The sequence below is a fragment of the Pseudomonas sp. AC463 genome, from assembly GCF_979253585.1.
Genome location: NZ_CEEDDZ010000033.1, coordinates 1 through 49680, shown reverse-complemented (window position 1 = coordinate 49680; position 49680 = coordinate 1). Strand labels below are relative to the sequence as shown.

Annotated in this window: 41 protein-coding genes and 1 other RNA gene; 27 read left to right on the top strand and 15 right to left on the bottom strand. The window is 62.0% G+C overall.

Annotation, left to right across the window (positions count from 1 at the left end):
* Window positions 1-191: 191 nt before the first annotated feature.
* From AC0IYH_RS28095 to AC0IYH_RS28085, 3 genes are all read left to right on the top strand, one after another.
* Window positions 192-2921: a winged helix-turn-helix domain-containing protein gene (locus AC0IYH_RS28095; protein WP_471837277.1), complete on the top strand. Its 2730-nt coding sequence runs from the start codon at window positions 192-194 to the stop codon at window positions 2919-2921.
* A gap of 89 nt (window positions 2922-3010) precedes the next feature.
* The gene (locus AC0IYH_RS28090; RefSeq protein ID WP_471837275.1) at window positions 3011-3655 is read left to right on the top strand and encodes an MBL fold metallo-hydrolase; all 645 of its coding nucleotides are present in this window, start codon (window positions 3011-3013) and stop codon (window positions 3653-3655) included.
* A 199-nt stretch (window positions 3656-3854) separates the two neighbouring features.
* Window positions 3855-4628: a YiaD family glycine zipper/OmpA-like lipoprotein gene (locus AC0IYH_RS28085; protein WP_101266625.1), complete on the top strand. Its 774-nt coding sequence runs from the start codon at window positions 3855-3857 to the stop codon at window positions 4626-4628.
* Window positions 4629-4693: 65 nt separating this feature from the next.
* Here the strand turns inward: AC0IYH_RS28085 and AC0IYH_RS28080 are convergent, their stop codons facing one another.
* Window positions 4694-6334 carry a methyl-accepting chemotaxis protein gene (locus tag AC0IYH_RS28080; protein WP_471837273.1) on the bottom strand — a complete coding sequence of 547 codons (1641 nt, stop codon included), beginning with the start codon at window positions 6332-6334 and terminating at the stop codon, window positions 4694-4696.
* A gap of 613 nt (window positions 6335-6947) precedes the next feature.
* On the opposite strand from AC0IYH_RS28080, the gene AC0IYH_RS28075 reads away from it, so the two are divergent.
* Genes AC0IYH_RS28075 through AC0IYH_RS28065 form a run of 3 tightly spaced genes read left to right on the top strand, consistent with a single transcriptional unit; the run spans window position 6948 to window position 10501 of the window.
* On the top strand, window positions 6948-8348 hold the full coding sequence (locus tag AC0IYH_RS28075; RefSeq protein WP_471837272.1) for a cytochrome c: 1401 nt from the start codon (window positions 6948-6950) through the stop codon (window positions 8346-8348).
* A 3-nt stretch (window positions 8349-8351) separates the two neighbouring features.
* Entirely contained in the window at window positions 8352-8870 is a 519-nt protein-coding gene (locus tag AC0IYH_RS28070) for a sugar dehydrogenase complex small subunit (protein ID WP_471837270.1), read from the top strand.
* Entirely contained in the window at window positions 8867-10501 is a 1635-nt protein-coding gene (locus AC0IYH_RS28065; protein ID WP_116629062.1) for a GMC family oxidoreductase, read from the top strand. Before AC0IYH_RS28070 ends, AC0IYH_RS28065 begins: the two co-directional genes overlap by 4 nt.
* Window positions 10502-10568: 67 nt before the next feature.
* Here AC0IYH_RS28065 and AC0IYH_RS28060 read toward each other — a convergent pair whose 3' ends face one another.
* From AC0IYH_RS28060 to AC0IYH_RS28045, 4 genes are all read right to left on the bottom strand, one after another.
* Window positions 10569-11150 (bottom strand): BON domain-containing protein, encoded by a 582-nt coding sequence (locus AC0IYH_RS28060; protein ID WP_101266635.1) that lies wholly within the window; start codon window positions 11148-11150, stop codon window positions 10569-10571.
* Window positions 11147-11740 (bottom strand): phosphoheptose isomerase, encoded by a 594-nt coding sequence (locus AC0IYH_RS28055; protein WP_007904374.1) that lies wholly within the window; start codon window positions 11738-11740, stop codon window positions 11147-11149. The genes AC0IYH_RS28060 and AC0IYH_RS28055 overlap by 4 nt, the downstream gene beginning before the upstream one ends.
* A gap of 92 nt (window positions 11741-11832) precedes the next feature.
* A complete protein-coding gene (locus AC0IYH_RS28050; RefSeq protein ID WP_122773713.1) occupies window positions 11833-12204 on the bottom strand; it encodes a YraN family protein in 372 nt (123 codons plus the stop codon).
* Window positions 12204-14015, bottom strand: a complete 1812-nt coding sequence (locus AC0IYH_RS28045) for a penicillin-binding protein activator (protein ID WP_471837269.1) — start codon at window positions 14013-14015, stop codon at window positions 12204-12206. Before AC0IYH_RS28045 ends, AC0IYH_RS28050 begins: the two co-directional genes overlap by 1 nt.
* Before the next feature lie 175 nt (window positions 14016-14190).
* Here AC0IYH_RS28045 and rsmI point away from each other — a divergent pair, with 175 nt between their 5' ends.
* The 18 genes from rsmI to lpxC all read left to right on the top strand — a co-directional run bounded on the left by rsmI (window position 14191) and on the right by lpxC (window position 33713).
* The gene (rsmI, locus tag AC0IYH_RS28040) at window positions 14191-15096 is read left to right on the top strand and encodes a 16S rRNA (cytidine(1402)-2'-O)-methyltransferase (RefSeq protein ID WP_116629059.1); all 906 of its coding nucleotides are present in this window, start codon (window positions 14191-14193) and stop codon (window positions 15094-15096) included.
* Between the two features lie 96 nt (window positions 15097-15192).
* Window positions 15193-15546: RNase P RNA component class A (gene rnpB, locus AC0IYH_RS28035), an RNA gene on the top strand.
* A gap of 355 nt (window positions 15547-15901) precedes the next feature.
* The gene (gene mraZ / locus AC0IYH_RS28030; protein ID WP_003171868.1) at window positions 15902-16357 is read left to right on the top strand and encodes a division/cell wall cluster transcriptional repressor MraZ; all 456 of its coding nucleotides are present in this window, start codon (window positions 15902-15904) and stop codon (window positions 16355-16357) included.
* On the top strand, window positions 16354-17301 hold the full coding sequence (gene rsmH / locus AC0IYH_RS28025) for a 16S rRNA (cytosine(1402)-N(4))-methyltransferase RsmH (protein WP_016974952.1): 948 nt from the start codon (window positions 16354-16356) through the stop codon (window positions 17299-17301). Before mraZ ends, rsmH begins: the two co-directional genes overlap by 4 nt.
* Window positions 17298-17591: a cell division protein FtsL gene (gene ftsL, locus AC0IYH_RS28020; protein ID WP_003188663.1), complete on the top strand. Its 294-nt coding sequence runs from the start codon at window positions 17298-17300 to the stop codon at window positions 17589-17591. The genes rsmH and ftsL overlap by 4 nt, the downstream gene beginning before the upstream one ends.
* Window positions 17591-19333: a peptidoglycan D,D-transpeptidase FtsI family protein gene (locus AC0IYH_RS28015; RefSeq protein WP_163821439.1), complete on the top strand. Its 1743-nt coding sequence runs from the start codon at window positions 17591-17593 to the stop codon at window positions 19331-19333. The genes ftsL and AC0IYH_RS28015 overlap by 1 nt, the downstream gene beginning before the upstream one ends.
* The gene (locus AC0IYH_RS28010) at window positions 19333-20796 is read left to right on the top strand and encodes a UDP-N-acetylmuramoyl-L-alanyl-D-glutamate--2,6-diaminopimelate ligase (protein WP_471837268.1); all 1464 of its coding nucleotides are present in this window, start codon (window positions 19333-19335) and stop codon (window positions 20794-20796) included. The genes AC0IYH_RS28015 and AC0IYH_RS28010 overlap by 1 nt, the downstream gene beginning before the upstream one ends.
* Window positions 20789-22159: a UDP-N-acetylmuramoyl-tripeptide--D-alanyl-D-alanine ligase gene (locus AC0IYH_RS28005; protein WP_471837267.1), complete on the top strand. Its 1371-nt coding sequence runs from the start codon at window positions 20789-20791 to the stop codon at window positions 22157-22159. Before AC0IYH_RS28010 ends, AC0IYH_RS28005 begins: the two co-directional genes overlap by 8 nt.
* Complete coding sequence (gene mraY, locus AC0IYH_RS28000; RefSeq protein WP_017738698.1) at window positions 22159-23241, top strand: phospho-N-acetylmuramoyl-pentapeptide-transferase; 1083 nt, start codon at window positions 22159-22161, stop codon at window positions 23239-23241. The genes AC0IYH_RS28005 and mraY overlap by 1 nt, the downstream gene beginning before the upstream one ends.
* Window positions 23242-23247: 6 nt before the next feature.
* The gene (gene murD, locus AC0IYH_RS27995) at window positions 23248-24594 is read left to right on the top strand and encodes a UDP-N-acetylmuramoyl-L-alanine--D-glutamate ligase (protein ID WP_471837265.1); all 1347 of its coding nucleotides are present in this window, start codon (window positions 23248-23250) and stop codon (window positions 24592-24594) included.
* Window positions 24591-25814: a putative lipid II flippase FtsW gene (ftsW, locus tag AC0IYH_RS27990; RefSeq protein WP_116629054.1), complete on the top strand. Its 1224-nt coding sequence runs from the start codon at window positions 24591-24593 to the stop codon at window positions 25812-25814. Before murD ends, ftsW begins: the two co-directional genes overlap by 4 nt.
* The gene (gene murG / locus AC0IYH_RS27985) at window positions 25804-26874 is read left to right on the top strand and encodes an undecaprenyldiphospho-muramoylpentapeptide beta-N-acetylglucosaminyltransferase (protein ID WP_122773718.1); all 1071 of its coding nucleotides are present in this window, start codon (window positions 25804-25806) and stop codon (window positions 26872-26874) included. The genes ftsW and murG overlap by 11 nt, the downstream gene beginning before the upstream one ends.
* Window positions 26867-28312: a UDP-N-acetylmuramate--L-alanine ligase gene (murC, locus tag AC0IYH_RS27980; RefSeq protein ID WP_116629052.1), complete on the top strand. Its 1446-nt coding sequence runs from the start codon at window positions 26867-26869 to the stop codon at window positions 28310-28312. The genes murG and murC overlap by 8 nt, the downstream gene beginning before the upstream one ends.
* Window positions 28309-29265 (top strand): D-alanine--D-alanine ligase, encoded by a 957-nt coding sequence (locus tag AC0IYH_RS27975; protein WP_471837263.1) that lies wholly within the window; start codon window positions 28309-28311, stop codon window positions 29263-29265. Before murC ends, AC0IYH_RS27975 begins: the two co-directional genes overlap by 4 nt.
* Before the next feature lie 4 nt (window positions 29266-29269).
* Window positions 29270-30139: a cell division protein FtsQ/DivIB gene (locus AC0IYH_RS27970; RefSeq protein WP_116629050.1), complete on the top strand. Its 870-nt coding sequence runs from the start codon at window positions 29270-29272 to the stop codon at window positions 30137-30139.
* Window positions 30140-30154: 15 nt separating this feature from the next.
* Window positions 30155-31417 carry a cell division protein FtsA gene (gene ftsA, locus AC0IYH_RS27965; RefSeq protein ID WP_025855584.1) on the top strand — a complete coding sequence of 421 codons (1263 nt, stop codon included), beginning with the start codon at window positions 30155-30157 and terminating at the stop codon, window positions 31415-31417.
* Between the two features lie 66 nt (window positions 31418-31483).
* Entirely contained in the window at window positions 31484-32689 is a 1206-nt protein-coding gene (gene ftsZ, locus AC0IYH_RS27960) for a cell division protein FtsZ (protein ID WP_012722300.1), read from the top strand.
* A gap of 112 nt (window positions 32690-32801) precedes the next feature.
* Window positions 32802-33713 (top strand): UDP-3-O-acyl-N-acetylglucosamine deacetylase, encoded by a 912-nt coding sequence (lpxC, locus tag AC0IYH_RS27955; protein ID WP_003171886.1) that lies wholly within the window; start codon window positions 32802-32804, stop codon window positions 33711-33713.
* A gap of 132 nt (window positions 33714-33845) precedes the next feature.
* Here the strand turns inward: lpxC and AC0IYH_RS27950 are convergent, their stop codons facing one another.
* The 6 genes from AC0IYH_RS27950 to AC0IYH_RS27925 form a co-directional block, all read right to left on the bottom strand.
* A complete protein-coding gene (locus tag AC0IYH_RS27950; RefSeq protein ID WP_471837260.1) occupies window positions 33846-35339 on the bottom strand; it encodes a sensor domain-containing diguanylate cyclase in 1494 nt (497 codons plus the stop codon).
* Between the two features lie 85 nt (window positions 35340-35424).
* Window positions 35425-36753, bottom strand: a complete 1329-nt coding sequence (locus AC0IYH_RS27945; RefSeq protein ID WP_471837258.1) for an OprD family porin — start codon at window positions 36751-36753, stop codon at window positions 35425-35427.
* Window positions 36754-37056: 303 nt separating this feature from the next.
* Window positions 37057-38421, bottom strand: a complete 1365-nt coding sequence (locus tag AC0IYH_RS27940; RefSeq protein ID WP_471837257.1) for a heavy metal sensor histidine kinase — start codon at window positions 38419-38421, stop codon at window positions 37057-37059.
* The gene (locus tag AC0IYH_RS27935; RefSeq protein WP_471837255.1) at window positions 38411-39103 is read right to left on the bottom strand and encodes a heavy metal response regulator transcription factor; all 693 of its coding nucleotides are present in this window, start codon (window positions 39101-39103) and stop codon (window positions 38411-38413) included. The genes AC0IYH_RS27940 and AC0IYH_RS27935 overlap by 11 nt, the downstream gene beginning before the upstream one ends.
* Window positions 39104-39112: 9 nt before the next feature.
* Window positions 39113-42202 carry a multidrug efflux RND transporter permease subunit gene (locus AC0IYH_RS27930; RefSeq protein ID WP_471837253.1) on the bottom strand — a complete coding sequence of 1030 codons (3090 nt, stop codon included), beginning with the start codon at window positions 42200-42202 and terminating at the stop codon, window positions 39113-39115.
* Window positions 42199-43365: an efflux RND transporter periplasmic adaptor subunit gene (locus AC0IYH_RS27925; protein ID WP_471837251.1), complete on the bottom strand. Its 1167-nt coding sequence runs from the start codon at window positions 43363-43365 to the stop codon at window positions 42199-42201. Before AC0IYH_RS27925 ends, AC0IYH_RS27930 begins: the two co-directional genes overlap by 4 nt.
* 212 nt (window positions 43366-43577) lie before the next feature.
* Here AC0IYH_RS27925 and AC0IYH_RS27920 point away from each other — a divergent pair, with 212 nt between their 5' ends.
* The 3 genes from AC0IYH_RS27920 (at window position 43578) to AC0IYH_RS27910 (ending at window position 46141) form a co-directional block, all read left to right on the top strand.
* Window positions 43578-43811, top strand: a complete 234-nt coding sequence (locus AC0IYH_RS27920; protein ID WP_116629042.1) for a hypothetical protein — start codon at window positions 43578-43580, stop codon at window positions 43809-43811.
* Window positions 43812-43977: 166 nt separating this feature from the next.
* Window positions 43978-44748: a transporter substrate-binding domain-containing protein gene (locus AC0IYH_RS27915; protein WP_471837249.1), complete on the top strand. Its 771-nt coding sequence runs from the start codon at window positions 43978-43980 to the stop codon at window positions 44746-44748.
* 229 nt (window positions 44749-44977) lie between these two features.
* Window positions 44978-46141 (top strand): transporter substrate-binding domain-containing protein, encoded by a 1164-nt coding sequence (locus tag AC0IYH_RS27910; RefSeq protein ID WP_116629040.1) that lies wholly within the window; start codon window positions 44978-44980, stop codon window positions 46139-46141.
* A gap of 10 nt (window positions 46142-46151) precedes the next feature.
* Here AC0IYH_RS27910 and AC0IYH_RS27905 read toward each other — a convergent pair whose 3' ends face one another.
* The 4 genes from AC0IYH_RS27905 to AC0IYH_RS27890 form a co-directional block, all read right to left on the bottom strand.
* Complete coding sequence (locus AC0IYH_RS27905) at window positions 46152-46895, bottom strand: YkgJ family cysteine cluster protein (RefSeq protein ID WP_471837247.1); 744 nt, start codon at window positions 46893-46895, stop codon at window positions 46152-46154.
* 109 nt (window positions 46896-47004) lie between these two features.
* Window positions 47005-47487, bottom strand: coding sequence for a GNAT family N-acetyltransferase (locus AC0IYH_RS27900; RefSeq protein WP_122773735.1), 483 nt, complete (start codon window positions 47485-47487; stop codon window positions 47005-47007).
* 3 nt (window positions 47488-47490) lie between these two features.
* Entirely contained in the window at window positions 47491-48393 is a 903-nt protein-coding gene (locus tag AC0IYH_RS27895; RefSeq protein ID WP_101266687.1) for a chemotaxis protein CheV, read from the bottom strand.
* A gap of 133 nt (window positions 48394-48526) precedes the next feature.
* A complete protein-coding gene (locus AC0IYH_RS27890; RefSeq protein WP_116629265.1) occupies window positions 48527-49501 on the bottom strand; it encodes a 2-hydroxyacid dehydrogenase in 975 nt (324 codons plus the stop codon).
* Between the last annotated feature and the right edge of the window lie 179 nt (window positions 49502-49680).

Sequence of the window (49680 nt, the reverse complement as noted above, 5' to 3'; positions counted from 1 at the left end):
ACCTGTAAACCATGTCCCCGGTTAGAAATGTAAACGATGTCCCCGGTTTGTACCGGGGCAAGCCCCCTCCCACATTTTTTGTCGCAGTTCTTTTTAAGGCAAATGTTGCAAAGATCTACAAACCTGCGGCTTTTACCGCTAGTCTGCGGACATCTGCAATGCCGACAACAGCCTTCTACAAGAGCCCGGCGATGACTGATCTGTCCCGAATCCAAGGGCCTGCCAGCGCGGTTATCCCGACCCTGGAAGGTCGCTTCTACAGGCCACCGCTGCCCGACGGCTATGTGCTGCGACCGCGCCTGTGCGAACGGCTGGCTGCCGGGCTGGAGGGGCGACTGTTGCTGGTCAGCGCACCGGCTGGGTTCGGCAAAAGCTCGTTGGCGGTGGAGTTCTGCCAAAGCCTGCCGGCCCACTGGCAAAGCCTGTGGCTGGGGCTGAGCCCACGGGACAACGACCCGGGGCGTTTTCTCGAACGCCTGCTCGAAGGCCTGCAGCAATACTTCCCGCAACTCGGCGCCCAATCCCTGGGCCTGCTGAAAATGCGCCAGCGCCACCAACCCTTCGCCTTCGAAGAGTGGCTCGATGGGTTGCTCGATGAGCTGACCGTGCAGCTGTCCACCCGTGCGCCGCTGTTGCTGGTGCTGGATGACTACCACCTGGCCCAGGGCCCGGTGCTGGATCGCTGCCTGCAATTTTTCCTCAACCATTTGCCCGATGGCCTGCTGGTGCTGGTCACCAGCCGCCAGCGCCCGGATTGGCACCTGGCGCGGCTGCGTCTGTCGCGGCATTTGCTGGAACTGCATGAACAGGACCTGCGCCTGACCCATGCCGAATCCCTCGCCGTACTTGACCGTCACAGCAGCTCCTTGCGTGGCGAGGCCCTCGACAACCTGATCCGTCGCAGCGAAGGCTGGGTGGCCGGCTTGCGTTTCTGGTTGCTGGCTGCTTCCGAAGCCGGCAGCGAAGGTGCATTGCCGCAGAGCCTGCACGGTGGCGAAGGGTTGATCCGCGATTACCTGCTCGAAGAGGTGATCGACTGCCTGCCGGCCGAAGTCCAGGCGTTCCTGTTCGACACCGCGCCCCAGGAGCGCTTTTGCAGCGAGCTGTGCGACGCCGTGCGCGAAGCCCACGACAGCGCCGAAATCCTGCGTTACCTGCAATCCCACCAGGTGTTCCTGGTGCCGTTGGACGAGCAGGGCCACTGGTTCCGCTATCACCATTTGTTCTCCGACCTGCTGCGCACGCGGCGCGCCAGCAGCAATGTGTTGCCGGCGGCCAGCCTGCACCTGCGCGCGTGTCGCTGGTTTAACGCTCAGGGCTTGATCGATGAAGCGGTGGAGCAGGCGTTGCGCGCCGGCCACCTAGATGTGGCCGCCAACCTGGTGCAGAACCTGTCCGAAGAACAACTGCTGGCCGAGCAGAATGTGGGCATGCTGCTGCGCTGGAAAATGGACTTGCCCGACAGCCTGCTGATCAGCACGCCGCGCTTGATTGTGCTGTACAGCTGGGCGTTGGGCCTGGCCTGCCAGTTGGATGCGGCGGAGGAATTGTCCAGTTACCTGAGCCGCTTCCTGCCGGCGCCGTCCGCCACCGCGCAGAAGTCGATGCTGGCCCAATGGCTGGCGCTGAGCGGGATCATTGCGCGCGGGCGCGGTGACCGCGAGCTGACCCAGCGCTATTGCAGCGAAGCCTTGGAGAGCCTGCCGCAGCGGCGTTACGGGCAACGTTTGATGTGCCTGTCGGCGCTGTCCAATTTGGCCATTGTCGATGCCGACCTGTGGCGCGCCCGTGGGTTGAATCGCGAGTCCCTGGAGCTGGCGCAGCGTGTCGGTAATCCGTTGTTCGAGGCCCTGGCCCATTACGACCGTGCGCGGGTATTGCAGGCGCGCGGCGAAATCCTGCGCTCCCTGGATGAAGTGCGCCAGGGCCTGCAACGCCTGCAGGGCCTGGCCCCCCAGCGGCTGTACGCCGTGCGTGCGCGGTTATCGCTGTACGAAGGTTACTTGCTGCTGGTGCGTTTCCAGCCCGAAGCCGGCCTTGTGCGTTTGCGCGCTGGCCTTGCCGAGGCTCGCGCCTGCCGCGACATCAGCGTGCTGATCGGGCATTGCGTGATCGCCAGCTTCGAAGGGCGGCGCGGTGACTTTCCCAGCGCCTTCGCCGAACTCGCTGAAGCCGAACGCCTGATGCACATCTGGGATGTGCCGCCGATCTACTACCTGGCGATGATCACCCTGATCAAATGCGAGCTGTGGCTGGCCCAGGGTCGCACCGACCTGGCCGACGCCTGGCTGACCCGCCTGGGGCAGACCTACAACGGCGAACATGCCGCCGCCGCACCGGAGTTTCATCCACACCTGCCGCAGCATATCGGGCTGCAACAGGCTGCATTGGATGCGATTCGCCATCAACCCGAGGCCGCGCAGCAACGCCTTACAGAATTGGCACAACAGGCCCACAACAGCGGGCGCCAGATGATTGCCCTGATGGCCCTGACCCAGCAGGCGCAGTTGCTGCTGGAGGGCGGCCATGAAGCCAAGGCGCGGCCGGTGTTGGCCCAGGCCCTGGAGGCGGGCGCAGGTGGCGCGCTGCAACCTTTTGAGCGGTTGCTGGCCGGTCACCCGGACTGGATGCGCGAGCAACTCGGCAAGGATCCCCATGGTGTGCTGAATCAGAGCCTGCTGGGATATCTACCGGCCGTTGCCATGGCCGAGCCGTCAGCCAATCATGAAACCCTGAGCGCCCGGGAGCTGGCGGTGCTGCAATTGATCGCTCAAGGCTGCTCGAACCAGGAAATCAGCAACCGGCTGTTTATCTCCCTGCACACGGTCAAGACCCACGCGAGCCATATCAACAGCAAGCTGGGTGTGGAGCGTCGCACCCAGGCCGTGGCGCGGGCGCAGGAACTGAAACTGATCGGCTAGGTGGCGAGCGAGCTTGCTCGCGCCGGGCTGCGAAGCAGCCCCAGTCTGTTTTAATAGTGCAATTATCTGATTCGCACTCGAGGCCCCCTATGACCACCCCCAAACCGACGCTCATCCGCGAAACCTTCCCCGTCGGCCCCTTGCAGTGCAACTGCACCATCATCGGCGACCCCATCACCAAAAAAGCCATCGTCGTCGACCCAGGCGGCAACCACGAACTGATCCTCGCGCGCCTCGAGGCGCTGGGCCTGAAAGTGGTGAGCATCATCCACACCCACGCGCACCTCGACCATTTCCTCGCGTCCGGCCAGTTGAAAGAGAAAACCGGGGCCACCTTGCTCCTGCACAAAGAGGATCAATTCCTCTGGGACAACCTGGAAATGCAGTGCCAGATGTTTCGTGTGCCCTATACCCCGGTACCGTCGCCGGATCGCTGGCTGGAGGACGACGAGGAGTTGGCCTGTGGCTGCGGCGTGGCCTTGCACACGCCAGGGCATACGCCGGGCTCGATGAGTTTCTGGTTCGCCGATGCCAAGCTTTTGATTGCCGGCGATACGTTGTTTCGGCGCGGCGTAGGGCGCACGGATTTGTGGGGCGGGGACCAGGCGACCATCGTGCGTTCGATCAAGCAACGGCTGTATACCCTCGACGAAGGCGCGACCGTGGTGACCGGTCATGGCCCGGATACACGGCTGGGGGATGAGATGCGCGAGAACCCGTTTGTTCGTGCATGAGCAGACCTGTTGTAGCAAAAACACAGGTTGTATTCAGGATCTGTCTGCTACGGTTTCTGTAGCGGCGCTGGCGGCCGATGTTTTGTTACAGCCCAGGCTGCGGCCACGGAATTTTTACCGCTTGTCGCGTTCCAAACTCGGCACAGATCCATTGCCAATGTCCTTTGCACCACAGAATGCAAAAGTAGGAGCTTCCTTCATGTTCACTTCCCGTCGTCTGCTTGTTGTTGCTACGGTCGTAGCCCTGTTGTCCGGCTGCGCTTCACCTAACCCTTACAGCGGCGGCGGCCAGGGCCAGGCGAGTAATGAGTCCGGCGGCATGAGCAAAACCGCCAAGTACGGTGGCCTGGGTGCCTTGGCGGGTGCGTTGGCAGGTGCCGCCATCGACCACAACAACCGTGGCAAGGGTGCGTTGATCGGTGCGGTGGTTGCCGGTGCAGGCGCAGCGGGTTATGGCTACTACGCCGACCAGCAGGAAAAGAAACTGCGCGAAAGCATGGCCAATACCGGGGTTGAAGTTCAGCGTCAGGGCGACCAGATCAAGCTGATCATGCCAGGCAATATCACCTTCGCGACCAACTCGGATGCGATCTCCAGCAGCTTCTACACGCCGCTGAACAACCTGGCCAACTCTCTCAAGCAGTTCAGCCAGAACACCATCCAGATCGTCGGCTACACCGACAGCACCGGCAGCCGCCAGTTGAACATGGACCTGTCCCAGCGCCGTGCGCAGAGCGTGGCCAACTACCTGACCTCCCAGGGCGTCAGCGCTGCCAACCTGAGTGCACGCGGTGCCGGCCCGGATAACCCGATCGCCAGCAACGCCGACGTGAATGGCCGTGCCCAGAACCGTCGTGTGGAAGTGAACCTCGGCCCGATCCCTGGCCAGCAGTACGGCCAGCCAAGCGCCCAGCAACAAGCGCCACAGCAGAACAACCAGTTCCAGGGCAACCCGTACTCGCAGTACCAGTAAAGGCTCGCCAGTAAAAAGGGCGCCGTGCAGTCAATGCACGGCGCCCTTTTTTGTGGCCGGATGTTTTACAGGCGGAAGCGGCTGACGAGGGTGTTGAACGAAGTCGCCAGGTTCGACAGTTCCTGGGTCGATGCATTGGTTTGATGCGCGCCGGCTGCCGTTTGCGTCGACAGGTCCTGGATATTGACCAGGTTGCGGTCGACCTCACGCGCCACGTGGGCCTGCTCTTCCGACGCAGTGGCGATCACCAGGTTGCGCTCGTTGATCTGGGAAATACCCTCTGCGATCAGCTCCAGCGCTTCCCCCGTGGCCTGGGCGAGGGCCTGGGTGTCGTTGACCAGCGCCTGGCTTTTGCCCATGGCGCCTACGGCCTGGTCGGCGCTGGCTTGCACGGTGTTGATCATGCCTTCGATTTCCCCGGTCGACGCTTGCGTGCGGGCGGCGAGGGCGCGCACTTCGTCGGCGACCACGGCAAAACCACGGCCCTGCTCACCGGCTCGGGCGGCCTCGATGGCGGCATTGAGGGCCAACAGGTTGGTCTGCTCGGCGATGCCACGGATTACGTCGAGCACTTTGCCGATGTCGCGAACTTGGCCGGCCAGGTCCTTGACCCTGCTGGTCGATGAGTCGATTTCAGTGGTGGCAAGGTTGATGGCCGTGACCGCTTTGCGCGCCTGGTCGCGGCCATTGGTGGCCTGCTGACTGGTGGTATGGGACGCCTCCGAGGTGGACACCGCATTGCGCGCCACTTCCTCAACCGCCGACGTCATCTCGGTAACCGCCGTGGCGGCTTGCTGAATCTCATCGTTCTGGCGCACCAGGCCGCGGCTGCCGTTATCGGTGACGGCCGTTAGCTCTTCGGCGGCTGAGGCGAGTTGATCCGAGGCGCTGGCGATCTGCTGGATGGTTTGTTTCAAGCTCGACTGCATATCGCCCAGGGCGCTCAGCAGTTGGCCGGTTTCGTCTCGGCCGGTGCTGACGATGGTCTGGGTCAGGTCGCCATCGGCGATGCGCCGTGCGCTGGTCACTGCGGTGGCAATCGGGCGGCTGATCAGACGGCTGACAAACAGGCCGAGCAAAATCGCCGCAATAAAGGCGAGCACGATGCCTGAGTACAGTGTGTTCTTGGCAGACGCCTCCTGTGCCGTGGCTTCCTTCGCTCCTTCGGCTACCTGGCGTTCATTGGAGTCGACCATGATCGTCAATTCATCCATCACCGTGCGGTAGTTTTTTTGCAGGTCGCCGAACAACAGCGCGCGGGCTTTATCCAGGTCGTGGGCCTGCAGCAGGGCCACGTATTGCTGGAGCATCGCCTGATACACCGGCCAGTCGCGATCCATCTTGTCGCCCGCCGCCCGCTCGTCGTCGGCCAGAGGTGTCGCGCGGTAGAGCGCAAACGCCTGCTCACTGGCCAGGCGGTTGGCATTCATCGAGGCGATGAACTCGTCCTTGACGCTTTGCGGCGCGTCGCTGGCATAAGCGGTGTACAGCCGATAGAGGTCGCGGCTCTGGCCAACGGCTTTGGTTTTGGTCTGGGCGGTGTTCGAGACCGACACCAGGTTGTTGGTGAACACCAGCCTCAGGCTTTCCGACAGTGCAGATACCCCCCGGCTGCCCAGCACACCTACGCCCAAAGTGATCAAGGCGCACAGTGAGAAGGAGGTAATCAGTTTGGTCGAGAGTTTTGCGTCGTTAAGCCAGCTCATCGGTTCGTCCTGGAAAGATGCTGATTGATTCATCAACGAAGTGGAGGCCGGCACCGGCTGGGTGGCGGCAGTTGTCGTACTACTATCGACAGCTTCGTCCAGGACTGAAGGGTTACAGAATATTTCGCAGATTGAAACCGCTCTAAAACGCGGCTTTTCACGGGTTTTTTGCTGATTTTTTGATCTGGATCCCGCTGTGAAAGATGAGCGGCTTTCAATCGACGGTATCAGGAGAATTTATAGAAATTGTTTATTTATCATATGGTTATTATATTTTTCATGGCTTTTTAATGATTGTCGAAAACAGGAGATGTCAGCACATACGTTCAAGCATGGGCAAAATTCACAGAAACCTACGCATTTTCTCTAAAAAACCCATTAATGTTGCCGTTGTCCTTACGGATGTCACGCTGAAAACCCCTGTCTAGACGCTTCAAGTCAAATCACAGATGGATGGCAAATTGCCTTTTAATCTGTTGCCAAATATTGCTCAGCGTGAAATATTCGCCCCGTCTTGTCATATGACGTCCGATGACAATATGAATTATTCGATAAGCCGCCAGAGCTTACGAGTCCGTGAAAGCCATGAGTGCAGTTTCGTAAGGTAAACAAGATGCCGCGTAAAACGGTCAGGGAAAAAGGCATCAAACATGCCTTGGCAGGCGTGCTGACGCTTGTGGTTTGGGGGGCTGGCGGTGCGTACGGCCAAGCACTGGATGCCACCGCGTCACCGGGCAAACGCCTGGCGGTCGCCGCCGATTGTGTGGCCTGCCACACCGCGCCCGGTGGGCAACCCTTTGCTGGCGGCTATCCGCTGAGTTCGCCGATGGGAGTGATTTATTCGACCAATATCACGCCGTCCAAATCAGCGGGTATCGGTGGTTACACCGCCGAACAATTCGCCCGTGCGGTCAGGGATGGCGTGACGCCCGATGGCACGCACCTGTATCCGGCCATGCCGTATACCTCCTACGCGAAGATGACCGACACCGACGTGGCGGACCTCTACCAGTACTTCATGCACGAAGTGCAGCCGGTCGACGCGCCGACGCAGAAGACCAACCTCGACTTCCCGTTTAACATCCGCGCCTCGATGCTCGGTTGGAACGCGTTGTTCCACAGCCAGAAACGCTTCACGCCGGACCCGGGCAAATCTGCCGAAGTGAACCGTGGCGACTACCTGGTCAATGCCCTGGCCCACTGCGACACCTGCCACACCCCGCGCAATGTGCTGATGGCGGCCGACAACAGCAAGCCGCTCGTCGGCGGCGCGCTGGGCGGTTGGTACGCGCCCAATATCACCTCGGATAAAACCAGTGGCATTGGCGCCTGGTCCAGCGCTGAACTGGTGGCGTACCTGCGCACCGGCCATGTCGAAGGCAAGGCACAAGCCGCCGGTCCGATGGCCGAAGCCGTCGAACACAGCCTGCAACATCTGGACGATGTCGACCTCAAGGCCATCGCCGCCTACCTGCTGCAAACCCAGCCGATCAACACCGGCGAGACCAAGCCTCGCCATGCGTTCGGCCAGGCTTCCAGCGATGAGCTGACCCTGCGTGGCGGCAAGCCCGAAGATAACCCCGGCTGGCATATCTTCAGCGGTACCTGTGCCAACTGCCATCAGCCTAACGGCCAGGGCACGCGCGAATACCCCTCGCTGTTCCACAACACCGCCACCAGCCGCAGCGACAACCTGATCGCGGCGATTGTCTACGGCGTGCACCGTGAAGTGGATGGCGTGGCGATCGACATGCCGGCCTTCGGCCCGGATGCACTGTTCACCGACCGCCTCAACGATCAGCAGATTGCCGACGTGAGCAACTACGTGTTGTCCCGCTATGGCAATGACGCGTTGAAGGTCACCGCAGCCGATGTGGCCCAGGTGCGCGAGGGTGGGCCAAAGGCGCCGTTGGCGGTCATGGCCAGGTTCACCATTCCGGCCATCGTCCTCGCCTGCATCCTGATTGCCCTGGTGGTGATCGTCATTGTTCGTCGCCGACGTCGGGAGGTTTGAAGCATGGACTCATCACGCAATGCACTGTCGCGCCGCAGCCTGCTGCGCGGTTCGGTCACGCTGGGGTTGGTGGCGCTGGTCAGTGGCGTGATGCCGTGGCAATCGGCCATGGCCAGCGCCCAGTCGGACGCGGATTTTGCGGCGCTGTCGCAGTTCCTGGTCCGCCGCCCGGTCAACGCGGTTTTGGCGGCTCGTTACTACGCGGCCCTGGATAAACGTGCGCCAAACTTCGCCACCAACGTGATCGCGCTCAAGCAGCTGATTGCCGAGCGCGGCCTCAAGCATGTCGATGACTACCTGGCGCTGGCCGATGCCGACCCGTCGTTGAAGGCGACGGCCATCAGCATCATTTCCGCCTGGTACCTGGGCATCGTCGGCGAGCCGGTCGACGCCGAGCTCATCAGCTACAGCGAAGCGCTGATGTACCGGCCCACCCACGGCACCCTCATCATCCCCACTTACGGTGGCGGCCCGGATTCCTGGGGCTCCAAACCTAAAGCGCCACAGGACTTCACACTATGAGCAACACTGAATTCGACGCTGACGTAGTCATCATCGGCTCCGGTGTCATGGGCGGGTTGATTGCGACCGGCCTGGCCAAGGCCAACAAGTCGGTGATCGTTCTGGAGGCCGGCCCGCGGGTCAATCGCCGCGATGTGGTGGAAACCTTCCGCAACGCCCCGGTCAAGCTGTCCCTGGCCAATGCCAAGTTGCAGGGGGCGGGTTCACCGTACCCGAGCCTGCCGCATGCGCCGTCGACCTATGGCGATTATTTGCAGCAGGTCGGCCCGGTCAAATACAACACCTCGTATTTGCGGGTGGTGGGCGGTACCACCTGGCACTTTGGTTCATCGCTGTGGCGGATGCTGCCCAACGATTTTCGCTTGAAGTCCTTGTACGGGCGCGGCCGCGACTGGCCGATCAGCTACGACGAACTCGAACCGTTTTATGCGCGTGCCGAAACCGAGCTGGGCGTGTCCGGCGTCGATGGCCAGGACGAAAGCGGGCAGGGCGGCGAGGCGTTCCCGCCGCGCTCGATTCCGTACCCGATGGAAGGGCTCAAGCCGAGCTACATGTTCACAAGGCTGTCGGAGATGCTCGGCAAGGGCGGCTACAACCCGATCCTGGAGCCCAATGGTCGAGCGACGCGCCCCTACGGCAAACGCCCGCCGTGCGCCGGCAACAACAACTGCAACCCGGTGTGTCCGATTGCCGCCAAGTACGACGGCTCGATGCATATCGACGAGGCTGAACGCCACGGCGCCAAGGTTTTGGAAAACTCGGTGGTGTATAAAATCGAGGCGGGCGACGACGGCAAAATCACCGCCATCTGGTACATGCGCCCCGATAAGTCGACCCACAAACTGACCGCGCGTTATTTTGTGCTGGCCGCCTATGGCATCGAGTCGCCCAAGCTGTTGCTGATGTCCACCTCGGACAAGTACCCCAACGGTATTGCCAACTCGTCTGACCAGGTGGGCCGCAACCTGATGGACCACACCGGCATCAGCATGAACGTGATGACCAAGGAAGACATGTGGCCGGGAGAGGGGCCGACCCAACTGCTGGTGTACCTGAACAGCCGCGACGGTGCATTCCGCAAGGACTACCCGGGCTACAAGATCAAGGTGCGCAACACGGTGCCGACCGCGCAGATCACCTCCAACCTGATCGCCAAGGGTGTGCTGGGGTCCAAGCTTGATGAGCAGATTCGCTTGCAGTCGGCGCGTTCACTGAACTGGGCGGTGGACTTCGAAACCCTGCCACTGCCGGAAAACCGCGTGACGCCGAGCAAGACCAAGTTCGACGCCATCGGCCTGCCGGTGCCCGAGATCTACTACAGCGTTCCCGACTACTGGCACGCCGGTAAAGAGAAAGCCCTGGAGGACTTCAAGCAGTTCGCCACGCTGCTGAACGCCGATATCCTCAGCACCGATGTCGGTTTCCAGAACCGTCAGCACATCATGGGTACGACCATCATGGGCGATGATCCGAAGGATTCGGTAGTCGACCGCGATTGCCGCAGCCATGACCACGCCAACCTGTTTATCGCCGGTACCAGCGTGATGCCGTCGTCGTCCTGCGTGAACCCGACGTTGACCGGCGCGGCCCTGAGTATTCGTATTGCCGATGTGTTGGTGAGCGAGGTCTGAGTCATCGCTGGATAAAAAAAGCCCCCTGACGCCAATGGCGCAGGGGGCTTTTTTGTGTCGGGCACCATCAGTCGATGTATTCGAACACTTTTACAATTTTCTGCACGCCGGACACGCCTTGTACCAGGTTGGCGGCGCGGGTCGCTTCTGCCTGGGTCAGCAGGCCCATCAGGTACACGATGCCGTTGTCGGTGACGACTTTGATGCGCGAGCCTGGGATCGCGTTGTCGGTCAACATCTGTGCCTTGATCTTGGTGGTCAGCAGTGCGTCGTTGCTGATGGCCAGCAGGGTGATCGGGTCCATGACTTGCAGTTCGTTATGGACTTTCTTGACCCGCTGCACGGCGGCTGCGGCTTGTTCGGCCTGCGCTTTCAGGTCGGCACGCGGCGTTTGGCCGGCGAGCAGCACCACGCCGTTGAAGCTGGTGACGACGATGCGCGAAGCACCATTGCCCAGGTCGGTGGCGGCCTTGGCGACGTTGACTTCGACTTTGGTTTCGATCAGCGAGTCATCAATTTTGCTGCCGAAAGTACGTGTGCCCTTATCGTCCTGAATGGGGGTGTCTCGTGTCGCGGTGATGGCCGTGCTGCAACCGCTGATGCCGAGGCACAGCGCGATAGCCAATAGGCTGAGACTTTTAACGGTCATTCTTCACTCCCGAACAGTTGGCTGTCGATCAGATCGCACAGGCAGTGGATCGCCAGCAGGTGGACTTCCTGAATACGTGCGGTGACATTGGCCGGGACGCGAATCTCCACGTCCTCGGGCAGCAGCAGTGAAGCCATGCCGCCGCCGTCGCGGCCGGTCAATGCTACGACAATCATTTCGCGATCATGTGCGGCCTGGATCGCCTGAATAATGTTCGCCGAGTTGCCGCTGGTGGAAATCGCCAGCAGCACATCGCCCGGTTGGCCCAGGGCGCGGATCTGCTTGGAGAAGATTTCGTTGTAGCTGTAGTCGTTGGCGATCGAAGTGATCGTCGACGAATCAGTGGTCAGGGCAATGGCCGGCAGGCTTGGGCGCTCGCGCTCGAAGCGGTTGAGCAGCTCGGACGAGAAATGCTGGGCATCGCCGGCCGAACCGCCGTTGCCGCACGAAAGCATTTTGCCCTCGTTGAGCAAGGCATTGACCATGACCTGACTGGCTTGCTCGATGTGCGGTGCAAGTACGTCCATCGCCTGTTGCTTGGTGTCGATGCTGGCCTGGAAAAGCTGGCGAATTCGGGATTGCATGTCCATCTGTGTGACCTTAAGTAGCGCGGCTGTTTGGCACAGGAATGTGCAGCCCGCAAAGCAAAGAGCAAAAGTGTGTGGTGAAGATGCCCGGCGAATCAGCTGTCGAAGGCACTTTTGAGCCAGTTCAGATCAGCCTTGCCAGACGGTGTGCTTTCTATGGCAACCACATCGAAACGGCAGGGGGCGTCGGCCCAGCGATGCTCATTTAGCAGGAAATACTGCGCGGCGAGTATCAGCTTCTGACGCTTGCGCCCGTCGATACTGGCGAGCGCGCCACCCCATTGTGCGTGTTTTCTGTAGCGGACTTCGACGAATACTACTGTATCGCCGTCAAGCATGACCAGATCAAGCTCGCCGCGTTTACACAACCAGTTCTGCGCCAGTAGGCGCAGACCCTGTTGTTGCAGGTAGTTCAGAGCTTGAAGTTCGGCATCCTTGCCGCTTTGTGCGCTGGACCGCTCGGGCATCAGCGCGGGGTGTCCGGCAGGCGCTGGATCTCGCCGCCGACGAACTTGGCCCATGGCATCTGGCGGTCAACGCGCTGGTTGGCGCTGATGCCGAGGTTGCCCGACAGACCATCCACGCGGGTATCCGGCAGCGCCTTGAGCTGGCCCAGGCGTGGCGCCAGGCGGTAGGCGTCGACACCCATCGCGTACAGGCGGCCGAGGCTGCCATTGGCTTGCGGCCATTGCGCGGCCACCTGGTTGCGCAGCGGGTCGGTGGTGTTCAGCAGCCAAGGGGTTTCGCAGAACATCACGTTGGTCATGTCCAGGTACTGGTTCTTGTCACCGCTGGCACTGAATACGTGGGACGTGGCGTACACCGGCACATCACCGGCGTACTGGAAGTTCAGCGTCGGCTTGATCTGCTGGGCCAGTTGCGGGGTAACGGCCAGGAAGATGAATTCGATGTCCTGGCGGCGCGACGGTTGTGCTGCTACGTCGGTGCCGACTGTGCTTTGCAGGCTCTTGGCGCGACCTTCGCTTTTACGCAGCTGGAACAGGTCGGCGATTTGCTGGGCCAGGGCCACAGGCTGGTCGACATACTCGACACCCACCACGGTGCCGCCGTTGGCTTCCCAATCCTGGCGGAAGGCCTTGTAGACGCGCTCACCCCATTCGCCACGCGGCACCATGGCGGCGGCGCGGTGCAGGCCGTCGGCACGGGCGCGGCGCGATACTTCGCGCGCTTCGTCTTCTGCGGCCAGGCCGAACTGGAACAATTGCGCCGGGCCTTGATCGGTCTCGCTGTAGTTCAGGGCCAGGGTGGTGATCGGCAACTGAGGGCGTGCGCTGAGTTGTTTGACCAGCGGCTTCTCCAGCGGGCCGACGACCAATTGCACGCCGGCGGCCTGGGCCTTGGCGTAGAAGTCGTCGAGGGAGGTCAGGCGCGAGCTGTCATAGAACTCGATGACCGGCGGCTTCTGCCCGGCTTGTTCGGCCTGGTAGTGGGCGGCCATGAAGCCTTCGCGCAGCGCCTTGCCGACGGAGGCCAGCGGGCCATCCTGGGGCAGCAGCAGGGCAATCTTGGTCAGGGGCTGGCTGGCCAGTTCCTTGAGCTTGGTCAGTGGCGTCGGCAGGTTCACCGCCGCCGGGTGACCCGGGTTCTGCGCGCGCCAGGTGTCGATGGCGGCTTGTTGTTGCTCCAGCGTACCGGCGCCCTTGACCGACTGGGCCAGGGTGATCCAGCCGTCGAGTACCGGGTTGCCGCTGGCTTGCAGCTGTTCGGCCGGCAGGGCGGCAATCAGCGCCCAGATGGCTTCGTGGTTGCTTTTGGCGGCGTCGCCGCTCAGCAGCGGCGCCATGGCCACGCGCTCGCGGGCGGCGGCCAGGGTCTGGCCATCGGCTTCATAGGCGCGGGCGTGGACGGTGCCGGTGCGAATCTGCTGTTCAGCCGGCAGGTCCTTGAGGCTTTGCAGGCTTGGGTGGTTCAAGGCGGTCAACGCAGCCTTGGGCTGGTTGCGTGCCATCGCCAGTTCGGCGGCCAGGGTGCTGGCGAACACTTGCGGGGCTGGCTTGAGGACGTCCAGGGGCACTTGCGCCAGAATCTGCGCCGAGCGGCCTGGGTTGTTCTGTTTGTAGGCCATGTCAGCTGCGCTCAGGCGCAGCAATGCCGCCTGTTCTGGCGTCTTGGCGGTAGTGGCCTGTTCGAGCAGTTGCTCGATACTGGCGTCCGGGGTCCGTGGAAGGTCGCCAAGGCTGGACGAGGGCGAGCTGGCACACGCGGCCAGCAAGGCAGCGAGGCAGAGGGCGGAGAGCAGCCGCAGGCAAGCGATCATGTAAGTGTTCCTGATACCGATCAAATTAGCGTGGAATTGTACCCAAGCACTGGCCCAGGCGCGATGTTACTGGCGTGAAACCGTCGATTTAGGTCGTGCAAATGTTGCGTTGCGCCATCAATGGCTTAAAAGGCATCGGCCGCGAGGGCATATTTTCAAGGCGCCTACAGCTACAATGTGCCCTTTGCCAATCATCGAGGTGTGCGTTTTGACTGCTCCAGGTCCTTTGAATTCCACTGCAGGCTCGCTTTTTGTCGTGGCGACGCCCATTGGCAACCTGGACGACATCAGTGCCCGGGCGCTGAAAGTGTTGCGCGACGTTAAATTGATCGCGGCCGAAGACACCCGGCACTCCCAGCGGTTGATGCAGCATTTTGGCATCAGTACGCCATTGGCGGCCTGCCACGAGCACAACGAGCGCGAAGAAGGCAGCCGTTTTATCGTGCGTTTGCTGGCGGGCGATGACGTGGCGCTGATCTCCGATGCGGGCACGCCGCTGATCTCCGACCCCGGCTATCACCTCGTCCGCCAGGCGCGGGCCGCTGGTATCAATGTAGTGCCTGTTCCGGGTGCGTGCGCGCTGATCGCCGCATTGTCGGCGGCGGGCCTGCCGTCGGACCGGTTTATTTTCGAAGGCTTCCTGCCGGCCAAGGCCGTGGGGCGCCGCGCGCGACTTGAGGCGGTAAAGGAAGAACCGCGTACCCTGATCTTCTACGAAGCCCCCCATCGCATTCTCGAATGCCTGCAGGACATGGAGCTGGTCTTCGGCGGCGAGCGTCTGGCGTTGCTGGCCCGTGAAATCACTAAAACCTTCGAGACCCTCAAGGGCCTGCCCTTGGAAGAGTTGCGCGCGTTTGTCGAAGGTGACAGCAACCAGCAGCGCGGTGAGTGTGTGGTGCTGGTGGCGGGCTGGACGGCGCCGGAGAGTGAGGATGCGGTAGGCAGCGAAGCCATGCGCGTGCTGGACCTGTTGCTCAAGGAAATGCCGCTCAAGCGTGCGGCGGCCCTGGCGGCGGAAATTACCGGTGTGCGCAAGAACGTGTTGTATCAAGTCGCGCTGGATAAACAGAAAGGCGAATAGTTCCGGGCTTAAGCCGGTATTCCGTCTGAACGTGATGGCAATGCTGCACTTTTAATACTTGTCCTGAGGCCGCCGTGCCGTTAACCTTCGCGGCGGAGAGTCGATTGGACAGTCGCTGCCCTCTATGAAAATTAGGGGGGGGAGGAAAGTCCGGGCTCCATAGGGCGAAGTGCCAGGTAATGCCTGGGAGGCGTGAGCCTACGGAAAGTGCCACAGAAAATAACCGCCTAAGCACTTCGGTGCCGGTAAGGGTGAAAAGGTGCGGTAAGAGCGCACCGCACGTCTGGCAACAGTTCGTGGCTAGGTAAACCCCACTTGGAGCAAGACCAAATAGGGTCCCAAGGCGTGGCCCGCGCTGGGACCGGGTAGGTTGCTAAAGATGTCCAGTGATGGCCATCGTAGACGAATGACTGTTCAAGACAGAACCCGGCTTACAGATCGACTCTCCACCTTTTTTCCTTTTGTCCGAATCTCGGGCAAAAACCCGGTAGTAACGCAAGAATCCCTCCCTGCCGAATCATTGGCAGATGCATCTTCGTAATACCAAAAAAATCTTACTCTTAATAAATCACTTTAACTTTAAGCCATAGCTCTTTGAGCTATTTGCGCTTGCTGGGCCAAAAACATCGCCGAACTCTGGTTTCTCCTCCGTTTACGCTCCTAAATCTCCGTTCTGTAAGGCTTTTCCTTGAATCCGCGCCTTGACGGTGTGGTGGGCGCATTCCTATAGTGTGCGCAAGTGGCGGAAAGTGGCACAAAGTGGGTTTTTTGAACGTAAAACGCTAAAATTTGGAGAAACGCATCTGTGTTTCGCGGAGCTAACGCTATCAGTCTCGATGCAAAAGGCCGTCTCGCCATGCCGAGCCGGTATCGTGACGAGCTCATTTCGCGAAGTTCCGGGCAGTTAATCATCACCATTGATGCCGTTGACCCTTGTTTGTGTGTTTACCCCCTCGACGAGTGGGAGTTGATTGAAACCAAGTTGCGCGCGCTGCCTTCATTGCGTGAAGAGAACCGCCGTCTCCAGCGTTTGCTGATCGGCAATGCCGTCGACCTCGAGCTCGATGGCAGTGGTCGTTTCCTGGTGCCCCCGCGTTTGCGCGAGTACGCCAAGCTCGATAAGCGCGCAATGCTGGTCGGCCAACTGAACAAGTTCCAATTGTGGGACGAAGATGCCTGGGATGCTGTTTCTGCAGCTGACCTGGCTGCTATTCAACAACCGGGCGCTATGCCTGATGAACTGCGTGATTTGATCCTGTGACTATTGATAGCGGCTTTAACCACATCACCGTACTGCTTGACGAAGCCGTTGAGGCTCTCGCCGTACGCGCGGATGGCTGCTATTTGGATGGCACCTTCGGCAGGGGCGGGCATAGCCGGTTGATACTCAGCCAGCTCGGGTCCGACGGTAAGCTCCTCGGGTTCGACAAAGACCCTCAAGCGATTGCCACCGGGCAAGCGCTAGCGGCCGAAGACGGCCGCTTTGTCGTTGTGCAGCGCAGCTTTGCCGAGCTGGGCGCCGAAGTGGCCGAGCGCGGCATGGCAGGCAAGGTGGCCGGGGTTTTGCTCGACCTTGGCGTGTCTTCGCCGCAGCTTGACGACCCTGAGCGTGGCTTCAGTTTCATGAACGACGGTCCCCTCGACATGCGCATGGACCCGACCCGGGGCATCAGCGCTGCCGAGTTCATCGCCACCGCGCCGCACGAAGAAATCACCCGCGTATTCAAGGAATACGGTGAAGAACGCTTCGCCGGCCGCATGGCCCGTGCCGTGGTCGAGCGCCGCGAGATCCAGCCGTTCGAACGCACCGCCGACCTCGCCGAAGTGCTCAAGGTCGCCAACCCTGCGTGGGAAAAAGGCAAGAACCCGGCGACCCGTGCATTCCAGGGCCTGCGTATTCACGTCAACAACGAATTGGGCGACCTGGAGGCCGGCCTTGAGGCTGCCCTCGAGGCGCTGGAAGTCGGCGGTCGCCTGGTGGTGATCAGCTTCCACTCCCTGGAAGACCGCATCGTCAAACTGTTCATGCGTCGTCTGGTCAAGGGTGAGTCCGACAACCTGCCGCGCAACCTGCCGGTGCGTTTCGAAGCCTTTGTGCCGAAAATCAAAATCCATGGCAAAGCGCAGTTCGCTTCCGAAGCCGAACTCAAGGCCAACCCACGTTCCCGTAGCGCCGTCATGCGCGTCGCGGAGAAGTTGCGGTGAGCAAGCTTTTCGCCAAGCCCCTGCCGGGCGGCAGCTTCTTTATGTTGCTGCTGTTTGTCGGCGTGCTGGTGTCCGCGATTGCGGTGTCTTACAGCGCCCACTGGAACCGCCAGCTACTCAATACCCTGTACGGGGAATTGAGCGTGCGCGATAAGGCGCAGGCGGAATGGGGTCGGCTGATCCTGGAGCAAAGCACCTGGACGGCCCACAGCCGTATCGAAGTGCTGGCCACCGAACAGCTGAAAATGCACATCCCTGGCGCGGCCGAAGTCCGCATGGTGGCGCCATGATGAAACTCGAAGGCGCACTTTACCCATGGCGTTTCCGCCTGGTGCTCGGCTTGCTGGCACTGATGGTGGGTGCGATCGCCTGGCGCATTGTCGACCTGCAGGTGGTCGACCGCGACTTCCTGATCGGCGAGGGCAATGCCCGTAGCCTGCGACATATTCCGATTCCTGCGCACCGCGGCCTGATCACCGACCGTAACGGCGAGCCTCTGGCCGTGAGCACCCCGGTGACCACCCTGTGGGCCAATGCCAAGGAACTGCAGGTGGCCAAGGACAAGTGGCCGGCACTCGCCGCTGCCCTTGGTCAGGACCCTAAGGCTCTGTCCGAACGTCTGGAAGCCCAGGCCAACAAAGAATTCATCTACCTGGTTCGCGGCCTCACGCCTGAACAAGGCCAGCAAGTGCTCGACCTTAAAGTCCCCGGTGTCTACGGCATCGAGGAGTTCCGCCGTTTCTACCCGGCCGGTGAAACCACCGCGCACATGGTCGGCTTTACCGACATCGATGACCACGGCCGTGAAGGTGTGGAACTGGCCTACGACGAATGGCTGGCCGGGGTTCCCGGCAAACGACAAGTCATCAAGGATCGGCGCGGCAGGTTGATCAAGGATGTCCAGGTCACCAAAAACGCCAAGGCCGGTAAGCCCTTGGCGTTGTCGATTGACCTGCGCCTGCAGTACCTGGCCAACCGCGAGCTGCGCAACGCGATCATCGAGAACGGCGCCAAGGCTGGCAGCCTGGTGATCATGGACGTGAAGACCGGCGAGATCCTCGCCATGGTCAACCAGCCGACCTACAACCCGAACAACCGTCGCAACCTGCAACCGGCGATGATGCGCAACCGCGCGATGATCGACGTGTTCGAGCCGGGTTCGACCATGAAAGCCATCTCCATGAGTGCCGCCCTGGAAACCGGGCGCTGGAAGCCCAGCGACAAGGTCGAGGTCTACCCGGGCACCTTGCAGTTGGGCAAATACACCATTCGTGACGTATCCCGCACCGAAGGCCCGGTGCTGGATCTGACAGGTATCCTGATCAACTCCAGTAACGTGGGCATGAGTAAGGTCGCCTTCGATATCGGCGGCGAAACCATCTACCACCTTGCGCAAAAAATCGGCCTGGGCCAACCCACCGGCCTCGATTTCCCAGGCGAGCGCGTGGGCAATTTGCCGAACTATCGCGACTGGAAAAAAGCCGAGACCGCCACGCTTTCCTACGGCTACGGCCTGTCGGTGACCGCGATCCAGCTGGCCCATGCTTTCTCTGTATTGGCCAATAACGGGCGCATGGTTCCGTTGAGCCTGATCCACGTCGACGAGGCACCGAAAGCGACCCAGGTGATCCCGGAAAACGTCGCCAAGACCATGCAAGGCATGCTGCAACAAGTGATCGAAGCGCCGCGCGGTGTGTTCCGCGCCCAGGTGCCGGCGTATCACGTGGCGGGCAAGTCGGGTACCGCCCGTAAGACGTCGGTCGGCACCAAGGGTTATGCGGAAAATTCCTATCGCTCGCTGTTCGCCGGTTTCGGTCCAATGAGCGACCCACGCTACGCCATCGTCGTAGTGATCGATGAACCGAGTAAAGCGGGCTACTTCGGTGGCCTGGTATCGGCGCCGGTGTTCAGCAAAGTGATGTCCGGCACCCTGCGCCTGATGAACATCACGCCGGACAACCTGCCGCCGACCCAACAAGCGAATGCCGGCCCACCGGCCGCTGCTGTCAAAGCCAATGGAGGGCGCGGCTGATGTCTCTTAGCCTGAACAAGATTTTCGCCCACGCCGGCCGCGATCTGCTGATTCGCGAGTTGAGCCTGGACAGCCGCAATGTACGCGCCGGCGACCTGTTCCTCGCGGTACCGGGCGGCAAGTACGACGGTCGTGCACACATCGCCGACGCCCTGCAACGCGGTGCGGCGGCTGTGGCCTATGAAGTGGAAGGCGCCACCGTGCTGCCGATCACCGATGTGCCGATGATTCCGGTCAAGGGTTTGGCCAAGCAACTGTCAGACATCGCCGGGCGCTTCTATGGCGACCCGAGCCGCCACCTCAACCTGGTGGGCGTTACCGGCACCAACGGCAAGACCAGCGTGACCCAACTGGTCGCCCAGGCCCTTGACCTGCTGGGCCAGCATTGCGGCATTGTCGGCACCCTGGGCACCGGTTTTTATGGCGCGCTGGAAAGCGGCCTGCACACCACGCCGAACCCCATCGCCGTGCAAGCGACCCTGGCCGACCTGAAAAAGGCCGGTGCCAAGGCGGTTGCCATGGAAGTGTCGTCCCACGGCCTGGACCAGGGCCGCGTGACCGCGCTGGCGTTCGATGTGGCGGTGATGACCAACCTGTCCCGCGACCACCTCGACTACCACGGCACCATGGAGGCGTACGCCGCCGCCAAGGCCAAGCTGTTTGCCTGGAATGACCTGAAATGCCGGGTGGTGAACCTCGACGATGAGTTCGGTCGCCAGCTGGCTGCCGAAGACAGCGAAGCGCGCCTGATTACCTACAGCCTCAAAGATTCCAGCGCCTACCTGTATTGCCGCGAAGCCCAGTTCAACGACGAAGGCGTGCGCGCCACGCTGGTTACGCCCCAGGGCGAACACCATTTGCGCAGCACCTTGCTGGGGCGTTTCAACCTGAGCAACCTGCTGGCCGCCATTGGCGCTTTGCTCGGCCTGGATTACGCCCTCGACGAAATCCTGCGTGTGCTGCCCAAGCTCGAAGGCCCGGCCGGGCGCATGCAGCGCCTGGGTGGAGGCACACAGCCGCTGGTAGTGGTCGACTACGCCCACACGCCGGACGCCCTGGAAAAAGTCCTCGAAGCCCTGCGCCCGCACGCCAAGGGCAAGTTGCTGTGCCTGTTTGGCTGTGGCGGTGATCGCGATCGCGGTAAGCGCCCGCTGATGGCCGAGATCGTCGAGCGTCTGGCCGATGGCGTGCTCGTCACCGACGACAACCCGCGCAGCGAAGCGCCGAGCCAGATTTTCGACGACATCCGCGTCGGCTTCAAAGACGCGTCCAAGGTCACGTTTGTGGCGGGTCGCGGCGCTGCCATTGCCCAACTGATCGCCAGCGCCAGCGCCGACGACGTGGTGGTACTGGCCGGCAAGGGCCACGAGGACTACCAGGAAATCAACGGCGAACGCCATGCGTTCTCCGATCTGGTCGAGGCCGATCACGCCCTGACTGCCTGGGAGGTCGCTCATGCTTAAAGCGATGAAGTTCAGCGAACTGACCCAGGCGCTGTCGGCCCGCGTACTGTCGGGCGATTGCAGCTTCGATGGCGTGAGTATCGACAGCCGCAACATCAAGCCGGGCCAATTGTTTGTGGCGCTGGCCGGGCCGCGTTTCGACGGCCACGACTACCTTAATGACGTCGCCGCCAAAGGCGCCGTGGGTGCCCTGGTGCAGCGCGAAGTGGCGGACTCCACCTTGCCGCAGCTGCTGGTCGCCGACACCCGCCTGGCCCTCGGCCAACTGGGCGCGCTGAACCGTGCTGCCTTTGACAAGCCGGTTGCAGCCATCACCGGCTCCAGCGGCAAAACCACAGTCAAGGAACTGCTCGCCGGCGTCCTGCGCACGCGCGGGCCGGTGCTGGCCACTCGTGGCAACCTGAACAATGATTTCGGGGCACCGCTGACTCTGCTCGAACTGGCCCCGGAACACACGGCGGCCGTGATCGAGCTGGGTGCCTCGCGCATCGGCGAAATCGCCTACACCGTGGCGCTGACCAAGCCCCACGTGGCAATCATCAACAATGCCGGTACCGCCCATGTCGGCGAGTTCGGTGGCCCGGAAAAAATCGTCGAAGCCAAGGGCGAAATCCTTGAAGGTCTCGATGCGTCGGGCACGGCGGTATTGAACCTCGACGACAAAGCCTTCGAGACCTGGCGTGTACGCGCTGCCGGGCGCAAGGTGCTGACGTTTGCCGTGCTGAATGCGGCGGCTGATTTTCACGCCTCCGACATCACGGTGGATGCCCGTGGTTGCCCGTCCTTTACCTTGCACACCCCGCAAGGCAGTGAGCACGTGCAGTTGAACCTGCTGGGCAACCATAACGTCGCCAACGCCTTGGCCGCTGCCGCTGCTGCATACGCCCTGGGCGTGTCGCTGTTCGGTATCGCCACCGGGCTTGGCGCGGTGCAGCCGGTCAAGGGCCGCACGGTCGCGCAACTGGCGACCAATGGCATGCGCGTGATCGATGACACCTACAACGCCAACCCGTCTTCTATCAATGCCGCCGTCGACCTGCTCAAAGGTTTTGCCGGGCGCAAGGTGCTGGTGTTGGGCGATATCGGCGAATTGGGCGACTGGGCCGAGCAAGGCCATCGCGAAGTCGGCGCCTATGCGGCCGGCAAGGTCGACGCCCTCTACGCCGTTGGAACCAACATGGCTCACGCCGTCGCGGCGTTCGGCCCAGGTGCGCAGCACTTCGCCACCCAGGCCGAGCTTATCCAGGCGCTGACGGCAGCTGAACACGACAAACACACAACCATTTTGATCAAGGGATCGCGCAGCGCGGTGATGGAAAACGTCGTCGCGGCCTTGTGTGGCTCAAGTACGGAGAAACATTAATGCTGCTGCTGCTGGCTGAGTATCTGCAACAGTTCCACAAAGGCTTCGCGGTCTTTCAGTACCTGACCCTGCGCGGGATCCTGGGTGTGCTGACCGCGCTGTCTCTGTCGCTGTTTTTAGGGCCGTGGATGATCCGCACCCTGCAGAACCTGCAAATTGGTCAATCGGTTCGTAATGACGGCCCGCAGTCGCACCTGTCCAAGTCCGGCACTCCGACCATGGGCGGCGCGCTGATCCTGTCGTCCATCGGCATCAGCACCTTGCTGTGGGCCGACCTGCACAACCGCTACGTGTGGACCGTGCTGCTGGTCACCCTGTTGTTCGGCGCCATTGGCTGGGTCGATGATTACCGCAAGGTGATCGAGAAAAACTCCAAGGGCTTGCCAAGCCGCTGGAAATATTTCTGGCAGTCGGTGTTCGGCCTCGGCGCGGCGATTTTCCTGTTCATGACCGCGCCAAGCGCAGTCGAAACCACCTTGATCATCCCGATGCTCAAGGACGCCAGCATTCCACTGGGCGTCGGCTTCGTGGTGCTGACCTACTTCGTGATCGTCGGCTCGAGCAACGCGGTGAACCTCACCGACGGCCTCGACGGCCTGGCGATCATGCCGACGGTGATGGTGGGCGGCGCGCTCGGCATCTTCTGCTACCTGTCGGGTAACGTGAAATTCGCCGAATACCTGCTGATCCCCTATGTACCGGGCGCGGGTGAGTTGATTGTGTTCTGCGGCGCGCTGATCGGTGCCGGCCTGGGGTTCCTGTGGTTCAACACTTACCCCGCGCAAGTCTTCATGGGCGACGTCGGCGCCCTGGCGCTGGGCGCAGCCCTGGGCACCATCGCGGTGATCGTTCGCCAGGAAATCGTGCTGTTCATCATGGGCGGTGTGTTCGTGATGGAAACCCTGTCGGTGGTCATCCAGGTGGCTTCCTTCAAATTGACCGGGCGCCGCGTGTTTCGCATGGCGCCGATTCACCACCACTTTGAACTCAAGGGCTGGCCCGAGCCGCGTGTGATCGTCCGTTTCTGGATCATCACCGTGATTCTGGTACTGGTCGGCCTTGCCACCCTGAAACTGAGGTAGAAACGAGTGTCCCTGATCGCTTCAGACCACTTCCGCATCGTTGTCGGCCTCGGCAAGAGCGGCATGTCCCTGGTTCGCTTCCTTGCGAACCGGGGCAAGCCGTTTGCCGTGGCCGACACGCGGGAAAATCCACCGGAGCTGGTCACGCTGCGCCGTGACTACCCGCACGTGGAAGTGCGTTGTGGCGAGTTGGATGTCGAGTTTCTGTGCCGCGCCGATGAGCTCTACGTGAGCCCCGGCCTGGCCCTGGCGACACCGGCCCTGCAAGCGGCGGCGGCGCGTGGCGTGAAGCTGTCGGGCGATATCGACCTGTTCGCGCGTAACGCGAAGGCGCCGATTGTGGCCATCAGTGGTTCCAATGCGAAAAGCACCGTGACCACCCTGGTCGGCGAGATGGCGGTTGCGGCCGGCAAGCGCGTGGCCGTGGGCGGCAACCTCGGCACGCCGGCGCTGGATCTGCTCAGCGACGACGTCGAGCTGTACGTGATGGAACTGTCGAGCTTCCAGCTGGAAACCACCCACGACCTCGGCGCCGAAGTGGCCACCGTGTTGAACGTGAGTGAAGACCACATGGACCGCTACAGCGGCCTGCCGGCCTATCACCTGGCCAAGCACCGGATCTTCCGTGGCGCCAAGCAATTTGTAGTCAACCGCCAGGACGCCCTGAGCCGTCCACTGATGGGCGAGGGCATGCCGTGCTGGACCTTCGGTCTGGGCAAGCCGGATTTCAAAGCGTTTGGTATTCGCGAAGAGAACGGCGAGAAATACCTGGCCTTCGAATTCCAGAACCTGATGCCGGTGCGCGAGCTGAAAATCCGTGGCGCGCATAACCAATCCAACGCCCTTGCGGCCTTGGCGCTGGGGCATGCCGTGGGCCTGCCATTCGACGCCATGCTGTCGAGCCTGCGCACCTTCGGCGGCCTTGAGCATCGCTGCCAATGGGTGCGCGACCTCGAGGGCGTGAGCTATTACAACGATTCCAAGGCCACCAACGTGGGCGCCGCATTGGCCGCCATCGAAGGCCTGGGCGCCGATATCGACGGCAAGCTGGTACTGATCGCCGGTGGCGACGGCAAGGGCGCCGACTTCAAGGACCTTAAAGGCCCGGTGGCGGCCCATTGCCGCGCCGTGGTGTTGATGGGCCGAGACGCCGACCTGATCGCCGCCGCCCTCGGCGACGCCGTGCCGCAAGTGCGTGCCACCTCCCTGGACGATGCGATCGCCCAGTGCAAGGCCCTGGCCCAGCCCGGCGATGCGGTGCTGCTGTCGCCGGCCTGCGCCAGTTTCGACATGTTCAAGAACTACGAAGAGCGCGGCCAGTTGTTCGCCCGCGCCGTGGAGGGCTTGGCATGAACCTCAATCTCAGAAACATCATCAAGCCGTACCCGTCGCCGATCATCACCGGGCGCGGTATCGACCTGGATTTCCCGATGCTCGCCGGTTGCCTCGCGCTGCTGGGCCTGGGCCTGGTGATGATCACCTCGGCGTCGTCCGAAGTGGCCGCCGTGCAGTCGGGCAATACCCTGTACATGATGATCCGCCACCTGGTGTACCTGGTGATCGGCCTCGGCGCGTGCATCGTCACCATGATGATCCCCATCGCCACCTGGCAACGCCTGGGTTGGCTGATGCTGATCGGTGCGTTCGGTTTGCTGATCATGGTGATCCTGCCCGGCATCGGCCGCGAGGTGAACGGTTCGATGCGCTGGATCGGCTTCGGCGCGTTCAACGTGCAGCCGTCGGAAATCGCCAAGGTGTTCGTGGTGATCTACCTCGCGGGCTACCTGGTACGACGTCAGAAAGAAGTGCGCGAAAGCTGGATGGGTTTTTTCAAGCCGTTCATCGTGCTGCTGCCCATGGCCGGCCTGTTGCTGATGGAGCCCGACTTCGGTGCCACCGTGGTGATGATGGGTGCCGCTGCCGCGATGCTGTTCCTCGGCGGCGTAGGCCTGTTCCGCTTTGCCTTGATGGTCGGGCTGGCGGTCGCCGCCGTGACCATCCTGGTGCAGGCGCAACCCTACCGGATGGCGCGTTTGATCACCTTCACCGACCCCTGGTCCGACCAGTTCGGTTCCGGCTACCAGTTGACCCAGGCGTTGATCGCCTTCGGTCGCGGCGAGTGGCTGGGCGTGGGCCTGGGCAACAGCGTGCAGAAGCAGTTCTACCTGCCGGAAGCGCACACCGACTTCGTGTTCTCGGTACTTGCCGAAGAACTCGGCGTGGTTGGTTCGCTGTGCACCGTCGCGCTGTTCGTGTTTGTGTGTGTACGCGGCATGTACATCGGCATGTGGGCCGAAAAGGCCAAACAGTATTTCGCCGCGTATGTGGCGTACGGCTTGTCGTTCCTGTGGATCGGCCAGTTCCTGATCAACATCGGTGTGAACGTCGGCCTGCTGCCGACCAAGGGCCTGACCTTGCCGTTCCTCAGTTACGGCGGCAGCTCGTTGGTGATTTGCTGCGCCTGCCTGGGCTTGTTGCTGCGCATCGAGTGGGAGAGTCGAACCCACCTGGGCAGCGAAGAGATGGAGTTCAGCGAAAGCGACTTCGCCGAGGAGCCGACCCATGGGCGCTAACGTGCTGATCATGGCCGGCGGCACCGGGGGCCACGTGTTCCCGGCCCTGGCTTGCGCCCGCGAATTCCAGAACCGTGGCTACACCGTGCACTGGTTAGGCACGCCGCGTGGCATTGAAAACGAGTTGGTGCCGAATGCCGGCTTGCCGCTGCACCTGATCAACGTCACCGGCCTGCGTGGCAAGGGCAAGTTGTCCCTGCTCAAGGCGCCGTTCGTGTTGCTCAAGGCGGTATGGCAGGCGCGCAAGGTCATCCGTGAATTGCAGCCGGTGTGTGTGCTCGGCTTTGGCGGTTATGTGACCGGCCCCGGTGGCGTTGCGGCCAGGCTCGCCGGCGTGCCGGTGATCGTGCACGAACAGAACGCCGTCGCCGGCACCGCGAACCGCTTGCTGGTGCCGTTGGCAGCGCGCGTGTGTGAAGCCTTCCCGAATACGTTTGCCGCCTCGGACAAACGCCGCACCACCGGCAACCCGGTGCGCACCGAGCTGTTTATGGACATCGCGCGCCAGCCCCTGGCCGGGCGCAAGGCGCATCTGCTGATCCTGGGCGGAAGCCTGGGCGCAGAGCCGTTGAACAAATTGCTGCCGGAAGCGGTGGCGCAACTCCCCGAGGAATTGCGCCCGGAGATCTTCCATCAGGCCGGCAAGAACCACGATGAAATCACCGCCACGCGTTACCGCGAAGCCGGTGTGGCAGCCAATGTGCAGCCCTTCATCAAAGACATGGCCCATGCCTATGGCTGGGCCGACCTGGTGGTCTGTCGCGCTGGTGCGCTGACCGTCAGTGAACTGGCCGCCGCCGGTCTGCCGTCCTTGCTGGTGCCTTTGCCCCATGCGATCGACGATCACCAGACCCGCAACGCCGAATATTTGGCCGGGGAGGGCGCTGCCTTCCTGCTGCCGCAAAGAACGACTGGCGCCGCCGATTTGGCCGCACGCCTGACCGAGGTTTTGATGCAACCGGAACGACTCAACAGCATGGCGAGCACCGCAAGCCGCCTGGCCAAACCTGACGCAACCCGCACCGTGGTCGATATCTGCCTGGAGGTGGCCCATGGTTGAGAATCAGAAAGCCATGCCGCAACCCGAGATGCGCCGCATCCGCCGTATCCACTTCGTCGGTATTGGCGGCGTGGGCATGTGCGGGATTGCTGAAGTGTTGCTGAACCTGGGCTACCAGGTGTCCGGCTCGGACTTGAAAGAGTCGCCGGTCACTGATCGCCTCAAGTCTTTTGGCGCGCAGATTTTCATCGGCCACCGCGCCGAGAACGCCGCCGAGGCTGATGTACTCGTGGTCTCCAGCGCCGTGAACACCTCCAACCCGGAAGTGGCCACTGCCCTTGAACGCCGCATTCCCGTGGTGCCGCGCGCCGAAATGCTCGCCGAGCTGATGCGTTATCGCCACGGCATCGCCGTTGCCGGTACCCACGGCAAAACCACCACCACCAGCCTGATCGCCTCGGTGTTCGCCGCCGGTGGCCTGGACCCGACGTTCGTCATCGGTGGCCGTCTGAATGCAGCCGGCACCAATGCCCAGCTCGGCACCAGCCGCTACCTGATCGCCGAAGCCGATGAAAGTGACGCGAGCTTCCTGCACCTGCAACCGCTGGTCGCCGTCGTCACCAACATCGACGAAGACCACATGGCGACCTACGACGGTGACTTCAACAAGTTGAAGAAAACCTTCGTCGAGTTCCTGCACAACCTGCCGTTCTACGGTTTGGCCGTGGTGTGCCTGGACGACCCGGTGGTGCGTGAGATCCTGCCACAAGTCAAACGCCCGACCGTGACCTACGGCTTCAGCGAAGACGCCGACGTGCGCGCGATCAATGTGCGCCAGGAAGGCATGCAAACCTTCTTCACCGTGCTGCGCCCTGACCGCGAGCCGCTGGATGTGTCGGTAAATATGCCGGGCAACCACAACGTCTTGAATTCCCTGGCGACCATCTGCATCGCTTCCGACGAAGGCGTCAGCGATGAAGCCATCGTCGAGGGCCTGTCGCGCTTTGCCGGTGTGGGCCGTCGCTTCCAGGTCTACGGCCAACTGCCGGTCGAAGGCGGTGACGTGATGCTGGTGGACGACTACGGTCACCACCCCACCGAAGTCGCAGCCGTGATCAAGGCCGTGCGCGGTGGCTGGCCGGAGCGCCGCCTGGTGATGGTTTACCAGCCGCACCGCTACAGCCGCACCCGCGATTTGTACGACGATTTCGTCAATGTATTGGCCGATGCCAACGTGCTGTTGCTGATGGAGGTCTACCCGGCCGGGGAAGAACCGATCCCGGGCGCCGACAGCCGCAAGCTGTGCAACAGCATCCGTCAGCGTGGCCAGTTGGACCCGATCTACATCGAGCGTGGTGTGGACCTGGCGCCGATCGTCAAGCCGCTGCTGCGCGCCGGTGACATCCTGCTGTGCCAGGGCGCCGGTGACATCGGTGGCCTCGCGCCCAAGTTGCTGGCGAGCCCGCTCTTTGCTGCGGCCAAGGGGAAGTCGAAATGATCACTGACTACGCCTTCCTGATTTCCACAATTGCACCCGCCGACTTCGGCCGCGTGGCGGTGTTGTTCGGCGGCAAGAGCGCTGAGCGCGAAGTGTCGCTCAAGTCCGGCAATGCCGTGCTCGAAGCCCTGCAAAGCGCCGGCGTGAACGCGTTCGGCATCGACGTGGGCGATGATTTCCTCGCCCGCCTGCAGGCCGAAAAAATCGACCGCGCCTTCATCATCCTCCACGGCCGTGGCGGTGAAGACGGCAGCATGCAAGGCCTGCTGGAATGCGCCGGCATCCCTTATACCGGCAGCGGCATCCTGGCTTCCGCGCTGGCGATGGACAAGCTGCGCACCAAGCAGGTGTGGCACAGCCTGGGCATTCCAACCCCGCGTCACAGCGTGCTGTGCAGCGAAGACGATTGTATTTCTGCAGCCAAGGAACTGGGCCTGCCTTTGATCGTCAAACCTGCCCATGAAGGCTCCAGTATCGGCATGGCTAAAGTGAACTCGGCCGCCGAATTGATCGACGCATGGAAAGCGGCAAGTACCTACGATTCGCAAGTGTTGGTGGAACAGTGGATCCAGGGTCCCGAGTACACCATCGCCACCCTGCGTGGCCAGGTTTTGCCGCCTATCGCATTGGGCACGCCCCACACCTTTTACGACTACGACGCCAAGTACGTGGCTTCCGATACCCAGTACCGGATCCCGTGCGGCCTCGACGCAGCCAAGGAACACGAATTGATGGACCTCACGGCGAAAGCCTGTGAGGCGCTGGGTATCGCCGGTTGGGCACGGGCAGACGTGATGCAGGATGACCAGGGGAATTTCTGGTTCCTGGAAGTCAACACTGCACCGGGCATGACCGACCACAGCCTGGTACCTATGGCAGCCCGTGCCGCCGGTCTGGATTTCCAGCAGTTGGTGCTGGCGATTCTGGCGGCAAGCATTGAGCCAAGAGGCTAAGCACATGAACGGCGCATCGCTTCGTCATCAGCAACCCCCAGCACCCGGCCGCAAGCCGGTGCCACGGGGTGCCAGCCGCATGGTGGCTAAAGAGCCGATGTCGGCGCGCCTGCCGAAAGCCAACTTTGGTTTTATCAAAGCGCTGTTCTGGCCGGTGCTGCTGGTGGTGCTGGGTTTCGGTACGTATGAAGGCGCCCAGCGTCTGTTGCCGTATGCCGACCGGCCGATCACCAAGATCAGCGTGCAGGGCGACTTGAGCTACATCAGCCAGCAAGCGGTGCAGCAGCGCATTGGCCCGTACCTGGCCGCGAGCTTCTTCACCATCGACCTGGCCGGCATGCGCTCGGAGCTGGAGCAGATGCCGTGGATCGCCCACGCCGAAGTCCGGCGTGTATGGCCGGACCAGGTGACGATCCGCCTGGAAGAGCAACTGCCCGTGGCCCGTTGGGGCGACGAAGCGCTGTTGAACAACCAGGGCCAGGCGTTCACCCCGCGTGAGCTGGCCAACTATGAGCACCTGCCGCAGCTGTTCGGGCCGCAGCGGGCGCAGCAGCAAGTGATGCAGCAGTACCAGGCCTTGAGCCAGATGCTGCGGCCACTGGGCTTCTCCATTGCACGCCTGGAACTGCGTGAACGGGGCAGCTGGTTTTTGACGACCGGGGCAGGCAGTTCCGGCCCGGGCATCCAGTTGTTGCTTGGACGCGACCGCTTGGTGGAAAAGATGCGCCGCTTTATTGCCATCTATGACAAGACCTTGAAAGAACAGATTACGAACATTGCGAGCGTCGACCTGCGTTACGCCAACGGCCTTGCCGTCGGCTGGCGTGAACCGGCTGCGCCCACGGCAGCGCAACCCGCTGTCGCGAAGAATTAAGAAGAGGCAGGACCCATGGCTAACGTGCAAAGCGGCAAAATGATCGTCGGTCTCGATATCGGCACCTCCAAGGTGGTGGCGCTGGTAGGCGAGGTCGGGGAAGACGGCACGATCGAAATCGTCGGTATTGGCACGCATCCGTCCCGGGGCCTGAAGAAGGGCGTGGTGGTGAACATCGAGTCCACCGTGCAATCGATCCAGCGCGCCATCGAAGAAGCGCAGCTGATGGCCGGTTGCCGGATCCACTCGGCGTTCGTTGGCGTGGCGGGCAACCATATCCGCAGCCTGAACTCTCACGGCATCGTGGCGATCCGCGACCGTGAAGTCAGCTCGGCCGACCTTGAGCGCGTTCTCGACGCCGCCCAGGCCGTGGCGATCCCGGCTGACCAGCGCGTGCTGCACACCCTGCCGCAGGACTACGTGATCGATAACCAGGAAGGCGTGCGTGAGCCGCTGGGCATGTCGGGCGTACGCCTGGAAGCCAAGGTCCACGTGGTGACCTGCGCCGTCAACGCCGCACAGAACATTGAAAAATGCGTGCGCCGCTGCGGCCTGGAAATCGACGACATCATTCTCGAGCAGCTTGCATCCGCGTATTCGGTACTGACCGACGACGAGAAAGAACTGGGCGTGTGCCTGGTCGACATCGGCGGCGGCACCACCGACATCGCGATCTTCACCGAAGGTGCGATCCGTCACACCGCCGTGATCCCGATTGCCGGCGACCAGGTCACCAACGACATCGCCATGGCGCTGCGTACACCGACCCAGTACGCCGAAGAAATCAAGATTCGCTACGCCTGCGCCCTGGCCAAGCTGGCCGGTGCCGGCGAGACCATCAAGGTGCCGAGCGTGGGCGATCGTCCACCGCGCGAGCTGTCGCGCCAGGCCTTGGCCGAAGTGGTCGAGCCTCGCTACGACGAGCTTTTCACCCTGATCCAGGCTGAACTACGCCGCAGCGGCTACGAAGACCTGATCCCGGCCGGCATCGTGCTGACCGGCGGCACCTCGAAGATGGAAGGCGCGGTCGAACTGGCCGAGGAAATCTTCCACATGCCGGTGCGCCTGGGCGTGCCCCATGGCGTCAAAGGCCTGGGCGATGTAGTGCGCAACCCGATTTATTCCACCGGTGTGGGCTTGCTGTTGTACGGGCTGCAGAAGCAGACCGACGGCATTTCCCTGTCGGGCCCGAGCAACCGTGACAGCTACCGCAGCGACGACGAGGCCAAGGCGCCGTTGTTCGAGCGGCTGCAGGCTTGGGTAAAAGGCAATTTCTAAAGATTTACCGCAACACCGTTTCAAGCAGTAGGCGAAAAAACTAGAGATAACGAAAGGAGAGGGAACATGTTCGAACTCGTAGACAACATCCCCGCCAGCCCGGTCATCAAAGTGATTGGTGTTGGTGGTGGCGGCGGCAACGCTGTCAACCATATGGTCAAGAGCAACATTGAAGGCGTTGAATTCATCTGCGCCAACACTGATGCCCAGGCGCTGAAAAGCATCGGCGCGCGGACCATCCTGCAATTGGGCACAGCCGTGACCAAGGGCCTCGGCGCTGGCGCCAACCCGGAAGTCGGCCGTCAAGCCGCGCTGGAAGACCGCGAGCGTATTGCCGAAGTGCTGCAAGGCACCAACATGGTGTTCATCACCACCGGCATGGGCGGCGGTACCGGTACCGGTGCAGCCCCGATCATTGCCGAAGTAGCCAAGGAAATGGGGATCCTGACCGTTGCTGTCGTAACGCGTCCGTTCCCGTTCGAAGGCCGCAAGCGCATGCAGATCGCTGACGAAGGCATCCGTCTGCTGTCTGAAAGCGTCGACTCGTTGATCACCATCCCCAACGAGAAACTGCTGACCATCCTGGGCAAGGACGCAAGCCTGCTGTCCGCGTTCGCCAAGGCTGACGATGTGCTGGCCGGTGCCGTTCGCGGTATCTCCGACATCATCAAGCGCCCAGGCATGATCAACGTCGACTTTGCCGACGTACGTACCGTGATGAGCGAAATGGGCATGGCGATGATGGGCACTGGCTGCGCCAGCGGTCCGAACCGTGCACGTGAAGCCACCGAAGCGGCCATCCGCAACCCGTTGCTCGAAGACGTGAACCTGCAAGGCGCACGCGGCATCCTGGTGAACATCACCGCCGGTCCTGACCTGTCCCTGGGCGAGTACTCCGACGTGGGTAGCATCATCGAAGCCTTCGCTTCCGAGCACGCCATGGTCAAAGTCGGTACCGTTATCGATCCGGACATGCGCGACGAACTGCACGTGACCGTGGTTGCTACCGGCCTGGGCGCAAAAATCGAGAAGCCTGTGAAGGTTATCGACAACACCCTGCATAACAGCCAGGCCAGCCACGCCAGCCAGTCGGCTGCAGCTCCAGCGCCTTCGCGCCAGGAACTGCCGTCGGTGAACTACCGTGACCTGGATCGTCCGACCGTGATGCGCAACCAGGCCCAGGCCGGTGCTGCGGCGTCCCGTAGCCCGAATCCGCAAGATGACCTGGACTACCTGGACATCCCGGCATTCCTGCGTCGTCAGGCCGATTAATGGAATGTATCAGGGCTATGAAGGTGATTGGTGTTCAGCAAAGGTCTGGTCTGCTATTATCGCCAGCCTTTGTTGATACCAGTTCGCAATTTGCGCTGAAGCGGTCCAAGCCATGATTAAACAACGCACTCTGAAGAATATTATTCGTGCCACAGGTGTAGGTCTGCACTCCGGGGAGAAGGTATACCTGACCCTCAAGCCTGCACCTGTCGACACCGGCATCGTGTTTGTGCGTGCCGACCTGGACCCTGTGGTGCAGATTCCTGCTCGCGCGGAAAACGTTGGCGAAACCACCATGTCGACCACATTGGTCAACGGTGACGTCAAAGTGGACACGGTGGAGCACTTGCTCTCGGCCATGGCTGGCCTGGGCATCGATAACGCCTACGTCGAGCTCTCCGCGTCCGAAGTCCCTATCATGGATGGCAGCGCTGGACCCTTCGTATTCTTGATTCAATCTGCCGGCCTGGAAGAACAGGACGCAGCCAAGAAGTTCATTCGCATTCTGCGGGAAGTGACAGTAGAAGACGGCGACAAGCGCGCCACCTTCGTCCCGTTCGAAGGCTTTAAAGTGAGCTTTGAGATCGATTTCGATCACCCGGTATTCCGTGACCGCACCCAAAGTGCAAGCGTGGATTTTTCCAGCACTTCGTTCGTAAAAGAAGTCAGCCGCGCCCGTACCTTTGGTTTCATGAGTGACATCGAGTACCTGCGCAAGCACAACCTCGCACTCGGCGGCAGCGTTGAAAACGCCATCGTGGTCGACGCGGATGGTGTACTGAACGAAGACGGCCTTCGCTATGAAGACGAATTCGTGAAGCACAAGATCCTCGATGCAATCGGTGACCTCTACCTGCTGGGCAATAGCCTGATAGGCGAGTTCAAAGGCTTCAAGTCGGGCCACGCCCTTAACAACCAGCTGCTGCGCAAGTTGATTGAGCAGACAGACGCTTGGGAAGTCGTGACCTTCGAAGATGCCAGCACCGCACCGATCTCTTACATGCGTCCCGTTGCGGCGGTGTAAGTAACAACTCTCTTTCTTTAGTTTTGAAAGGCCACCTTCGGGTGGCCTTTTTTTATGTGAAAAACTTTCAGAACACTGGGGTCAAAATGTGGGAGGGGGCAAGCCCCCTCCCACATTGGATTTGATTAACAATTAAAGGGTGGTGGCATCCACGATCCGGTTGCGCCCCGTGTGCTTGGCCTCATACAGCGCCTGGTCCGCACTCAGCAGCAACGCTTCCAGGGACATGCGGCTGCGTTTATCCCAAGTGCTCATGCCGATGCTCACCGTAATCGGCCGCTCGCTCCCCGCTACCCTAGGCAAGTGCTCGACGCTGCTGCGAATATGCTCGGCAATCACCCAGGCGCCCTTGGCGTCGGTGTGCGGCAGCACCACTGCAAATTCCTCCCCGCCATAACGCGCTGCCAGGTCCGCAGGGCGGCGGATGTTGCTGCCGATCACCTGCGCCACCGTGCGTAACGCTTCATCGCCACCGTGATGGCCATGGCGGTCGTTGAACGCCTTGAAGTGGTCCACATCGATCATCAGTAAGGTCATCGGCTCGGTGGAGCGTTGCGCGCGGTCCCATTCCAGACGCAGGCGTTCGTCAAGGATGCGGCGGTTGGGCAGGCCGGTGAGGGCGTCGGTGGCTGCCAGTTCTGACAGCACCCGTTCGGCGCGATAGCGGCGCCGCAGCTCCCGGCGCAGCATCCAGGTCAGCCATAACAAGCCGATACACAGAATGCCGGTGGCGCCACTGGTCAGCAGGGCAGCGCGTTTCCACGGGGCGAATACATCTTCACTGGACAGCGCCACCACCACAATCAGCGGCAGCTCTCCCACATTAGTGAATGTGTACAGGCGCTCCTTGCCGGTGATGGCAGAGATGGCCTGGAAGCTGCCATCGCCTTCACGCAGCATGCGTTTGAAGTTGGGGCGCGCGCTGAGGTCCTTGTTGATCATGTCGCTTTCGAGCAGCGGCTGTTGCGCCAGCAGGATGCCTTTGTTGCTGAGCAGGTTGACGCTGCTGCCATTGCCAATCGTCAGCGTGCTGAAGAGCTGATCGAAATACGCCAGGCGCATGGTCGCCACCGCCACCCCGGCGAACTCACCGTTGGGCCCCGACACGCGCCGGCTGAATGCCATGCGCCATACCTGGTCGCAGTCGCACCGGATCCTGAACGGACGGCTGATAAACAAACCCGCCAGAGCGTCCTTGGCATGCACCTGGAAATAATCGCGGTCGGCAAAGTTGCGCGGTGTGGGGTACAGCGTCGAGGAGTCGGCGATCACCGCCCCATTGGCGTCCAGTAGCAGGACTTCGCCCTTGAAAGGTGCGGCAGCAGCCAGGTCAAACTGCACCAGGTGCTGGATGTTCGCGCCAACCTGGGACAGGTCTTCGCGTTTTTTCGCCGCGATCAGTCCCTTGAGGGCCAGGTCGTACAGCTCGACGTTGCGCAACACATCGGCATTGATCAGTTGGGCAATATTGGTGGTTGATCGCGTCGCCGCTTGCAGGGTGCTGGCGTGTTCGCGGATCAACAACGCCGCGACGATGACCACAATCAGTATGACGGTGAAGCCGCTGCCGAGAATCAGCAGCAGCTCGGGATGTGCAGGTGCAGTACGAACACGGCGTTGACTCATCGGGCAGACTTCAGCGGTGTGAATGCTGGCAGTTTAGTTCTACCCGATGAAAATTAAATGCCGAGTTGTAAAGAAAATCGGTACGTCAGAACACGTTGATCGGGTAGTTCACAATCACCCGGTATTCATCCACATCGCGGTCCACTGCCGAGTAGCCGTTGCTACCACGGTTGGTGGCCCATTGCAGGCGCACGGCCAGGTCCTTGGCCTTGCCGCCTTGCACCACGTAATTCAGGTCGATGTCCCGCTCCCAGTGCTTGGCGTCTTTGCCGTCGGCGCTGTACCAGGCGCTGTAGCCACGGCTTTGCGGGTCGACTTTGGTGAGGTCGGTCTTGCCGCTGATGTAGGACACCGCGGAACTCAGGCCGGGCAGGCCGAGGCCGGTGAAGTCATAGGCGTACTTGAGCTTCCACGAGCGCTCGTTGGGGCCGTTGAAGTCCGAGTATTGCTGGGAGTTGTCCAGGTACACGCTGTCGCCCTGGCTGATGTAGTCGAACGGCGTGTTGCCGTTGACCCGCTGATAGGCGGCGGTGAGGCTGTGATGGCCGACCGCTACGTTGAAATGCAGGCTGTAGGTGTTGTTGTCGATATCGCCGAGCAGCGACTGGCCGGTGTCCTGCGTGTGGTAGTAGTGCAGGCCCGGGTTGAGGCTGACCAGGTCATTGAGCGCGTACGTGTAGTCCAGGTCGTAGTAGTACTGGTGCCACACGTCCTTGAGTTCGGAGGCATACAGGTTGCTGGTCACGCCGGGAATGCCGCTGAACGACACGCCCGCCCAGTTCATGTGTTGCGGGTCGTTGTTGGCAGGCAGGGCGCCGTAGCTGGTGCCGATGCGCCGATGGCCGCTCTGGTTGTAGAGCTTGGTGAAACTGGCCTGGCCGCCTTCGAGCATCCAGCCGTCGAAGCTGTGGTTGCTCAAGCTCACACCACGGAAGGTCTGCGGCAGCATGCGGGTCATGCCGCCGGCGATCACCGGGTTGTTGAGGAACAAGTCGCCGGCCTTCAGCTCGGTGTCGAACGCGCGCATTTTCAGGGTGCCGCCGGCGGTGGAAAACGAACCGGGGGCCTTGCCGCTGCCGTCCGCGCTGCCGTAGGGCAGGATGCTGGAACCGTCGGTGCCGCCACCGCCGTCGAGTTTCAGGCCGAGCATTGCGTGGGCGTCCAGGCCGAAACCGACGGTGCCCTGGGTGTAGCCGGATTCGAAGGTGCCGAGAAAGCCCTGGCCCCATTCCTTGCTGTCATCGGTGTGGATGTCGCGCCGGTCGCGGTTCATGTAGTAGTTGCGAGCGTTGATGTTGAGGTGTGAGCCTTCGACGAATCCGTCGGCGGGGGTAGTGTCTGCCGCGTGGGCGAGGGGGACGATCGTTGCTGCAATCGCGAGGAATAACGGGGTCAGCGTCAGCGAGTTCTTCACCGGTAAAGCTCCTTTGGTCAATCGAAAACGGCCAATGTCGTGAGGGTTGCCTGGCCTTTTTTAGGGCAAAAAAAAGCCGCTGAAGTTAGCGGCTTTAAGACAGATTCCCAGTGTAGAGCCCTGGAGATAAGTCGAGGGAAATTCGGGTAAGCGGGGTGGCTGTCTTTGCCGTGCGCTCATCGATGCGTCAAATTAACGCAGGTGAGCGGCGGGGTACAGAGTGTAACAAGATAATGACTGTTGCCAAAATCGCAATAGTTAGCGATGTGACTGATGCGCCTCGGTTAAATGTGTTCTTGAGATTTAGACAGGCAGGGTGATGCCAAAGGTGTTGCCGCTGCCGTTGCTGCGCACGAACACGTCGCCGCCATGCATCAGCGCAATCGCCTTGACGATCGCCAACCCCAACCCATGGTTTGCCCCGCTGTTGCTGCGCGAGGCATCCACCCGATAAAACCGCTCAAACAAACGCGGCAGATGCTCACTGGCAATCTCATCACCCGGGTTCGTCACCCCGATCGCCACAAACTGCTCCTGCACGTCGATATTCACCTCGATCACCTGCCCCGGCGCAGTGTGCTGCACCGCATTACTCAGCAGGTTGATCAATGCACGGCGCAGGTGCGCTTTCTCGATCTGCACCTGGGCATCTCCGCGCACCTGCACCTTGACCTGGGCGTCTTCGAGGATGAAATCCAGGTAGTCGAGCGTGGTCGCCACCTCATCGGCCAGGGAGCTTTCGATCAGCTTGGTGGCCTTGCTGCCCTGGTCGGCACTGGCAAGAAACAGCATGTCGTTGATGATCGAACGCAGGCGCTCCAGCTCTTCCAGGTTCGACTCCAGCACCTCCAGGTAATGCTCCGCCGAACGCCCACGGGTCAGCGCCACTTGGGTCTGGCCAATCAGGTTGGTCAGCGGTGAACGCAGCTCGTGGGCCACATCCGCATTGAAGGATTCGAGGCGCGAGTAGGCCTGCTCGACCCGGTCGAGGGTGGAGTTGAACGAGTTGACGAACTGGCTCAGCTCCGGCGGCAATGGCGACAGTTGCAGGCGCCCGGAGAGTTTGGGCGGCGCGAGTTTCTGCGCCTCGTCCGAGAGCGTGATCAGTGGCTTGAGGCCGATCCGCGACACCCAGAACCCCAGCAGCGCTGCCAGCACCACGCCGACAAATGCCAGGCCGATCAGCGCCATCAGCAGTTGGTGCTGGGTCGCGTGGAAATTTTCGGTGTCGATGGCGATGATGAAACGCAGCGGCGGGCGTAGATCCTTGGCCGCAAACTGGCTCACCAGCGCCTTGAACGGGTGATCGTGGCCGGCCAGGTGCAAGTCGCGCTTGCCCGTGGGCCCGGCGGCAAATTCGCGAATCTGTGCATCGGGGTTGCCGTACTCATAGGCGGGATTGCTGCTCACCACCCAAAAACGGATGCGCTTGTCTTCCTCGCTTAATAGCTTGAGCTTGGCCTGGATCTTCACCCAATGGTCCGGCGTACCAAAGCGATTCACCGAAGACTCGAGCACGCTGTAACGCGCGTCCAGCTCGGCTCCCGGCAACAGGCCCAGGCCACGGTCCACCTGCTGGTACAGCGCGCCGCCGATCAACAAAAAGATCAGCAGCGCCACCAGTGTGAACATGCCGCTCAGGCGCAAGGCGATGGAGTTAGCCACCACGGCTGTTCTCCTGCATACGGCTTTCCAGCACGTAGCCCATGCCGCGAATGGTGTGCAGCAGCTTTTGCTCGAACGGCCCGTCGAGCTTGGCGCGCAGGCGCTTGATCGCGACTTCGACCACGTTGGCGTCGCTGTCGAAATTGATGTCCCAGACCATTTCCGCAATCGAGGTCTTGGACAGGATTTCCCCCTGGCGCCGCGCCAACACGCTGAGCAGCGAGAATTCCTTGGCGGTCAGGTCCAGGCGCAGGCCGTTGCGGCTGGCCTTGCGGCTGATCAGGTCGATCCACAGGTCGGCAACGGTCACTTGCACCGGCTCATGGCCGCCGCTGCGACGGGTCAGCGCTTGCAGGCGCGCCACCAGTTCGAGGAACGAAAATGGCTTGCCCAGGTAGTCGTCGGCGCCTTCGCGCAGGCCACGGATGCGGTCTTCCACACGCTCGCGGGCGGTGAGCATGATCACCGGCGTCTGCTTGCGCGCACGCAGCGCCCGCAACACGCCAAAGCCGTCGAGGCCGGGCAGCATCACGTCGAGCACGATCACCGCGTAATCGTTCTCCAGCGCCAGGTGCAAACCCTCGATGCCTTCGCGGGCCACATCGACGGTGTAGCCTTGCTCTGTCAGGCCGCGATGCAGGTAGTCCGCGGTTTTTTCTTCATCTTCAATAATCAGGACGCGCATGACACCGCCTCAATCTGTGGTCGCCAGCGCAGGCGCTGGTTTGGGCCGGTGGAAAAACCGTTCAAGGTACAAGTATATGACCGGTGTGGTGAACAGCGTCAGCGCCTGGCTCACCAGCAGCCCGCCAACCACCGCAATCCCCAGCGGCTGGCGCATTTCTGCACCGGGGCCGGCACCCAGCATCAACGGCACGGCGCCGAGCAGGGCGGCGAGGGTGGTCATGATGATCGGCCGGAACCGCGTCACGCAGGCTTCGTAAATCGCATCCTCCGGCGACATGCCTCTGACCCGCTGGGCCTCCAGGGCAAAGTCGATCATCAGGATGCCGTTTTTCTTGACGATACCGATCAGCAACACCAGCCCGATCAGCGCCATGATCGAAAAATCCTGATCCATCAGCGACAGCATGATCAGCGCGCCCAACCCCGCCGAGGGCAAGGTGGAAATGATCGTCAGCGGGTGCACAAAGCTCTCATACAACACGCCGAGGATGATGTAGACCGCCACCAGCGCCGCGAGGATCAGCCAAGGCTGGCTGGCCAGCGAACTCTGGAACGCCTGCGCCGCACCCTGGAAGTTGCCGATGATGGTAGTCGGCATGCCGATTTCATTCTTGGCCTGGTTGAGCATGATCACCGCATCGCCCAATGCCACGCCCGGCGCCAGGTTGAACGACAGGTTGGCGGCCGGGAACATGCCGTCATGGCTGATGGACAACGGGCCCACGGTGGGCGGGTCGACCTTGGCCAGCGCCGACAGCGGCACCATTTCGTTGGTCAGCGGTGAGCGCAGGTAGAAAAAATTCAGGCTCTCGGCCTTGCCGCGTTGCTGGGTGTCCAGTTCCAGCACCACCTGGTACTGGTTGATTTCGGTCTGGAACTCGTTGATCTGGCGCTGGCCGAAGGCGTCGTACAGCGCCTGGTCGACATCGGTGGCGGTCAGGCCGAAACGCGCGGCGGCCTGGCGGTCGATGCTGATGTGGGTGATGCTGCCGCCCAGTTGCAGGTCGTTGGACAGGTCTCGGAACGCCGGGTTGGCGCGCAGTTTTTCGGTGAGGCGTTGGGTCCAGGTGTTGAGCGTCGGGCCGTCGTTGCTCTTGAGCACATATTGGTACTGCGCGCGGCTGGGGCCGGAACTCAGGTTGATGTCTTGCCCGGCCCGCAGGTACAGCACGATGCCCGGCACCTTGGCCAGCTTGGGGCGGATGCGGTCGATGAACTGGCTGGCGGACACATCGCGATCCCCGCGATCTTTCAAGGCGATCCAGAAGCGGCCGTTGGCGATGGTCTGGTTACTGCCGGTCACGCCCACCGAGTGGGAAAACGCCTGCACCGCGGGGTCGTCCTTGACGATCTCGGCCAGGGCCTTGTGCTTGGCGACCATGTCCGGGTACGACACATCCGCCGCCGCCTCGCTGGTGCCAAGGACAAAACCGGTGTCCTGCACCGGAAAGAAGCCCTTGGGGATAAACACGTAGCCGACCACGGCCAGGGCCAGGGTCACGATAAAAATGGCGGCCATGGTGCGTTGATGGGCCAGGGCGCGGCGCAGGTTGCGCGCGTAGCCGGCCAGCAGGCGCTCGCTGAAACCGGGTTTGTCGTGGGCCACGTGGGTGGGGGCGCGCATGAACAGCGCGGCGAGGGTCGGTGCCAGGGTCAGGGACACCACCACCGAAATCAGAATGGTCGAGGTCGCCGTCAGCGCAAACTCCTTGAACAGCCGCCCGACCACGCCGCCCATGAACAGCAGCGGAATAAATGCGGCCACCAGCGAGAAGCTGATGGACACCACGGTAAAGCCAATCTCGCCGGCGCCCTTGATCGCCGCTTCGCGTTTGTCCAACCCGGCTTCGAGGTGGCGGTGGATGTTTTCCACCACCACGATCGCATCGTCCACCACAAAGCCCACGGCGATGACGATGGCCACCAGGGTCAGGTTGTTCAGGCTGAAGCCCATCAGGTACATCAGCGCAAAACTGGCCACCAGCGAGACGCCGAGCACGCTGGACACAATCAACGTCGCCGACAGCTGGCGCAGGAACAGCGCCATCACCGCCACCACCAGCAGGATGGCGATCAGCAGGGTCACTTCCACTTCATGCAGCGAGGCGCGGATGGTCTTGGTGCGGTCGGTCAACACGCTGACCTGCACCGAGGCCGGCAGCATGGCTTGCAGGCGCGGCAGCTCGGCTTGAATGCGGTCGACGGTCTCAACGATGTTCGCGCCGGGCTGGCGCGAAATCACCAGGTTGACCCCGGGCGTGTCGCCGGACCAGGCCTGCACGTAGGCGTTTTCCGAACCATTGATGACTTTGGCGATATCGCGAAGTTGAACCGGTGCACCGTCCTTGTAGGACACGATCAACTGCGCGTAGTCCTCGGGGTGAAACAGCTGGTCGTTGGTCGACAGGGTCGACACGCTGTTCTCGCCATAGATCGCGCCCTTGGCCAGGTTGAGGCTCGATTGCTGGATGGCCAGTCGAATGTCGGCGAGGGTCAGGCCGATGGCCGCGAGTTTGTCCGGTGAGGCCTGTATGCGAATCGCCGGGCGTTGCTGGCCGGTGATGTTGATCTGGCCAACGCCGTCGATCTGGCTGATCTGCCGCGCCAGCAGGGTTTCCACGTAGTCGCTCAGTTCGGTGCTGGGTATGCTGTTGGAACTGACGCTGAGGATCAGCACCGGGCTGTCCGCCGGGTTGACCTTCTTCCAGGTCGGCAGGCTCGGCATGTCGCTGGGCAGCTTGCCGGACGCAGTGTTGATCGCCGCCTGCACTTCTTGCGCGGCGGTGTCGATGCTCTTGTTGAGGGTGAATTGCAGGGTCAAAAGGCTTGAGCCCAAGGCACTGCTGGAGGTCATCTGGGTCATGCCGGGGATGGCGCTGAATTGCACCTCCAGCGGGGTGGCCACCGAGGAGGCCATGGTGTCCGGGCTGGCGCCGGGCAGGGTGGCGGTGACCTGGATCGTCGGAAATTCCGCTTCCGGCAGTGGGGCGATGGCCAGGCGCGGGAAGGCAATCATCCCGAGCAGCACCAGGGCGAAGGTCAGCAGCAGGGTCGCGACCGGGTGGTCGACGCACCAGGCCGAGGGCGAACGGCTCATGGCTGCACCTTGGCATCGACGGTCTGGATCACCTGCGGCGGCTCCTTGAGCACCTCCACCTGGGCGCCGGCCTTGAGCCGCGACTGGCCGTCACTGACCAGCACATCGCCGGCCTGCACGCCTTTGATGATGTTGACGTCGCTGTCCTGATAGGTCACTTGCACCGGCACCACCTCGACCTTGTCACCGTTGATCCGGTACACGAAGTGCGAGTCCAGGCCGCGTTGCACCACGGTCGGCGGCACCACCAGGGCATTTTTGTCGAGGGCGGTCTGGATCTTGATCGTGACCAACTGCCCCGGCCACAGGCGCTGCGAGGCGTTATTGAACTCGGCCTTGGCGCGCAGGGTGCCGGTGGTAGAGCTGATCTGGTTGTCGATCAGGCTCAAGTGGCCTTCGCCGAGCAGGTCGCCGGTCTGGCCGTCGGTGTCGGCGCCCATGTAGGCATCGACGCTGGCCCTGGTAGGCGCAGCGATCAGGCCTTGCAGGGTCGGCAGCATCTGTTGCGGCAGGGAAAACTCGACCGCAATCGGGTCGATCTGGGTCACGGAGAACAGGCCCTGGGTGTCGGCGGTGCGCAGGAAGTTGCCTTCATCCACAGTACGAATTCCCACGCGGCCGCTGACCGGCGAGCGAATCTGGGTGTAGGAAAGTTGCACTTGCGCCGAGTCGATCGCCGCCTGGTTGCCCTGGGCGGTGGCCTTGAGCTGGTTGACCAGGGCTTGTTGCTGGTCATAGGTCTGCTTGGACACGCCGTCGTCGACGCTCAGCTCCTTGTAGCGCTTGAGGTTGACCAGGGCCACCTGCAGTTGCGCCTGGCTCTCGCCCAGTTGCGCCTTGGCCTGGTCGAGGCTGGCGCGGATCGAACGGTCATCGATGGTGGCCAGCAGGTCGCCGGCCTTGACCAGTTGGCCTTCCTTGACCAGCAGCCTGGTGAGAATGCCGTCGACTTGCGGGCGAATCACCACACTGTGCAACGACAACACCGAACCGATCCCGCTGACAAAGCGTGGAATGTCCTGCTGCGCCACGCTCACCACCCGTACCGGAATCGCAGTGGGCGCCGCCAGTTTGGCTTTGGCCGGCCGGGTCAACGCCCAGGCCGCAACGGCCAACACCACGAGGACACCCACGATCAGGGCGGTTTTGCGTTGAATGTGCATGGGTGAGGCGCCAAGGCAAAGGATTGGGGGAGTATCGGCCTTTATAGCCCGCCAACCCGGTCAGCAAGGTGACTGCTAACTGACAGCGCTGTCAGTAAAGCGCGACCATTCGTACAGGCGGTGGTTAAAGATCCGAGGCGGGCAGGTATACTGCGCGCCAGCGAGGGCAGCAAGCCGGCCCCGCGTCATTTTTTGCATGTTCCGGAGCTTCCATGACTTCCCCGACACAACCCCCTGTTGAAGCGACCGACCTCGTCGATCCGGCCAGCGCCGAAGGCGTTGAAAAAGCCGAGATCCCGGCGTTCAAGTTTCCGTTCAAACCGGGTGAACTGGCCGGGGCCAAGAATGCCGCCCAGCCCTGGTACAAAAACGGCGCCAAGAACGGCCACACCAAGTCGCCGGGCATGGCCCCGCCGGGTACTCGTCGCTCCATGGGTAAACGCTGAGGTTAATCCAGCGCGAGCCGTGTTGGCTTTTCCCTACAAGCCCTGTCTATTTTTCTGATTGAAGGCCAGCGTCCATTTCTTGAAAGCTTGCACAGCCTCTGCTCCGCCCCTTTTCACACGGGGCCGGGTGTAGTGAGGCTGGTCTTTCCGGAAAAGGACGTTTCCCGTGGCCCTCATACGTTTTGGTCTGGCGTTTGCTCTATTGTTCTCGGCGGATACTGTTGCCGCCGCCGACCCACCGCGACGCGAAATCCGTTTCGCCGTTGCGGCGCAATTCCCTCCCTTCCAGAGCCGCGACCCGCAAGGGCAGTTGGTCGGACTGCATATCGAGCTGGGTAACGCCCTGTGTCAGCAGTTGAACGTGCGCTGTACCTGGGTCGACCAGGTGCTGGTGGAAGACTTTGCCGCCCTTGAAGCCCGGCAATTCGACGCGATCATGGGCATGGCCCCCACCTCTGAACGGCGGCGCAGGGTCAACTTCACGGACCACCTTTACCCCTTCACCACCCGTCTGGTCGCGCGCCGCGCCTCTGGCCTGCTGCCGACCGCGCAGTCGCTCAAGGGCAAGCGCGTTGGCGTATTGCTGGGCAGCAATCGCGAAGCCTTTGCCCGCGCGCAATGGGCGCCTGCCGGCGTGGTCATCAAGGCGTTCTGGCTTAACGATGAACTGGTCCGCAGCCTGGTGGCCGGCGATATCGACGCCACCCTGCAAGGCCCTGTGGAAATCCGCCGAGCTTTGCTCGACACCGTCCACGGCGAGGGCTTTGCCTTTCTGGGCCCGGTACTGTCTGCCGAACTGTTGGGCGACGGCGCCGCGATTGCCCTGCGCAAGCCCGATACGGCACTGCGCAACGACCTCAACCAGGCGCTGGCCGCGTTGATGCGCAGCGGTGAGTACCATCGGATCCTGGCGCCGTATCGCCTGCAAGCGCAGTGATGGCTAATTAATTGCGCTGGAGCTCGGGGGATGTGCCGCGCTGGACCAGGAGTTCTGGGGGCGGCGGTAAGGCCCAAAACCGTCTACGCTGATTTTGGGAGCAATCCTACGAAACAAACAGGCGAGTCGTAGTTGAGGACCGGTCAGTGCTTGTTAGAACGTCTGGTGCGTTCGGGCTGTGAGTGATGCTGCCCGCATGCTTCACACAACTTTGGCACAGGACAGGTTTATGACTACGACAAGACGGCTGTTGGCGCTGGCGACATTCTCTGTGATTTTATTCGCCGGAACGGGCTGCGCTATTGTGCCCCAGCCCGAGAACCCCTGGCGCGAGATAAGCTTCGGGGTCGAGGCGGATGTCCCCCCCTTTGAATACCGCAATGCGCAAGGCGATCTCGTGGGGTTGGATATCGAGTTGGGCAACGCCCTGTGTGCCGAGCTTAACGCGCGGTGCGTATGGGTCGATCAGCCGTATGCGACCAACATCGCCGCCCTGCAGGCCGGGCGTTTCGACGCAATCATGCCCATGACCGCCACACCGGCGCGGCGTGAAACCGTCGACTTCACCCAGGACCTCTATGCCCTGCAAAGCAAGCTGGTCGCCCCACGGGGAGCCAATCTGCTGCCGAACCCACAATCGCTCAAGGGCAAACGCGTCGGCGTACTCGCGGGCACCAGCCGCGAGGCCTTTGCCAAGGCACGCTGGGCCCCTCAAGGGGTGACGGTGCGCAGCTTCGGCCTCAATACCGAGTTGATCCGCAGCTTGCAGGCAGGGGAAATCGACGCGACCTTGCAAAACACCATCGAAATCAGCGAAGCCTTGTTGAACACACCTCAGGGGGTGGCGTTTGCCTTCGCCGGGCCGGCGATTGTCGATGAAATGCTCGGCGGCGGCGTGGCGATTGCGACGCGCAAGACCAACCCCGCCTTGACCGCCGCGTTGAACAAGGCCCTGCAGCGCTTGAAAGACAACGGCAAGTACGCGGCGATCACCGAGCCTTACCTGGGAGCCGCCTCGCCCAAACCGGCCAAGATGATTTACACACCGGCCGAGGCGGGTTTGCCGTTTTCTGAAACCGTGCAAGTCGGCCAGACCCTCTACATCTCGGGCTTGTTGGGCCTGGATGCCAACGGCGACCTGGTGCCCGGTGGCATTCGCGGCGAAACCACGCAGGTCTTCAAGACCCTGCGTGACATTCTCCAGGCACGCGGTATCGGCATGGACCGGGTGGCCAAATGCATGGTGATCCTGGCCGACCTCAAGGACTTTGCCGCGATGAACCAGGTGTATGCCAGTGCTTTCCGGGCGGACCGCCTGCCGACCCGAACCACCATCGGCGCCAAGTTGCTGGCCAATGCGCGCATTGAAGTCGAGTGCATGGCCAGCCTTTGAGCCTGCGCGCCTAAGCGGCCCGCAGGGAGATGAACGCGTAGTTGGCCGGGACCTCGGTGGCAATCTGCGCGCCGGCGTCCAGCAGCTGTTCGGCGATGTCCATGCCGGACACATGGAACACCCATTCATTGGCCACGGACGGCTGACCCACCGCCAACTCGATGGCCTGGGCAAACGCGCCCATGTTCGGCAGGTAGGCGGTAAACCCGTCGCCCTTGAGCGCCGTGGTGCGGATCCCGAGCAGGGCGCACACCGCCTCTTTGGTCTGCACATCGTCACGGTCGGCCTGGCGCGATTGGCGGATCAGCTGCGCCAACTCCTGGTCCACCAACTCGCCACCGACGATCAGAGCCGGCCCCTGTTCCCAGGATTCCGGCGGGCAATCCTTGGCGGCGGGGTTGAGCGGAATGTGCGGGTTGATCTCCATCGGATAGATCCGGCACACCAACGGGCGGCGCTCATAGATGCGGCACAGGTTGTCTTCGTCAAGATTCCGGCAGCGCCCGGCGTTGTAGGCGGCAAAGGTGATGGCCACGAATGCCTCGGTGTTGCCGCTGGGCACCACCACTGAACGCCGCTCGGCGTGTTCACGTTGCTGTTGGGGCAGGCCCAGCCCGTTGCCGAGGAAACCTTCCACCAGAACGATGACGTTACCGCCGTCTGCGGCCCACATGCGGGCCTCTGCGAGGGTCAGGGGGACGTGATGGTCGGTGCAGCATTTGCCACAACCGACGCAGGAAAAATGGGTGTTCATGGGCGGATCTGTCACCAGGCAAGGTCAGAGGGCACGCAGGAACGGTGACGGGTTTTTACCTCTTTCCACCATTCAGGCTCTCTGGAAGCAAGTTATGCGCCAGTGCCTGTCAGTCTTCGGCGACCACATCGCGAAGCACAAAGACCATGCCGGCACTTTCATACAGCTGCCGGGCGCGCAGGTTGCTCTCGCGCACCTTGAGGTCGACATAGGGCTCGCCGCGCTGCTTGAACGCATGGAAGGTATGCAGCAGCAACGCGCGGCCCAGCCCCTGGCCCTGGGCGCAAGGGTGGATAGACAGGTTCTTGATGAACGCGCTGGTCCAGCATTGCGCCACGCCGAGAATGCCCTCGGCGTTGCTGGCCACCAGGCACAGGGTGGGGTCGAACTCGGCGTCGGTGATGAACTGGTGCTGCCAGGCCTGCAGATTGGGCACGCGGCCGCCGCCCTGGTCCTGGGTCATGCGCAATGTCGCGTGAATCGCCGGGGCGAGGTCCTCACGGTAATGATCCAGCACAGTCCCTGCCGGCCATTGTGGCGCGGGCAGGCTGGCGGTGAGGTTGCGGCGCAGCAGTTGGTAATACTCTGTCACCAATTACAGACCCTTTTGCGCCACGGTCTGGGCGGCCACCACCAGGCACTTGGTCAGCTCTGGGGAGGAGAACTTGGTCAGCACCGCGTCGGCACCGGCCAGGCGCGCTTTTTCGCTGTTCATCGCACTGTCCAGAGAGGTGTGCAACAACACGTAAAGCTGCTGGAAATCCGGGGTTTCGCGCAGGGTGCGGGTGAGGGCATAGCCGTCCATTTCCGACATCTCGATGTCGGACACCACCACGTTGATCTGCTCGACCGTGCCTTGCAGCTCCAGCAGCACATCAATGGCTTCCTTGGCACTGCGCGCGGTGTGGCACGTGAGGCCGAGGTTACGCAGAGTGTGCACCGACTGCTGCAGGGCCACCTGGCTGTCGTCCACCACCAGAATCCGTGCGTTGCCCAGCACCTCGGCCTCTTCCATGGTCAGGTCGGTGGGCGCCGCTTCAATCGGCGCCGGCGCGATGCCGTGGATGACTTTTTCGATGTCCAGCACCTGCACCAGGCCGCCTTCGACCTGGGTGACCCCGGTGATGAAGGCGCGGTTGCCGCCGGAGCCGTAAGGCGGCGGGCGGATATCGGTGGTCAGGCAGTGCACGATCTTGCTCACCGCCTGCACGTGCAGGCCCTGCTTGGAGCGGCTCACGTCGGTGACGATCAGGCAGCCGCCGTCCGGGTCGGCCAAGGGCATTTCGCCCAGGGCACGGCTGAGGTCGATCACCGCCAGCGAGTTACCGCGCAGGGTGGCGATGCCTTTGACGTGGGGGTGCGACTCCGGCAGCTTGGTCAGCGGCGGGCAGGGGATGATTTCGCTGACTTTGAGCAGGTTGATCGCCATCAGCTTGCCACTGCGCAAGGTAAAGAGCAGAAGCGAGAGTGAATCTGCGCGGGCTTTGGTGGTGGACATAAAAACCTTCTGTGAATCAGGGATGACGATCTATAGAGGGTTATCGACTTGGCGGGTCCAGGCTTTAACCGGATTTTGTGTCGGGATGGTTCAATGTGGGAGGGGAGCAAGCCCCCTCCCTCAGGAGCAATGATCAGCCTTTCCACACCTGCGGGTTCACCAGGTCCTGCGGACGCTGGCCGAGCAAGGCGCTGCGCAGGTTGTCCAGGGCGCGGTTGGCCATGGCTTCGCGGGTTTCGTTGGTCGCCGAGCCGATATGCGGCAGGGTCACCGCGTTGCTCAGTTGGAACAGCGGCGACTCGGCCAGCGGCTCCTGCTCGTACACGTCCAGCCCGGCGCCACGAATCTGTTGGGTTTGCAGAGCGTGGATCAACGCCGGTTCGTCGACCACCGGGCCACGGGAAATATTGATCAGGATTGCGCTGGGCTTCATCAGCCCCAGTTCGCGGGTGCTGATCAGGTGGCGGGTCTTGTCGCTGAGCGGCACTACCAGGCAGACGAAATCCGCCTCGGCCAGCAGTTGGTCCAGGCTGCGGAACTGTGCGCCGAGTTCTTGCTCAAGCTCGGCCTTGCGGCTGTTGCCGCTGTACAGAATCGGCATGTTGAAACCCAGGCGTCCACGCCGGGCCACGGCCGCGCCGATGTTGCCCATGCCGACGATGCCCAGGGTTTTGCCGTGCACGTCGCAGCCGAACAATGGTGCGCCGACGCTGGCTTTCCACTGGCCGGCTTTGGTCCAGGCGTCGAGTTCGGCGACGCGGCGTGCGCTGCTCATGAGCAGGGCGAAGGCCAGGTCGGCGGTGCTTTCGGTGAGGACGTCGGGGGTGTTGGTGAGCATGATGCCGCGTTCGTTGAAGTAGGGTACGTCGTAGTTGTCGTAGCCGACCGAGACGCTTGATACGACTTCGAGCTTGGTTGCACCGTGCAATTGTTCGCGACCGAGTTTGCGGCCTACGCCGATGAGGCCGTGGGCGTGGGGCAGGGCTTCGTTGAATTGCGCGTTGATGTCACCCAGTTTGGGGTTGGGGGCGATGACGTCGAAGTCCTGTTGCAGGCGTTCGATCATTGGCGGGGTGACGCGGCTGAAGGCTAGGACGGTCTTTTTCATGGGCTGCGGGCTCGGCGACTGCTTGTTGTTGGGGATGGTAAGCACGCTAACATTCTTGGGTTTGGTTGTCAGGGTGGGGGCGGAGTACATATCCATTTCTGCGGTAACGGCGGCTTAGGGTTCCGCTCTTACAGCGGGTCACTTTTGGAAGGACCCAAAAGTAACCAAAAGGTCCTCGC

Excerpts from the sequence above, each read along its gene's own strand:
- AC0IYH_RS27950 (WP_471837260.1), bottom strand. The coding sequence starts at position 35,339 with ATGAGTCAACGCCGTGTTCGTACTGCACCTGCACATCCCGAGCTGCTG.
- AC0IYH_RS28070 (WP_471837270.1), top strand. The coding sequence starts at position 8,352 with ATGGACTCATCACGCAATGCACTGTCGCGCCGCAGCCTGCTGCGCGGT.
- AC0IYH_RS28005 (WP_471837267.1), top strand. The coding sequence starts at position 20,789 with ATGCTTAAAGCGATGAAGTTCAGCGAACTGACCCAGGCGCTGTCGGCC.
- murC (WP_116629052.1), top strand. The coding sequence starts at position 26,867 with ATGGTTGAGAATCAGAAAGCCATGCCGCAACCCGAGATGCGCCGCATC.
- AC0IYH_RS27920 (WP_116629042.1), top strand. The coding sequence starts at position 43,578 with ATGACTTCCCCGACACAACCCCCTGTTGAAGCGACCGACCTCGTCGAT.
- ftsZ (WP_012722300.1), top strand. The coding sequence starts at position 31,484 with ATGTTCGAACTCGTAGACAACATCCCCGCCAGCCCGGTCATCAAAGTG.
- AC0IYH_RS27910 (WP_116629040.1), top strand. The coding sequence starts at position 44,978 with ATGACTACGACAAGACGGCTGTTGGCGCTGGCGACATTCTCTGTGATT.
- AC0IYH_RS28045 (WP_471837269.1), bottom strand. The coding sequence starts at position 14,015 with ATGATCGCTTGCCTGCGGCTGCTCTCCGCCCTCTGCCTCGCTGCCTTG.
- AC0IYH_RS28055 (WP_007904374.1), bottom strand. The coding sequence starts at position 11,740 with ATGGACATGCAATCCCGAATTCGCCAGCTTTTCCAGGCCAGCATCGAC.
- mraY (WP_017738698.1), top strand. The coding sequence starts at position 22,159 with ATGCTGCTGCTGCTGGCTGAGTATCTGCAACAGTTCCACAAAGGCTTC.
- AC0IYH_RS28085 (WP_101266625.1), top strand. The coding sequence starts at position 3,855 with ATGTTCACTTCCCGTCGTCTGCTTGTTGTTGCTACGGTCGTAGCCCTG.
- AC0IYH_RS28065 (WP_116629062.1), top strand. The coding sequence starts at position 8,867 with ATGAGCAACACTGAATTCGACGCTGACGTAGTCATCATCGGCTCCGGT.
- AC0IYH_RS27975 (WP_471837263.1), top strand. The coding sequence starts at position 28,309 with ATGATCACTGACTACGCCTTCCTGATTTCCACAATTGCACCCGCCGAC.
- AC0IYH_RS27930 (WP_471837253.1), bottom strand. The coding sequence starts at position 42,202 with ATGAGCCGTTCGCCCTCGGCCTGGTGCGTCGACCACCCGGTCGCGACC.
- AC0IYH_RS28060 (WP_101266635.1), bottom strand. The coding sequence starts at position 11,150 with ATGACCGTTAAAAGTCTCAGCCTATTGGCTATCGCGCTGTGCCTCGGC.
- AC0IYH_RS28090 (WP_471837275.1), top strand. The coding sequence starts at position 3,011 with ATGACCACCCCCAAACCGACGCTCATCCGCGAAACCTTCCCCGTCGGC.
- AC0IYH_RS28015 (WP_163821439.1), top strand. The coding sequence starts at position 17,591 with ATGAAACTCGAAGGCGCACTTTACCCATGGCGTTTCCGCCTGGTGCTC.
- murG (WP_122773718.1), top strand. The coding sequence starts at position 25,804 with ATGGGCGCTAACGTGCTGATCATGGCCGGCGGCACCGGGGGCCACGTG.
- AC0IYH_RS28095 (WP_471837277.1), top strand. The coding sequence starts at position 192 with ATGACTGATCTGTCCCGAATCCAAGGGCCTGCCAGCGCGGTTATCCCG.
- AC0IYH_RS28010 (WP_471837268.1), top strand. The coding sequence starts at position 19,333 with ATGTCTCTTAGCCTGAACAAGATTTTCGCCCACGCCGGCCGCGATCTG.
- rsmI (WP_116629059.1), top strand. The coding sequence starts at position 14,191 with ATGTGCCCTTTGCCAATCATCGAGGTGTGCGTTTTGACTGCTCCAGGT.
- AC0IYH_RS27970 (WP_116629050.1), top strand. The coding sequence starts at position 29,270 with ATGAACGGCGCATCGCTTCGTCATCAGCAACCCCCAGCACCCGGCCGC.
- AC0IYH_RS27925 (WP_471837251.1), bottom strand. The coding sequence starts at position 43,365 with ATGCACATTCAACGCAAAACCGCCCTGATCGTGGGTGTCCTCGTGGTG.
- ftsA (WP_025855584.1), top strand. The coding sequence starts at position 30,155 with ATGGCTAACGTGCAAAGCGGCAAAATGATCGTCGGTCTCGATATCGGC.
- AC0IYH_RS27890 (WP_116629265.1), bottom strand. The coding sequence starts at position 49,501 with ATGAAAAAGACCGTCCTAGCCTTCAGCCGCGTCACCCCGCCAATGATC.
- AC0IYH_RS28075 (WP_471837272.1), top strand. The coding sequence starts at position 6,948 with ATGCCGCGTAAAACGGTCAGGGAAAAAGGCATCAAACATGCCTTGGCA.
- AC0IYH_RS28050 (WP_122773713.1), bottom strand. The coding sequence starts at position 12,204 with ATGCCCGAGCGGTCCAGCGCACAAAGCGGCAAGGATGCCGAACTTCAA.
- AC0IYH_RS27895 (WP_101266687.1), bottom strand. The coding sequence starts at position 48,393 with ATGTCCACCACCAAAGCCCGCGCAGATTCACTCTCGCTTCTGCTCTTT.
- ftsW (WP_116629054.1), top strand. The coding sequence starts at position 24,591 with ATGAACCTCAATCTCAGAAACATCATCAAGCCGTACCCGTCGCCGATC.
- AC0IYH_RS28080 (WP_471837273.1), bottom strand. The coding sequence starts at position 6,334 with ATGAGCTGGCTTAACGACGCAAAACTCTCGACCAAACTGATTACCTCC.
- lpxC (WP_003171886.1), top strand. The coding sequence starts at position 32,802 with ATGATTAAACAACGCACTCTGAAGAATATTATTCGTGCCACAGGTGTA.
- AC0IYH_RS27905 (WP_471837247.1), bottom strand. The coding sequence starts at position 46,895 with ATGAACACCCATTTTTCCTGCGTCGGTTGTGGCAAATGCTGCACCGAC.
- AC0IYH_RS27935 (WP_471837255.1), bottom strand. The coding sequence starts at position 39,103 with ATGCGCGTCCTGATTATTGAAGATGAAGAAAAAACCGCGGACTACCTG.